Origin of the sequence: Nibrella viscosa (assembly GCF_039541875.1) — a bacterium.
Taxonomy (GTDB): domain Bacteria; phylum Bacteroidota; class Bacteroidia; order Cytophagales; family Spirosomataceae; genus Nibrella; species Nibrella viscosa.
Genome location: NZ_BAABHB010000002.1, coordinates 432945 through 490615, shown reverse-complemented (window position 1 = coordinate 490615; position 57671 = coordinate 432945). Strand labels below are relative to the sequence as shown.

The 57671-nt window shown below is 54.6% G+C and carries 44 protein-coding genes and 1 pseudogene (2 of these 45 cut by a window edge); 26 read left to right on the top strand and 19 right to left on the bottom strand.

Features of this window, described 5'->3' with window-relative positions; translation table 11 throughout:
- The 15 genes from ABD931_RS06635 to ABD931_RS06565 form a co-directional block, all read left to right on the top strand.
- Positions 1-256: the 3' end of a nucleotide sugar dehydrogenase gene (locus ABD931_RS06635; RefSeq protein ID WP_345265214.1), read on the top strand. The gene continues 1016 nt to the left of window position 1, outside the view; the window shows 256 of its 1272 coding nt (coding positions 1017-1272); its start codon lies beyond the left edge, outside the window; the stop codon is at positions 254-256.
- A 12-nt stretch (positions 257-268) separates the two neighbouring features.
- Complete coding sequence (locus tag ABD931_RS06630) at positions 269-1411, top strand: DegT/DnrJ/EryC1/StrS family aminotransferase (RefSeq protein WP_345265212.1); 1143 nt, start codon at positions 269-271, stop codon at positions 1409-1411.
- A gap of 6 nt (positions 1412-1417) precedes the next feature.
- Positions 1418-1999 (top strand): acyltransferase, encoded by a 582-nt coding sequence (locus ABD931_RS06625; RefSeq protein ID WP_345265210.1) that lies wholly within the window; start codon positions 1418-1420, stop codon positions 1997-1999.
- Positions 2000-2029: 30 nt separating this feature from the next.
- Entirely contained in the window at positions 2030-3133 is a 1104-nt protein-coding gene (locus ABD931_RS06620) for a Gfo/Idh/MocA family protein (protein ID WP_345265207.1), read from the top strand.
- Between the two features lie 44 nt (positions 3134-3177).
- Positions 3178-4530, top strand: a complete 1353-nt coding sequence (locus ABD931_RS06615; protein ID WP_345265205.1) for a lipopolysaccharide biosynthesis protein — start codon at positions 3178-3180, stop codon at positions 4528-4530.
- A gap of 124 nt (positions 4531-4654) precedes the next feature.
- A complete protein-coding gene (locus ABD931_RS06610) occupies positions 4655-5275 on the top strand; it encodes an FkbM family methyltransferase (RefSeq protein WP_345265203.1) in 621 nt (206 codons plus the stop codon).
- 5 nt (positions 5276-5280) lie between these two features.
- Complete coding sequence (locus ABD931_RS06605) at positions 5281-6561, top strand: hypothetical protein (RefSeq protein WP_345265201.1); 1281 nt, start codon at positions 5281-5283, stop codon at positions 6559-6561.
- Positions 6562-6564: 3 nt separating this feature from the next.
- On the top strand, positions 6565-7455 hold the full coding sequence (locus tag ABD931_RS06600; RefSeq protein ID WP_345265198.1) for a glycosyltransferase family 2 protein: 891 nt from the start codon (positions 6565-6567) through the stop codon (positions 7453-7455).
- A gap of 66 nt (positions 7456-7521) precedes the next feature.
- Positions 7522-10341, top strand: a complete 2820-nt coding sequence (asnB, locus tag ABD931_RS06595) for an asparagine synthase (glutamine-hydrolyzing) (RefSeq protein WP_345265196.1) — start codon at positions 7522-7524, stop codon at positions 10339-10341.
- A 3-nt stretch (positions 10342-10344) separates the two neighbouring features.
- Positions 10345-12210: an asparagine synthase (glutamine-hydrolyzing) gene (asnB, locus tag ABD931_RS06590; protein WP_345265194.1), complete on the top strand. Its 1866-nt coding sequence runs from the start codon at positions 10345-10347 to the stop codon at positions 12208-12210.
- A 3-nt stretch (positions 12211-12213) separates the two neighbouring features.
- Positions 12214-13368: an N-acetyl sugar amidotransferase gene (locus ABD931_RS06585; RefSeq protein WP_345265192.1), complete on the top strand. Its 1155-nt coding sequence runs from the start codon at positions 12214-12216 to the stop codon at positions 13366-13368.
- Between the two features lie 23 nt (positions 13369-13391).
- Positions 13392-14027, top strand: coding sequence for an imidazole glycerol phosphate synthase subunit HisH (hisH, locus tag ABD931_RS06580; RefSeq protein ID WP_345265190.1), 636 nt, complete (start codon positions 13392-13394; stop codon positions 14025-14027).
- Positions 14020-14787 (top strand): AglZ/HisF2 family acetamidino modification protein, encoded by a 768-nt coding sequence (locus tag ABD931_RS06575; RefSeq protein WP_345265188.1) that lies wholly within the window; start codon positions 14020-14022, stop codon positions 14785-14787. Before hisH ends, ABD931_RS06575 begins: the two co-directional genes overlap by 8 nt.
- Positions 14788-14791: 4 nt before the next feature.
- The gene (locus tag ABD931_RS06570; protein ID WP_345265186.1) at positions 14792-15895 is read left to right on the top strand and encodes a DUF354 domain-containing protein; all 1104 of its coding nucleotides are present in this window, start codon (positions 14792-14794) and stop codon (positions 15893-15895) included.
- A 17-nt stretch (positions 15896-15912) separates the two neighbouring features.
- Positions 15913-16998 carry a sugar transferase gene (locus tag ABD931_RS06565; RefSeq protein ID WP_345265184.1) on the top strand — a complete coding sequence of 362 codons (1086 nt, stop codon included), beginning with the start codon at positions 15913-15915 and terminating at the stop codon, positions 16996-16998.
- A 21-nt stretch (positions 16999-17019) separates the two neighbouring features.
- Here the strand turns inward: ABD931_RS06565 and ABD931_RS06560 are convergent, their stop codons facing one another.
- The 3 genes and pseudogenes from ABD931_RS06560 to ABD931_RS29240 form a co-directional block, all read right to left on the bottom strand.
- Complete coding sequence (locus tag ABD931_RS06560) at positions 17020-18588, bottom strand: capsule assembly Wzi family protein (protein ID WP_345265182.1); 1569 nt, start codon at positions 18586-18588, stop codon at positions 17020-17022.
- 65 nt (positions 18589-18653) lie between these two features.
- Complete coding sequence (locus ABD931_RS06555) at positions 18654-19421, bottom strand: hypothetical protein (protein WP_345265180.1); 768 nt, start codon at positions 19419-19421, stop codon at positions 18654-18656.
- Positions 19422-19426: 5 nt separating this feature from the next.
- A pseudogene (locus tag ABD931_RS29240) lies at positions 19427-19618 on the bottom strand (acyltransferase); the annotation flags it as partial.
- A 604-nt stretch (positions 19619-20222) separates the two neighbouring features.
- On the opposite strand from ABD931_RS29240, the gene ABD931_RS06545 reads away from it, so the two are divergent.
- Positions 20223-21233, top strand: coding sequence for a glycoside hydrolase family 43 protein (locus ABD931_RS06545; RefSeq protein WP_345265176.1), 1011 nt, complete (start codon positions 20223-20225; stop codon positions 21231-21233).
- Between the two features lie 138 nt (positions 21234-21371).
- Positions 21372-22289 (top strand): DUF808 domain-containing protein, encoded by a 918-nt coding sequence (locus ABD931_RS06540; RefSeq protein ID WP_345265174.1) that lies wholly within the window; start codon positions 21372-21374, stop codon positions 22287-22289.
- Between the two features lie 28 nt (positions 22290-22317).
- Here the strand turns inward: ABD931_RS06540 and ABD931_RS06535 are convergent, their stop codons facing one another.
- Together ABD931_RS06535 and ABD931_RS06530 are read right to left on the bottom strand one after the other, a co-directional pair.
- A complete protein-coding gene (locus tag ABD931_RS06535) occupies positions 22318-24009 on the bottom strand; it encodes a M28 family metallopeptidase (protein ID WP_345265172.1) in 1692 nt (563 codons plus the stop codon).
- A gap of 138 nt (positions 24010-24147) precedes the next feature.
- On the bottom strand, positions 24148-24996 hold the full coding sequence (locus tag ABD931_RS06530) for a helix-turn-helix domain-containing protein (RefSeq protein WP_345265170.1): 849 nt from the start codon (positions 24994-24996) through the stop codon (positions 24148-24150).
- 137 nt (positions 24997-25133) lie between these two features.
- Between ABD931_RS06530 and ABD931_RS06525 the strand changes: the two genes are divergently transcribed.
- Positions 25134-26327, top strand: coding sequence for an MFS transporter (locus tag ABD931_RS06525; RefSeq protein ID WP_345265167.1), 1194 nt, complete (start codon positions 25134-25136; stop codon positions 26325-26327).
- Here the strand turns inward: ABD931_RS06525 and ABD931_RS06520 are convergent.
- Positions 26324-26806 carry an MOSC domain-containing protein gene (locus ABD931_RS06520; protein ID WP_345265165.1) on the bottom strand — a complete coding sequence of 161 codons (483 nt, stop codon included), beginning with the start codon at positions 26804-26806 and terminating at the stop codon, positions 26324-26326. The two genes, ABD931_RS06525 and ABD931_RS06520, sit on opposite strands and share 4 nt — an antisense overlap.
- Positions 26807-27099: 293 nt before the next feature.
- Here ABD931_RS06520 and fbaA point away from each other — a divergent pair, with 293 nt between their 5' ends.
- The 3 genes from fbaA (at position 27100) to ABD931_RS06505 (ending at position 31909) form a co-directional block, all read left to right on the top strand.
- Positions 27100-28179: a class II fructose-bisphosphate aldolase gene (gene fbaA / locus ABD931_RS06515; protein WP_345265163.1), complete on the top strand. Its 1080-nt coding sequence runs from the start codon at positions 27100-27102 to the stop codon at positions 28177-28179.
- A gap of 101 nt (positions 28180-28280) precedes the next feature.
- Positions 28281-29132: a mechanosensitive ion channel family protein gene (locus tag ABD931_RS06510; protein WP_345265161.1), complete on the top strand. Its 852-nt coding sequence runs from the start codon at positions 28281-28283 to the stop codon at positions 29130-29132.
- A 146-nt stretch (positions 29133-29278) separates the two neighbouring features.
- Positions 29279-31909, top strand: coding sequence for a DUF5686 and carboxypeptidase regulatory-like domain-containing protein (locus ABD931_RS06505; RefSeq protein ID WP_345265159.1), 2631 nt, complete (start codon positions 29279-29281; stop codon positions 31907-31909).
- A 19-nt stretch (positions 31910-31928) separates the two neighbouring features.
- Here ABD931_RS06505 and ABD931_RS06500 read toward each other — a convergent pair whose 3' ends face one another.
- Complete coding sequence (locus ABD931_RS06500; RefSeq protein ID WP_345265157.1) at positions 31929-34358, bottom strand: penicillin acylase family protein; 2430 nt, start codon at positions 34356-34358, stop codon at positions 31929-31931.
- 88 nt (positions 34359-34446) lie between these two features.
- Between ABD931_RS06500 and ABD931_RS06495 the strand changes: the two genes are divergently transcribed.
- On the top strand, positions 34447-34959 hold the full coding sequence (locus tag ABD931_RS06495) for a dihydrofolate reductase family protein (RefSeq protein WP_345265155.1): 513 nt from the start codon (positions 34447-34449) through the stop codon (positions 34957-34959).
- A gap of 21 nt (positions 34960-34980) precedes the next feature.
- On the opposite strand, the gene ABD931_RS06490 is transcribed toward ABD931_RS06495, so the two are convergent.
- The 3 genes from ABD931_RS06490 to ABD931_RS06480 all read right to left on the bottom strand — a co-directional run bounded on the left by ABD931_RS06490 (position 34981) and on the right by ABD931_RS06480 (position 39440).
- A complete protein-coding gene (locus ABD931_RS06490) occupies positions 34981-35796 on the bottom strand; it encodes a peptidoglycan-binding protein (RefSeq protein ID WP_345265153.1) in 816 nt (271 codons plus the stop codon).
- An 84-nt stretch (positions 35797-35880) separates the two neighbouring features.
- Positions 35881-38307 carry a beta-propeller fold lactonase family protein gene (locus ABD931_RS06485; protein WP_345265151.1) on the bottom strand — a complete coding sequence of 809 codons (2427 nt, stop codon included), beginning with the start codon at positions 38305-38307 and terminating at the stop codon, positions 35881-35883.
- 86 nt (positions 38308-38393) lie between these two features.
- Entirely contained in the window at positions 38394-39440 is a 1047-nt protein-coding gene (locus tag ABD931_RS06480; protein ID WP_345265149.1) for an SDR family NAD(P)-dependent oxidoreductase, read from the bottom strand.
- Between the two features lie 133 nt (positions 39441-39573).
- Between ABD931_RS06480 and ABD931_RS06475 the strand changes: the two genes are divergently transcribed.
- Positions 39574-40377 (top strand): class I SAM-dependent methyltransferase, encoded by an 804-nt coding sequence (locus ABD931_RS06475; protein WP_345265147.1) that lies wholly within the window; start codon positions 39574-39576, stop codon positions 40375-40377.
- A gap of 66 nt (positions 40378-40443) precedes the next feature.
- Here ABD931_RS06475 and ABD931_RS06470 read toward each other — a convergent pair whose 3' ends face one another.
- From ABD931_RS06470 to ABD931_RS06435, 8 genes are all read right to left on the bottom strand, one after another.
- Positions 40444-40848: a vanadium-dependent haloperoxidase gene (locus tag ABD931_RS06470; protein ID WP_345265145.1), complete on the bottom strand. Its 405-nt coding sequence runs from the start codon at positions 40846-40848 to the stop codon at positions 40444-40446.
- A gap of 28 nt (positions 40849-40876) precedes the next feature.
- Positions 40877-42259, bottom strand: coding sequence for a vanadium-dependent haloperoxidase (locus ABD931_RS06465; protein ID WP_345265143.1), 1383 nt, complete (start codon positions 42257-42259; stop codon positions 40877-40879).
- 133 nt (positions 42260-42392) lie between these two features.
- A complete protein-coding gene (locus ABD931_RS06460) occupies positions 42393-45506 on the bottom strand; it encodes a sensor histidine kinase (protein WP_345265141.1) in 3114 nt (1037 codons plus the stop codon).
- A 16-nt stretch (positions 45507-45522) separates the two neighbouring features.
- Entirely contained in the window at positions 45523-46263 is a 741-nt protein-coding gene (locus ABD931_RS06455; protein ID WP_345265139.1) for a LytR/AlgR family response regulator transcription factor, read from the bottom strand.
- A 23-nt stretch (positions 46264-46286) separates the two neighbouring features.
- Positions 46287-49409, bottom strand: a complete 3123-nt coding sequence (locus ABD931_RS06450) for a sensor histidine kinase (protein WP_345265137.1) — start codon at positions 49407-49409, stop codon at positions 46287-46289.
- Positions 49410-49555: 146 nt separating this feature from the next.
- Positions 49556-49945, bottom strand: a complete 390-nt coding sequence (locus ABD931_RS06445; RefSeq protein ID WP_345265135.1) for an IPT/TIG domain-containing protein — start codon at positions 49943-49945, stop codon at positions 49556-49558.
- Between the two features lie 387 nt (positions 49946-50332).
- Positions 50333-53497: a two-component regulator propeller domain-containing protein gene (locus ABD931_RS06440; RefSeq protein ID WP_345265133.1), complete on the bottom strand. Its 3165-nt coding sequence runs from the start codon at positions 53495-53497 to the stop codon at positions 50333-50335.
- Positions 53498-53560: 63 nt separating this feature from the next.
- Entirely contained in the window at positions 53561-53944 is a 384-nt protein-coding gene (locus tag ABD931_RS06435; protein WP_345265131.1) for an IPT/TIG domain-containing protein, read from the bottom strand.
- A 240-nt stretch (positions 53945-54184) separates the two neighbouring features.
- On the opposite strand from ABD931_RS06435, the gene ABD931_RS06430 reads away from it, so the two are divergent.
- Positions 54185-54541, top strand: coding sequence for a SpoIIAA family protein (locus ABD931_RS06430; RefSeq protein ID WP_345265129.1), 357 nt, complete (start codon positions 54185-54187; stop codon positions 54539-54541).
- 20 nt (positions 54542-54561) lie between these two features.
- On the opposite strand, the gene ABD931_RS06425 is transcribed toward ABD931_RS06430, so the two are convergent.
- Positions 54562-56133 carry a serine hydrolase domain-containing protein gene (locus ABD931_RS06425; RefSeq protein ID WP_345265127.1) on the bottom strand — a complete coding sequence of 524 codons (1572 nt, stop codon included), beginning with the start codon at positions 56131-56133 and terminating at the stop codon, positions 54562-54564.
- Positions 56134-56246: 113 nt separating this feature from the next.
- On the opposite strand from ABD931_RS06425, the gene ABD931_RS06420 reads away from it, so the two are divergent.
- Together ABD931_RS06420 and ABD931_RS06415 are read left to right on the top strand one after the other, a co-directional pair.
- On the top strand, positions 56247-57167 hold the full coding sequence (locus ABD931_RS06420; RefSeq protein ID WP_345265125.1) for a bestrophin family protein: 921 nt from the start codon (positions 56247-56249) through the stop codon (positions 57165-57167).
- Between the two features lie 36 nt (positions 57168-57203).
- A protein-coding gene (locus ABD931_RS06415; protein WP_345265123.1) for a M14 family metallopeptidase crosses the window boundary here: on the top strand, positions 57204-57671 show its 5' end (the start). Its footprint extends 2334 nt past the window's final position; only the first 468 of its 2802 coding nucleotides appear in the window; it begins with the start codon at positions 57204-57206; the stop codon falls past the right edge of the window.

Below are 57671 nucleotides of genomic sequence, written 5' to 3'. Positions count from 1 at the left end.
TTACCGGGAGCTGGTGCAGTTTGGCATCAGCGTAGATGTGTATGACCCCTGGGCCGACCCCGCCGAAGTAGCCGAGGAGTACGATATTCAGCTTGTACCGGAACCCACGGGCTTGTACGAGGTCATTATTCTGGCGGTATCGCACCAGCAGTTCCGTACGCTGGAGGTATCGCATTACCGCAACGGCCGGGCTGTTATTTTCGACACCAAGTCGTTTCTAGACCGGGAGCGGCACCTGGTCGATGCACGTCTCTAAACCGATGGCACCATGAACATAGCCTCTATCCGGATGGTCGATTTACACGGGCAGTATCAGCGGCTCAAAGCAGATATTGACGCGGCTATTCAGCAGTGCCTCGACCAGACGGACTTTATCAACGGCGCATACGTCCGGCAGTTTCAGCGCGATCTGGCCACCTACCTGCAGGCAGAGCAGGTCATTACCTGCGGCAACGGCACCGACGCCCTGCAACTGGCGTTTATGGCGCTTGACCTGCAGCCCGGCGATGAGGTGATTGTGCCGGCGTTTAACTACGTGGCCACCGCCGAAGTGTTAACGCTGCTGGGCCTGACACCTGTCTGGGCCGACGTAGACCCTGACACCTTTACCCTGACGGCCGGGACGGCCGAAAAAGCCCTCTCCAACCGCACCAAAGCCATAGTGCCGGTACACCTGTTTGGGCAGTGCGCCGAGATGGAGCCGCTGCTCCATCTGGCCAACGCCCACAACCTGTACGTGATTGAAGATATTGCCCAGGCTATCGGCAGCCGGTATACCGGAGCCCGGTACAACCATCAGATGGCCGGCACTTTGGGTCATGTCGGCTGCCTGTCGTTTTTCCCATCGAAGAACCTGGGTTGCTACGGCGACGGCGGAGCGCTCTGCACCAACCACCCGGAGCTGGCCGACCGGTTACAGATGATAGCCAACCACGGGCAGCGGGTCAAATACCGGCATGAGCTGGTTGGCGTGAATTCCCGGCTGGACACCCTGCAGGCCGCCGTGCTGACGGTTAAGCTCCGGCATCTGGAGGAGTTCAATCAGCACCGGCAACTGGCAGCCTCGCGGTACGACGAGATCCTGGGTGCCATTCCCGGTATCCGGATTCCCGGCCGGGCCGGCTACTCCACCCATGTGTTTCACCAGTACACCATCCGGGTAGCCGATCACAAACGCGACGGCTTACAGGCCTACCTGCACGAACACAATATTCCGTCGATGGTGTATTACCCGATGGCCATGCACCAGCAACCGGCGTATGCCCGCCGGCAGTACCCGGACGGCAGTTTTCCGGTAGCCGAAATGTTGAGCCGGCAGGTGCTTTCGTTGCCCATGCATACAGAACTGACACAGCGGGAACAGGACTATATCGGCTCGGTTATTGCCGACTATATGGCCAGACAGCAGTAAGCATACATGAGCAGCGAAACCGTACATATTCACCCCACGGCCGTAATCGACGAAGGCTGCACTATCGGGCGGGGAACCCGCATCTGGCATTTTTCGCATATTATGCCGGGCTGTGTCGTCGGAGAAGACTGCAACATCGGGCAGAACGTGGTGGTATCGCCGGAGGTAATCCTGGGGCGAAACGTCAAGGTTCAGAATAACGTTTCTATCTATACCGGCGTCACCTGCGACGATGACGTGTTTCTGGGGCCATCGATGGTGTTTACCAACGTGATTAACCCCCGGAGCGCCGTCAACCGCCGGAATCAGTACCAGCGAACGCATGTTGGCAAAGGCGCTTCTATCGGGGCCAACGCCACCATTGTCTGCGGCAACGACATAGGCCCCTACGCTCTGATTGGGGCCGGAGCGGTTGTCACCCGACCTGTACCGGCATATGCCCTGGTGGTCGGTAATCCGGCGCGGCAAACCGGGTGGGTCAGCGAATACGGCCACCGGCTCCGGTTTGGTGATGACCAGCAGGCTATCTGCCCGGAGAGCGGCCAGGTGTATCGGTTAACCGAGCAGGGGCCTGAACGAATTCAGTAATTATCTACATCCATAAACGGGAAACAGGGCATGACATCATCAAAAAAAGTAATACGCTTTGGGGTGGTCGGGTGCGGTCATATCGGAAAACGTCATGCCGAGATGATTTCACAACAGTCGGGTGCCGAACTGGCAGCGCTGGCCGACCTTAAACCCGCCCGGGAATTGGGGCTGGACATATACAATGTCCCCGTCTTTTCGTCGCTCGACGACCTGCTCCGGGCCGATCTGGACCTTGATGTCATCTCGGTAGCCACGCCCAACGGTCTGCATGCGGCCCAGGCGCTGGCGTGTCTGGACGCCGGCAAGCACGTAGTCATTGAAAAACCGCTGGCCCTGACCCGTCAGGATGCCGAGCGGGTGCTGCATAAGGCCCTGGCCCGCCGGCGCGATGTATTCGCCGTGATGCAGAACCGCTACTCGCCCCCCTCACAGTGGCTGAAAGAGGTTGTGGATTCGGGTATTCTGGGGCAGCTTTATATCATTCAGATGAATTGCTACTGGAACCGCGACGAGCGCTATTATACCGAAGGCAGCTGGCATGGTCTGCGCGACCTGGATGGCGGTACCCTGTTTACCCAGTTCTCCCACTTCATCGATATCATGTACTGGCTGTTTGGGGACATAACCCACATTCAGGCCCGGCTGATGGATTTTAATCACCAGCACCTGACCGATTTTGAAGACAGCGGTTTTGTGTCTTTCGAGTTCCTGAACGGCGGCATGGGTACGCTGAATTTCTCAACGGCGGTCTGGCAAAAAAACCTGGAGAGCAGCATCACCATCATTGCCGAGAACGGCAGCATTAAAGTCGGTGGGCAGTACATGGACCGGGTCGAGTACTGCCACATCCGCGATTATACCCTGCCGGAGCTGGCCCCCACCAATCCCGGCAATAACTATGGCGGCTATACCGGCTCGGCGCAGAACCACAACTACGTCTTCGAGAATGTGGTGAATGTACTCCAGAATGAGGCAATCATCACCACCAACGCTATGGAGGGGCTCAAAGTGGTCGATATTATTGAGCGGATCTACCAGTCGGCCAGCCGGGAGTTTGTCAAAGCCCCCCTGCGCCTGATGTCGGAACCCCAGCCTATTGCGTACCCCCAGAAAGCGGCCGGCTGGCAATAAGCCGGCTGACACGACTAAAAAGCCGTAACGGTTTGATAAGTAGAATGAACGTGAGACTTTTTACGGGCGCTAACCGGTCGGAGCGGACAGTCAGTGTTTTACGGAACATCTACCGCTCGTTCCTGTACAAAGGCGTATCTATTGCCGCCACGCTGGTGCTGGTACCGCTGTCGCTCCACTACCTCGACAAAGAACGGTACGGCATCTGGATAACCCTTAGTTCCTTCACCGCCTGGCTTACGTTCTTTGACATTGGCATCGGCAACGGCCTACGCAACCGTCTGACCGAAGCCCTGGCCCGTAATCAGCTGACAGAAGCCCGCAAACTCGTCAGCACGGCCTATGCCGTAACGGGGCTGATGATGGGGCTGCTCTGGCTGATATTTATCCTGGCGTCGCCGTTTATCAACTGGTCGGCCCTGTTTAATGTGTCCCGTCAATGGGAAGACGAACTAAGCCTGGTCGGCACCCTGGTGGTCAGTTTCTTTTTTGCCCAGATGGTGCTGTCGCTCATCAATCCGGTGCTGAATGCCCGGCATCAGAACAGCCGGACGGGCCTGCTTGTATTAGCCATCAACCTCGGATCGCTCACTGGGGTGTATGCGCTCACGGTTGTCACGCATTCGTCGTTTGTGTTGTTTAGTGTTGTGCAGAGTCTGGTATCCTTCGGCAGTTATCTGGTATTCAACTGGTATTGTTTCCGCTATACTTTCCCGGAACTGACCCCTTCCCTGGCTTTCGTCGACCGGCGGAAGCTCAAGGCAGTTATGGACCTGGGCATTAAATTTTTTATCATGCAGGTGGCCGCCGTTCTGCTCTACCAGACCAACAACATTTTAATATCGAGGTGGTTCGGCCCCGACGAGGTGACGGATTATTCTGTCTCGTACCGGTATTTCAACGTGGTTACCATGGGATTCAGCATCATTACCGCCCCGTTCTGGTCGTCGTTCACCGAGGCTTACACCCGGCAGGATTACGCCTGGATTCGGGCCGCCATCCGGCGGTCGGTGCAACTCTGGGGCGTATTGCAACTGGGTTTGCTGGTGATGGTTCTGAACGCCGACTGGGTGTATACGGCCTGGACCGGCAACATGACCAGCATTCCCCTGAGCCTGTCGGTGGCTAATGCCGTGTACGTCAGTCTCTATGCCTGGAATAATATCTTTATTACCTTTCTGAACGGGACGGGCAAGATTCGGCTTCAGTTTATATTTACCCTCCTGATTCTGGGGCTGTTCTTTCCGGTAACGTACGGCCTGGCGGTCGTAGCCGGTATCGGGGTAGAAGGGGTGGTGTGGGGCAACTGCCTCTGTCTGGCTATTCTTGCGGTGCAGGCCCCGCTGCAGTATGTCAAGCTTATTCATACAAAGGCTGCCGGCGTTTGGAATCAGTAGCTTGCGAGTAATTGAATTGTGAACCATAAACGTTATGAAAAGGTCTTTTATTTCTCAAATGGCAAAGCTCAACCGGCTTTTCCGGAAAATTGGCATTGAAGTTAAATTGTACCGGCCAACGAATATGAATTGGTTACGGCAGTATAACATAAAAACCGTAATTGACATTGGCGCAAATGTGGGGCAGTTTGCGCGGGAAATAAGCGGAGTGTTACCCCAGGCACATATTCATTCCTTTGAGCCTCTCGACGTTTGCCACGAGGAGCTGAAAAATAACACCCGGGACCTGGACATTACCATTCATCCGTACGGGCTGGGTGATGCCAATTACCAAACGGCCATTCACCTGCATCAGCACTCGCCCAGTTCGTCACTGCTGAAGATGAATGACCTGCACGAGGAGGTTTTTCCGAACAGCAAGGCGTTTGAATGCCGGCCGGTCCAGGTAAAACGTCTGGACGATGTGCTGAGCCGCGATACGCTCGAAGACAATATCCTGATCAAAGCCGATGTGCAGGGATTTGAAGATAAAGTGATCAGTGGCGGCCGGCATGTATTTTCGCAGGCCAAGGTACTGATTATTGAAACCAGCTTTGAACCGTTTTATGAGCAGCAGGTTCTTTTCGATGACTTGTATGCCATGCTGCGCGATCTGAATTTTTCATTCCGGGGAAATCTCTGGCAGGAAAGCCACCCCCATGATGGACGAGTGCTGCACAGCGACTCGATCTTCATCAAACATTAACGCCTATGCCCTCGACCCGTACGCAATACCTGCTTACCTACTGCCTGATAGCCACCACGGGTGTCGAGTATTTTTACCGTTTTCAGGAATTTGCCATCCTGCTGTTTGTAGTGTCCGGCTATTTGGTGCTCACCCACAAGGTAGCAGCTATGGTAAGACCGTTGCGGATTATTGCGGCCTTTTTTGTGCTGGAACTGGTGCAGGCCCTCTACTTCAACAACTTCGTCTTTACCTCTATACTGAGCCTGATGGTCAAACTGTTTACCATCTATTTCATTGTACAGATCTGCGGCATCCGGCTGATTAAATACTATACGGATGTCATCTATGTACTGGCGCTGCTGGCTTTACCGGTGTACCTGCTGACCTTTATTCCGTCTGTTGAAAACTACCTGATCGAAAACATAGCCAATGTTTTCTTCAAGCCGATTGTGGCGCTGGGTAAAAGTTTATACGAAACCAGCCCCAATATTATCATCTATACCTTCAATCCTTACGCCAAAGAGACCATTATCCGGAACTCCGGCCCGTTCTGGGAACCGGGAGCCTTTGCCATCTTTCTCAACCTGGCTCTTATTTTCAACCTGGCCCAAAAGAAAACCTTGCTCAACCGGCAGAACGCTCTGTTTATTCTCTCGCTGCTTACCACCTTTTCCACGGCCGGGTATGCCACCTTCTTTATTATCCTGATCGGGTATGTGCTCACGACCCAAACCATTGGGCGGGGCATCAAGGTATTATACACCGCCCTGCTGCTGTTTGGGGCGGTCTCAGCATATGATCAGTTTGCCTTTCTGGGCAGCAAGATTCAGGAAAACATCAGCCTGGCTACGGAAGACAACACCTCACGGTTTGGCAGTGCATACCTCGACATCATCGATATTGCCAAAAGCCCGCTGATCGGCTTTGGCCGGCGTAGCGAAAACCGCTTTGGCCGCCTGGGCAGTACGCTTGACTCATCGATCCACCGCAACAACGGGATTACCTTTCTGGCCGCTACCTATGGCGTGCCGGCTGCCGTCCTGTATTTCATCATCCTGTTTTCCTTTTTACGGCGCTACTGCCGGCTGGTCAATTACCCCAGCCGGTTTGCCGTTTACGCGTTTCTGGCCGTTATGTCGTCCGGCTTTTCGCAGGGTATTTTCGACCGGGCGCTGCTGCTATCCTTTCTGTTCCTGGCCGACCGGCTGCAGCAGTTGGAGACGGCCACCGCCCACCAGCAACGGGAGGCCGAACGCTCACCACAACCGGAGCTTGCCGGCCTGGAAAACAACGGAAAGGTATAACGTATGAGAAGCATTGCCGTTATTATACCCACGTTTAACCGGAAAGATTGTCTGCATTCGCTGCTGCAACAACTTGCGGCTCAGCAGCCGGTAGCAATTCACCTCTCGGTTGTGGTTGTGGTTGATGGCTCTACCGACGGCACAACCGAGATGCTGGCGCAGGAATTTCCGGATGTACACTGTGTCATAGGCAATGGCCATTGGTGGTTTACCCGCTCGGCCAACGAAGGCATCCGGTACGCCGAAAACACACTGAAGCCGGATGCCTTTCTGGTCCTGAACGACGACAGTGAGATTGCCCCGGATTACCTCCGGCAATTGGTGACCGCAGCCGGCACCATCCGGCAGCCGGCCCTGATCGGCAGTTTGTCGCTGGCCAATACCCAGCCGCCTATGGTGACCTTTTCGGGCAACAGGAACCTGAGCCGGTGGCGGCTGAAATCGACCAGTTACCTGGCTCCTTTCTGCCCCTTCGACCCGCAAACCATGACCGGTTTGTATCCAACCTACGGACTCGTCGGCCGGGGCATGCTGATTCCGCAGGCAGTCATCCGCCGGATCGGGTATCTGGACGAAGCGGCTTTTCCGCAGTACGGCTCCGACGATGACTATGCCCTGACCGCCCGCGGGCAGGGCATTCCGGTGTACATTTGCTGGGATGCCCGGGTGTCGACCAGCGAGCAGCTCACCTCCGACGGAACCGCCCACCGGCAGCAAAAGCCGCTGGTTTTCCTGAAGAGCTTTTTCAATAAATATTCGATCAATTCAATCCAGAAACACGTTACCTTTTACCGCCGGCACGGCATAGCGCCCCTGTGGCCGCTGGCTACCCTGATTTTCATTGCCGGCACCTGCCGGGCGTATTTCTGGAAGTACCGGAACATTAAAGTTTGAGGTTGGTAGTTTGTAGTTGCTTCGCCAGTTCAAACTACCAACTACAGACTTCAAACCCATAAATCCATGTGCGGAATAGTAGGCATCATACAAACGAATCAGCAGGCACGGCCGCTGGCGGAGAATATCCGGCGCATGACCGATGTGATTGCGCACCGGGGGCCTGACGATGAAGGCTTTCTGTTCGCCGATCCGCAAACGGTCGCCGTGTACGGGGGTGAGTCGCCGGTAGTTGCCGATGCGTTGCCCGACTATTACCCCGCCGAACCGATTACGGCGGCCTATGCGCTCCGGTCTTCGCTGGCGTTTGGGTTCCGGCGGCTGGCGATCATCGACCTGTCGCCGTTCGGGCACCAGCCGATGAGCTACCGCAACCGCTATTGGATTGTTTTTAACGGTGAGATCTACAACTACCTGGAGATTCGGGAAGAGCTGGCGGCTGCCGGCTATGCGTTCCAGTCGCAGTCGGATACGGAGGTGATTCTGGCTGCTTATGCCCATTGGGGAGCCGATTGCCTCAACCGCTTCAACGGTATGTGGGCCTTTGCGATCTACGACCGGGATCGCCACGAGCTCTTTCTGAGCCGCGACCGTATGGGTATCAAGCCGCTGTACTACTACAATTACAACGGCCTGCTCATTTTCGGGTCCGAAATTAAATCTATACTGGCCCACCCCGATGTGGAGACCAGGCCAAATACTACTTATATCGACCGGTTTCTGCGGGAAGGCGTAAACGAATTTCAGGAAGAAACGGCCTTCACCCACATTTACCGGTTTAGCCGGGCCTCCTGGTGGCGGGGGAACATAGCGCAGATTCCGGCGGGCCGGCTGGCGGCTACTACGTTCTGGACGGTGCCGGTCAATCCGTCGACCGAACCTTTTGATCCGCAGAAAGCCGACCAATATGCGCAACAGTACCGGGCATTGTTGCGGGATGCCGTGCGGCTGCGGCTGCGGTCGGATGTGCCGGTCGGAACGGCGTTTTCGGGGGGGCTGGATAGCTCGTCTATTGTCCATTACATTGATGAGCTCCACCGGGAAAATCAGGTTACGCAGAAGCTGAAAGTCTTCTCTACGGTTTACCCGAGCGAAGGAGCCAAAGACTGCGACGAAAGCGAATTTATCAACCTGATGGCCGAGCGCTATCACCTGGAAGCGTATGGCGTAGAGCCGCAGGCCGCTCAGGTGCCGGAGCAGATGCAAAAAATGGTCCGGGCAATGGAAAATCCGCAGGAAAGCACGCTCATGTCGTACATGTTTACCTACGGACTGGTGCGGCAAAACGGCGTTACCGTCACACTCGACGGGCAGGGAGCCGACGAATTGCAGGCCGGCTATAAGTTTTACATCACCAACCACCTGGCCAATGTCCCGGCAAGCGCCCTCCGGCAGGAGTACGCGCTATTCGCCAGCATGCCGGGCAGTCGGTCCTTTGCCCGCCTGGGTGCTGCCTTCAATATCCTGCGGCAAATGGGGCTGGCAACCATTACCCGGCAGGCGTTAAACCGATTGGGAAAGCTGTCTGACCCGTTTGTGACGGTGAACGAACGGCTCCACCGCGACTATTTCAACCATATGGTCACGCTGCTGCACTACGGCGACCATAGTTCTATGGCCTGCTCGGTAGAAGCCCGCTACCCGTTCCTGGATTACCGCCTGGCCGAATTCTGGCACGGGATGCCGGGCGTGTACAAGGTTCACGAGGGCTGGACGAAGTACGTAGCCCGGCTGGCGATGAACGGTCTGCTGCCCGATCAGATTACGTGGCGGAAAGATAAGATGGGCTGGGAAATTCCGCAGGATTACTGGTTCCGGGGAGAGTTGAAAGCGTGGTTCTGCACCACCATTGAAAACTCCGCTTTTCTGCAGTCGATGGGCCTGGGCCGGGACATCCGCCGGCAACTGGATCAGCCCTACACCGATCATAAGCGTATGAAAATGATGCTCCGGCTGCTCAACCTGGCGCTGTGGCACCATACATTTTTCCCGAAACAGCCCATGCAAACCGGCGATCTTACCTACGTCATCGTCACGCCCGTCCGCAACGAGGGCGAACATATTGAGGCCACCCTGCAGTCGGTTATCGCGCAAACCAATAAACCACGCTTGTGGGTTATTGTCGATGACCAGTCGACGGACCGGACGCCGGCGCTTTTGCACCAGTACGCCGGCCGCTATCCCTGGATTAAGGTCGTGAGCGGCCCGGATCTGAAGCGGAACGACTACAGCTCCCGCGTGGTGCAGTTGTTCAACTACGGGCTCAGCCTGGTCGATGTCGCCTACGATGTGGTGGTGAAACTGGACGGCGATGTTTATTTTAAGCCGGATTTTTTTGCCGGCATTCTGGCGGAGTTCCGGCAAAATCCCCGGCTCGGCATTGCGTCTGGTCACCTGACCCTCAACGGCGTCCGGGAGAAAGCCGATACCAGTGCCGGCAACACACGGGGGGCTACCAAATGCTACCGGAAAGCCTGCCTTGCCGACATCGGGGGTGTTTATCCGTACACCAGCTGGGATACCGTCGACAATGCCGGAGCCCGTGCCAAAGGCTGGGAAACGCGTATGTTGCCCTACGAGTTTGAGCACCTGAAACCGGAAGGCTCACGGGCAGGCTCCCCGCTCTACAACCACTATCGTACCGGCCTTTCCAACGGGCGTATTCCGTACGTTGGTGCGTACTTTATGGCCAAGGCACTGTCGAAAGCCCTGGAGCCGCCTTTCTTGCTGGCTCCGCTTGTGCAGCTTTATGGCTATATCCAAACCCGATTTATCCGGAAGGAAAGACCATTCCCCGATTTTGTTACGCAGCAGGTCCGCAAAGAACAAAAAGCGTATCTGCTCCGGCGAATAAAGGGCAAACGGTTACCTCCTCAAACCAACTAGTGTATGTGCGGTATTTCAGGCATCGTCAACTTATCAGAAGAGCCGGTATCCCGGCCGGCGGTCGAAGCCATGATGCTGCGGCAGCGGCACCGCGGCCCCAACGATACCGGCACGTTTGTGGAGGATAACGTTGGCTTAGGCTTTGTACGACTCAGCATCCTGGACTTATCCAGTGCCGGGCACCAGCCCATGCGGTCAGACGATGACCGCTACGTATTGATCTTCAACGGCGAGATCTACAACTACCTGGAAATAAGGCAGGAGCTACAGGCCCGCTTCACGTTTCGCACCCAGACCGATACCGAGGTATTGCTCAACGCCTACCGCCACTGGGGTCCCGACTGCCTGCACCGCTTCAACGGCATGTGGGCCTTTGTGATCTACGACCGGCGGGAGAAAACCCTGTTTGCCGCCCGCGACCGTTTCGGCGTCAAGCCGTTCTACTACTACCTCTCGAACGATACCTTTGTCTTTGCCAGCGAGATCCCGCCCATCTTCGAACACGTTCAGCGGTTACAGCAGCCGCTTCACCCCGACGATACGGTACTCTACAACTACCTGCTGCACAGCCGCACCGACCTGGACGAAAACACCTTTGTCCGGCAAATCAAAAAGCTAAAGCATGGGCACAGCCTGACCATCCGCCGGCATACTGTGGGCATAAACCGCTGGTACCGGCTCGACGAACAGCTGGAAAGCGGCTGGGAAAGTCCGGAAGCGTATTATGATGTATTCGAATCATCCGTCAAACTACGGCTGCGCAGCGATGTGCCGGTAGGTATCTGCCTCAGCGGAGGACTGGACTCATCGTCGGTAGCCTCCACACTGATTACCGGTCTGCACCAGACCGATTACTACGCCTTTTCGGCGGTGTACGGCGAGGGCCGCCGGGGCGACGAGCGCAGCTTTATCCGGGCGTACGAGCCGCAGCTTCCTAATCTGGTGTATGTTCACCCGACGGAAGAAAGCCTGCTGGCCGATTTTGACGAGCTGATGCGCTGCCATTTTGAGCCGTTTGGCGGGCTGAGCATTTACTCGCAGTTTAAAGTTATGAAGGATGCCTCCCGGTATCTGAAAGTGCTGATGGACGGGCAGGGCGCCGATGAGCAGTTGGGCGGGTATCCTTATTTTTTCGGCAGCCTCTTCCGCGAACTGCTGCTGACCGGGCAATTCTCGCGGCTGCTGCACGAGAGCCGGACCTACTACAAAAACCATCGGTCGTGGCAGGCGCTGGCCTACCTGGGCTATTATATGGCCCCGAAAAGCCTGAAAGCAGCCGCATCGTACCGAAAGGCCAACGGCATCAACGCCGACTTTCACCGGCAACAGGCACAGCTATCGGGCATTGCCGACGATTTATACAATCCGAAATCGCTGCGGGAATCGCTGCTCCAGCATTTTGAGAGCAAGCTGGAACACAATCTGAAGTGGAACGACCTCAACAGCATGTATTTCTCCATCGAGCTGCGCGAGCCGTTCCTGGATTACCGGCTGGTAGAGAAAACCCTGGCCTCACCTTCAAACCTGCTGATTCGCAACGGCACCACCAAATGGATTCTGCGGGAGGCTATGCGCAACCGGCTGCCGGAGCCGATTCGGACGCGACAGGACAAGGTCGGCTTTGAAAACCCCGCCGACGACTGGATGCGCTCCCCTGTGTTTCAGCAGAAAGCCGAGGACGCACTGAACAGCCCGGCCTTTGTTCAGTCGGGTTATTTTGACGGAGAAGCGTGTCGGAACCGGCTGAAACTCCATCAGCAGGGCACCATCCATATTGCCCGCGACATCTGGAAGTGGATTGAGGTGGCCCATTTCCTGGGTAAATTTTCAACGGTAAACAGCAATTCCGTGTATTCGGGAGTTCACTAATGTATGCGTACATATCAGATTTGTCAGGAAGGAATTTGGGATACCACAGTACCAGGCATCACGTTCAATGAGCAGGGCGTATCGAATTATGCGACCATTCAGAAAAGGCTGGCGGCCGGCTTCCCACGGGGCGAGCAGGGCCTGGCCACCTGGCAGCAGCTTGTTACCCAGATAAAAAAACACAAGCCGGCCGGCTCCCGCTACGACTGCCTGATTGGCGTAAGTGGCGGCACGGATAGCTCCTACCTGCTGCACATTGCTAAGGAATACGGCCTGAACCCGCTGGCCGTCAACCTCGACAACGGCTGGAATTCCGACATTGCCGTCAAGAACATCAAAAAGGTTATCACGGCGCTGAACATCGACCTGGAAACCTACGTCATCGACTACGAAGAGATCAAAGACATTCTGCGGTCATACATGGTTGCCGGCCTGCCCTGGATCGACGCTCCTACCGACCTGGCCATCAAATCCATCCTCTACAAGCTGGCCGACCAGGAAAAGCTGAAATACGTGCTGATCGGCAGTGACTTCCGCTCAGAGGGCAAGCAGCCTTCGGAATGGACCTACACCGACCTGCGGCAGCTTAAGCACGTACACGGGCAGTTTGGCCGGGTGAAGCTGAAAACCTACCCGACCATGACCCTCTGGGACTTTTTGTATCTGGGGTACGCTAAGAAAATCAAGCTCATTGCGCCGTTTAATCATTTGGCGTACCAAAAGAAAGAAGCACAGGCTATATTGCAGGAACAGTACGGGTGGGAATACTACGGCGGGCATCACCACGAGAACCTGTTCACCAAATTTGCGGTCGCCTACTGGCTGCCCCGCAAGTTCAACATCGACAAACGGCGCATTACGTTGTCGGCGCAGGTGCTCAGCGGAGAAATCACCCGCGAGCAGGCCCTGGCCATGATTGACCGGCCACCCTATGCTCACGACCGGATGGAAGCGGATAAGGAGTACGTCATCAAAAAGCTGGACTTGACCCCGGCCGAATTTGACGCCATCTGGAACGGCCCGAACAGGACCTTTCTGGATTATCCATCGTATTATCCGCTTATGAAGCGAATGCTTTATCTGGCGGCCCCCGTGCTGAAACAGATATTTGCCGTAAAGCCCAAAATCCTCTACGAACTAGAGGAACGGGCAGCTTAGGTACCGGCCTAAGCCACACCATTATGCTAAAAGTTGTTGTTGTTGATTACGGAATGGGGAATCTCCGGTCGGTCTATAATAAGTTCCGGCGGATGGGCGTCGACTGCTGCCTCAGCGCCGACCCGGCCGTAATTCAGCAGGCGCAGGCCTTAATTCTGCCCGGTGTCGGTCATTATGGCAAAGCCATGGACCGGCTGCAGCAACTCGACCTGCTTCCACTCCTTCACGACCGGGTACTGGGCGAACAGATACCGGTGATGGGCATTTGCCTGGGTATGCAGTTGCTAATGGAGCATAGCGAAGAAGGCGATGCCGCCGGTTTAGGCTGGATCAAAGGGAATACGGTGAAATTCCGGCTCGACCAAACGCAATTGAAGGTCCCGCATATCGGCTGGAACAGCGTAGAGCCCACCCGCGCTCATCCGGTTCTGGAGGGCTTACAAGCCGGCGAACTCGTGTATTTTGTTCACTCTTACCATGTTAAGCTAACCGAACCAGCCGACGCCTTGCACGCTACCGACTATGGGTACACCTTTATTTCAGCCGTGCAGAAGGCTAATATTTTCGGCTTTCAGTATCATCCGGAAAAGAGTCAGGATGCGGGGATGACCCTGTTACGGAATTTTGTGAATCTGGTTAAATCACCGGCCTATGTATAGACCCCGCGTGATTCCCTGTCTGCTCCTGCAGCATAACGGCCTGGTCAAGAGCGTCCAGTTTGCCAACCACCGCTATATCGGCGACCCGATCAATGCCGTGCGGCTTTTCAATGACCTGCGGGCCGATGAACTGATCTTTCTGGACATCCGGGCGAGCGCCGAGAATCGCACCATTGATCCGGCTCTGGTGCAGAAAATAGGCGACGAAACCAATATGCCGTTTACGGTAGGTGGCGGGGTCCGTTCGCTAAAATCTATAGAACTACTAATCAAAGCCGGTGCCGAACGGGTTTGTATCAATACGTATGCGCTGACCCATCCGGCATTTATCCGGGAAGCGGCTGAGGAGTTCGGCTCCTCTACCATTGTCGCCTGTATCGACGTCAAGCGCAACTGGTGGAAAAAAGAGCAGGTATACGACCACGTTCGCGGCCAGACTACCGGCCTCACCCCGCTGGAGTACGCCCGGCAACTAGCCGACAACGGCGTGGGTGAGCTTATTGTGCAGTCGGTGGAGCAGGATGGAACAATGGCCGGCTATGCCGTTGACCTGGTACAGAAAATTGCCACAGCCGTTGAGGTACCCGTGGTGGCGCTGGGCGGTTGCGGCTCATTTCAGGACATCCGCCGGATTGTCACCGAAGGCCGGGCCTCGGCCGCGTCGGCGGGCAGTATGTTTGTGTACCACGGGCCGCGCCGGGCGGTGTTAATCAGTTTTCCGGCGCAATCCGAATTACAGCAGTTGTTAAGTAAAGCGTAGCTGAATGAAGAAGATTTTACTGGATATAGGTCACCCTGGTCATGTACACTACTTCCGGAATGCCATCCGGATGCTGGAGCAGCGCGGGCATCAGGTAACCGTGGTGGCGCGTGACAAAGAAGTGACATTCAGCCTGTTAAAATCCTACGGTATACCCTATACATCCCGCGGTACCGGCAGCAAAGGACTTCTGAGCAAGCTATTGTATACCCTGAAAGGCGATTACCACCTCCTGCAGGTGGCCCGCACCTTCAGGCCTGATCTTTTTCTGAGCTTTGGATCACCGTATGCGGCTCAGGTATCCTGGCTGATGGGGAAACCCCATATCGCCTTCGACGATACCGAACACGCCCGGCTGGGTCAGCTGATGTATCGGCCGTTTACCCGTACGGTCGTGACCCCACAGGCTTACCGGCAGGAGGTTGGCCCCAGGCAGGTTCGCTTCGACAGCTTCATCGAACTCTGTCATTTGGCTCCGGCGTATTTTCAGCCGGACCCTGGCGTACTGACAGACCTGGGACTTACACCGGCCGACCCGTTTATCCTGCTCCGCTTTGTTTCGTGGGATGCCAACCATGATGTTGGCCATCAGGGGCTTACGTTTACCCAAAAGCTGCAGCTTGTCGATCAATTAAAAGCCTACGGCCGTATTTTTATCTCCTCAGAGGGTAAGCTACCGGCTGAGCTGGAGTTGTACCGGCTCCGGTTAGCGCCCGAAAAACTGCATCACCTGCTGGCGTATGCCAGTCTGTACATTGGTGAAGGCAGCACAACGGCCAGTGAATGCGCCTTGCTGGGTGTGCCCAATATTCTGGTCAACAGCCTGCTGGCTCCGGCAACCCGGCCGGGCGTTCATACCGAACTGGAGCGGTATGGCGTTCAGGCCTTGTTTGTCTCGTTTGAGGGCGTGCTGGAAAAAGCAGTAGCCCTGTTACGGGAAGATGCCCGAACCGAATGGCAGGAGCGCCGGCGCCGACTACTGGACGAAAAGATCGATGTTACGGCATTTATGGTCTGGCTGGTCGAAAATTATCCGGCCAGCCTTCACGTGATAAACGAGAATCCCTCATACCAGTATCGGTTTAAAATGGTACTGGAACAGGTATAAGTCTCATAATTAAGGTTATGGCGTATTCGCACCTACTTACCGTTGCAGAGACTCAGCAAACCAGCAACCCGTATCTGAGCTTATCAGATAAGTTGCAGTCGTATGGCTACCAAAAAGAAGATCTGCAGAAAATCAGTGACGTTACCGCCTGGCTAAACGGTCATTCGGCGCTGCTTGACGAATTGGCCGGCAGCCCGACCACGACCTATGCCACTGTGTTTACCGGCCGGTCATTGAATCAGGTTACCGATATAAGCGGCTTATTGCGGCATGCCTTTTCGTACATTCAGCCCGACGGCTTTCTGGTTTGCCATCTGGAATTGTCCGATCAGCGAAAAAGCCGCCTGTTCGGTTCGTCCCCAATAGGTCTTGCCTACCTCTGGTACGTTTTCGATTATCTGTTACACCGGGTAGCGCCCCGGCTTAGTCTGACGCGCAGCCTGTACAAATCGTTCTTTCCGGCTAAACGCGTACTGTCGCGGGCCGAAACGCTCGGGCGGTTTGTGCATGCGGGTTACACGATCAGCACAAGCTTCGAATCAGGTGGCCAGTTTTTTGTGGTTGCCGGGAAAACCGGTGCAGAAACCGTTCAGCGACCTCCCTCACCCGAAGGGGTTCTGCTGCATATGTGGCGCATAGGCAAACACGGCCGCCCTTTCCGCGTGTACAAGATCAGAACCATGCACCCTTACTCTGAATACCTGCAGGAGTATATGCACCAGCTTAACGGGCTGGAAGCCGGCGGCAAATTCAAAGACGACTTCCGGGTGATTTCGCCGGGCCGCTTCATGCGGAAATATTGGCTGGATGAAATTCCAATGCTGATCAACCTCCTGAAAGGAGATATTAAACTGGTGGGCGTACGGCCGCTGAGTGCCCAGTATTTCAATCTGTATCCGGAAGAAGCCAAACAGGAACGGATCAAACATAAACCCGGCCTGTTTCCTCCCTATTATGCCGACCTGCCCCGGAATTTCGAGGAGATTGTCGAGTCTGAACTGCGTTACCTCCGGGCCTATAGCCAGGCACCCCTCAAAACCGACGCAACATACCTGCTGAGAATCCTGTACAACATTGTCTGGAAGCGGGCTCGCAGCAAATAAGCCGGCCAGTGTCCGCTGCCGTTAGTAGTGGCGGGGGTTTGTAACCGACCGCGCTGACCGCGCAAACCGGCCGACTGGTCCGCTGAGCCATTCTTTGCGGATACTAAAATAGAAACCGGTGCTGTTTTTATACAGCAATCCATTGTCGTTGGCTACTGTCAGGTTAGCCCAAAGTCCCTGAGCAGCATTCAGGGGCATTCCGAATCGGGCATACGACGATACCTGCCAGGTGTGGTACGGGAAAGGGATTATATACCGGCCCCGGTTGTCGCTTACCGAGCACTTGAGCTGAAAGGTATAGTTTCGGAAAATATTTCCCGCCACACCAGCATGGACAACCAGCACCCGGTTATTATTGGTAAAACTGCGCAGATCGTCTGGCGTGATATTCATCTTTGGCAGCCCTTCCCGGCTATCGGTCTGCGGAGTGATAAACGGTGTTCCAATAGTCCGGCCCAGGTATGACCAGCCCATAGCGTACTGGTAATTATTGAAATACTCGTCGTTACCTCTCGTCTTATCCTCAAACGTAAATTCCGGTCCTCCCTGGTTACGGGTATCCATCACTTCGAAAACGATATGGCGCAGTTGAAAAGCATCCGACAGGGGTTTCCGGCTCTGGAACCGGATACCCGTCAGCCCGTCGGTAATGTTGTTGCCGTGAAAGAGAGAGCCATCCTCAAAAATAAACTGCCGGTACAGCAACAGCGAAAAACCGGGCAGGAGCAGTTCTCCGCCCAGATCTACCGAACCCAGGTGATTACCGATGCGATTGTTGCTGTCGATAGTTGGCAGCCTGGTTGTATCTACCACCGACCGCGCCGGCAGCGATGCGCCGGTCACCACGTCGATATAATCGCGGAAGGTTGACGGCAACCGCCCGTCTTTTACAAAAAGCGGATTATTGATGGAAGAGCGCCCGCCCCATTGAACCTGATGATTTGCTCCTCCGTATAGCCGAACCGGCCAGGTTTCTTTCCCAAGCCGGAAATACAGCGCCTTCTGGTGCAGATAAAAGTTTTTGATGATGCCGCCATTATCGAACCAGCCATGAGCGTAAGCCCCCTGCACCGAGAGTATTCCTTTGGTAAACTCAATTGGGGTAAAAACCGGAATGGATACCTCCACCCGTGGCATCGGCAGCGCGTTGGCCGACCAGCTATAAGGGCCAACCCCCAGGGTTGAATCGGCCAGGCCAATTACCTGACGCCAGCGCCCCGCCCTGACTTCGAAAATACTAATGCGGGCTTTGACATACAGTTCGGGCAGCAAAACAGCCGATTGGGGAGCCGCATTGGCCACTACATTCAAGCCGTAGCCCCAGTCGAACCGAATTCCTCTGGAGGATTTTCCGGCCGCACTATCGGCATAGGGTCGGTAATCCCGGTAAATACCAGCCCGAACCGTCCCGAAGGGCCCCTCTTTGGGAACAATACCAAACTGGTTGGCGTGCATCCAGAAGGGTGTCTGGTTGGTACTGGCTGCCGATACGCCCGCTTCTGCGTACATGTAGCGGGGTATCCGCTGAGCAAGCGCCGGTGACACCGTGAGTATAAAGGCCCCAAAGCCAATCGATAAAAGCTTCATCATTAGGGTCGCTTTTGTTGTAAACTGGCTGTAAATATGACCAATTTACCAGGTTAATTTATACCGTATCATCGTACATAATAATACTTCTTGACCAGGTTTTTCACCGTCTGCAACAGAAGCTCCCGGCACCAGTAATATAAGTTATCATTCCAGCGCTGCGGGTGAAAGGTAAACATGATCCGGTCGGGAAGTTCTTTATTCCCGACAGCCCGGATAATTTCATCGGTAGAGTGGAAGCGCAGGGCAAAGCCGGATTTCACTTTGTCCCGAACACTCACCTGATCGCCGTCCCACCGGCGGCCCGTGTCGGTCAGGTAAAAAACCTGGTTAAAGTTAACATCAAAGTAAGGTTCGCCAAGAATACCGTAGCTTTTGTAATCATACACCTTCCAGAGATCTTTGGAATCATACGGCGACAGGGGGCTGCCGTGCATGCAAATGGTCTGTACCGACGCCAGTGCACGCAGGGCCGTGAGATTTCTTTCGAAATCGATAATGCCTGCCGCCATATTGCCCCGGCAGGTGGTGAGGCATTCATAATGATACCCGATTTCGTGCCCCAGGGCCGCAATGGTTCTTATGATGCTTTCATCCCAGCTCTCCGGCACAGCTCTGAAATAGTACACTCCTTGTATGCCCAGCTGATGCTGCAGGTGGGCAAACCTTAATGAGTTGGCCGGCATGAGATCGACATCATGACGCAGTATAATGCAGCGGGGAAGCGGGTGCTGCAAAAACTCCGCAAACGTCTGGAACCGGTATTCGGCTTTGATCAGGGCGTGTAGTAGTTGTTGATAAGCAATCAGCGAAAAGTCCATCCCCGGAACAGCCACGTCTCTTAGTTTTCTTCTGACAGTACAGGATTAATGCTCTTGATTACTTTGGCCGGATTTCCGCCTACTACCGTATACGGCGGTACATCTTTGCGAACCACGCTACCGGCAGCGACAATAGAATTTTCGCCGATGGTTACCCCAGGCAGGATAACGACATTGATGGCGATCCAGGCCCCTTTTTTGATATGTACCGGCTTGATTACATGGGCCGACTCGCCCAAAATAGCCCGGAGGGGGGTAGTTGGGTTGGAATGGGTCAGGATGTAAACCCCGCCCGCCAGCGACACTTCATCGTCAATGGTAATCAGGTCGGGCCTTACCCGGTCCAGTATGTTGCCTCCGCCCAGAAAAACGTTTCTGCCTATTTTTACGCCCCGCAGGCGCTCCAGCCGGCAGCGATTCTTGGCCCCAATTGGAAAACGCGTCATGGCCATCCACTGAAGTACTTTTCCTATAAAGGACCGGAACAGACCACGGGTGCTCTTTGCCTCTAACTTGGCGCTGCCCAGCTGCTCCTGCGCCAGGGCCATCAAAAACCTTTCCATACGTTCTACAAAAGGGAGTCTATACCACTGCGTGTGCCTAAGCAGTCGCTCTCTGCCATCGAGAGAGTAAAAGTAAAAAATAATCTGATGCCGCCGGTTCAGCGCCGAAGATACGCTACCTGTATAGTCTGAACTTATCCTATGGCCCTTTTTGACGACTGTCTGGCGAAACAGGAATCGGCGCAACACCTTTCCGGCGTTGGTTTTATGCGTATACTTGCACCCGCACCCGCTTAAACCCTTTCGGAATGCTATGCAGAAGTTCGTTATTGGTTGCCTCCTGGTCGCGGTAATCGTGCCGGCCCTGGCCCAGTCACCATCTAAAGGGCAAACCAGCCATTCGTCCAAACCCAAAACCAGAGCCGGTAATCCGGTCTTTCCCGGTTGGTATGCCGATCCGGAAGGCACTATATTCGGCAAAACGTACTGGATATACCCGACCTATTCGGCTCCGTATAACCAGCAGGTTTTTATGGACGCCTTCTCGTCGCCCGACCTGGTGAACTGGACCAAACATCCCCGAATTATCGACACTACCGCCGTGAAATGGGCTAAACAGGCCATGTGGGCACCGGCGGTGGTCGAAAAAGCCGGCCGTTACTATCTGTTCTTCGGAGCCAACGATATTCAGAACGACCGGGAAACCGGCGGCATTGGGGTAGCGGTGGCCGATAACCCGGCCGGACCGTTTAAAGATTATCTGGGCAAGCCCCTCATCGGCCAGTTCCACAACGGAGCGCAGCCCATCGACCAGTTTGTGTTCAGGGATAAAGACGGGCAGTATTACATCCTGTACGGCGGCTGGCGGCACTGTAACATAGCCCGGCTTAACCCTGATTTTACGGGCTTTCTGCCCTTTCCGGATGGCACCACGTTTAAAGAAATTACCCCGAAAGGCTATGTAGAAGGCCCCGTTATGTTCATCCGGCAGGGTAAGTACTACTTCATGTGGTCGGAAGGCGGCTGGGGAGGCCCTAACTACTCGGTAGCCTACGCAATAGCCGACTCACCGTTTGGGCCTTTCGAACGTGTGGGTAAGATCCTGCAACAGGACCCCGCTGTAGCCACGGGGGCCGGTCACCATTCGGTGATTCAGATTCCCGGCACCGATGAATGGTACATTGTCTACCACCGCCGGCCGCTCACCGAAACCGACCGCAACCACCGGGAAACCTGCATTGACGAACTCCGGTTTGATGAAAGCGGAGCTATTCTGCCGGTTAAAATCACCGTTGAAGGGGTCAACCCCCGCCCCATACGGTAGGTAAGGAACAGGCGTGTACAACCGGCCATACGCCACAAAATTTTTAAGCAAAAGCTACCACTACCTTGCTGACCGGCAGATACACGAAAGCCCATACAGCCGCCGTAAAACGGGAAGCAGGTACCGAATTAATCGAAAATGCCATCAGGATTTTTTGCTTTATTAGATGACATCTCGGCCCTGGTAAAGGCAAGTGCCGCCAGTCTGGATGATGTACCTACCCAGGTAGCCAAAACCACCGGTAAGGTTTCGGGTATTGTGATTGATGATACGGCCGTTACGCCCAAATATGTGGTAGGACTTGACCCATCCCGTGAACTTTCGATCATTTACCGGATTGCCAAAAAATCGCTGGTCAACAAACTGCTTATTCTGAGTCCGGCGGCCTTGTTTCTTGGCTATTTTGCACCCTGGGCAATCACGCCAATTCTGATGGTTGGGGGTGCCTATTTATGTTTCGAGGGGTACGAAAAGGTGCATTCCCTGTTTAGCCGGCCTCATGAGGAGGTAAAAAGTGAAGTGGTAAAAGTCATCACGCCGGAGGAACTCGAACAGCAGCGGGTTACGGGTGCGGTTCGCACCGATATTATCTTGTCGGCAGAAATCGTAGCCATTGCCTACAGCCAGGTAGCCGACCAGGACATTATCAACCAGATACTGGTACTGCTGGCCGTGGGTGTTTTCATTACAGTGGCCGTGTATGGCTTTGTTGGTCTGGTTGTTAAAGCAGACGACCTTGGCGTACACCTGACGCAGGCTAAATACTCCCCGGCTACGCAGACGTTTGGCCGCGGCCTGGTAAAGTTTATGCCACGTTTCCTGACTCTGCTGGGCTACGTAGGTACGGCAGCCATGCTTTGGGTAGGTGCCGAAATCATTGCCCATGGTATTCCGTATACCAATCATCTACTGCACGAGTTGGAACATGCCCTGGCCAACATGCCGGCAGTAGCCTGGCTGACAAAGGCCCTGATCTGCGCGGTCGCTGGACTTATTATCGGCTTTGTGGTAGAGAAAGTGGTAATACTGGCGAAGAAAGTCGTTGGAAAACGATAAGACCGGGCCTGTACCGGATATAGCTTCTCTACTTTACGTCCTTTTTCTTCCCGAATTTATTGCCGAAAAAGTCACCTTTGTTCCAGACCGGCCGGGTGTCGGCCTGGGCTACGAGGTAGCTGGTCAGGAATTGCAACTGAACGTGTTTGGCGGCCGCCTGGAAGTCGAACGGCTGGTTCATATCGTCCTGCGGGGAGTGGTAGATGGTCCCGCGCCAGTCGAGGTTGACTTTACGGCCGTCGAGCTGCGGATTGCCGGTTTTGAAGCCGCTCTTGATGAACAGGGCTGGAATCCCCTGCCGGACAAAGCTGAAGTGGTCGCTGCGCATAAATACGGTCTGCTCCGGAATAGGATCTTCGGCAATATCTACACCCAGGGCAGCGGCCGCTATACCCACCGGCTGCGACAGGCTGGAATGCTCAACTCCGTAGGGCACAATATCCAGCAGCGGGTGGAAAAAGAACGGCATATCCAGGCTGAAGTTAGCCACCATGCTACCGGGCATCGTTGGGTTGCCGGCAAAGTAATCGGAGCCCAGCAGGCCCAGTTCCTCACCGGTTACCCCCACAAACAGAATAGACCGGCGGGGGCGGTTCGGCAGCGAGGTATACAACCGGGCTGTTTCCAGCAAAATACCTACGCCGGAGGCATTATCGTGCGCACCATTGTAGATTGAATCGCCGTTGACCGGCTTTCCAATTCCCAGGTGATCGAGGTGCGCCACGTGCACCACATACTCATTTTTTAACACGGGGTCGGTGCCGGGTAAAACGGCTACTACGTTTTCGCCCCGAATGTCGGGCATAGTCGTGGTTTGGGTCCGCATCCGCACCGAAACCGACAGCGGAAACGCCTGGGGGGTATTGCGTGTGGCCCAGCCCACGGCATCATCAAACGAGCGGCCGGCACCGGCAAACAAAGCGCGGGCGGTGGAGTCGCTGACGGTAGCTACGCCCAGCAGTTCGGGGTTGGTGCGTTGCGCCTGTCCCTGCTTATCCACCCAGCGGGTTACGCCCTGCGACTGGCGAAGCCGCGTGGCCGTGGCCTCCATGCGGGTGCGAAGATCGGTCGGAATGCTACAGGAAATGACGCCGACTGCGCCATGAGCCACTGCATTCTCCAGCTTGGAGGTAGAGCTATAATAAGCCCGCTGGTTAGACGGGAAGTTGGTTGGGGCACCGTTGAAATACGCAACAATTTTTCCTTTTACGTCGATCTTGTCATAATCATCGTGGCTCAGTTCCGGGGCGGTAATACCGAATCCGACAAACACCACCGGGGCGGTCACTTCGCTGGTGGCTTTGCCAAAGTTGGGACTCAGCACAAACCCCCTGCCGTATTCCAGCGGTTGCTCGCTCCCTTTGCGCACGATAGCGAACGAACTGCCGGCTTCGTTGACCTGTGCCCGGCGCAGCGGCACGGCCTGCCGGTACGTTTTGTTATCGCCGGCCGGTAGCAGACCCAGCGCTTCAAACTGCGCCTGCAGGTAATTGGCCGCCAGGGCAAAGCCACGGGTGCCGGGCCGGCGGCCTTCCAGCGCATCATCGGCCAGGAAACCCATGTGCGCCCTGATGGCTTCGGGCCGTACCGTTTGCACAACGGTGCGGGCTTCGGCGGGAATCTGATTCAGCGCGTCCTGCGCCCAGGCAGGCAGGGTGCCGGTCAGCAGGGTGGCTGCCAAAGCGGCCGTATACAGGAAGGTTTGTTTGCTATACGTCATTAACTAAGCTGGTTCAGCAGGTTGTCAGGATGTTATGAAATTACAAAGATACAGCAGTTAAGGCAATATGGCTATGTGGCAGGCAGGTAAAAGCTGGCACGTCTCGTCAGGAACATTTTATGACCTACACATACAACCTTAACCCACAAGTTCGTGCCGGTAGGCCGATGGCGTCTGGCCGGTCACGGCGCGGAAGGTTTTGTTGAAGTGCGACAGGTTGTTGAAACCAACTTCGTAGCTGATGTCGGCCACGGTACGCGAACTATTCAGCAGATGCCGGGCCTGGTTGACGCGGTACTCGTTCACAAAATCGGTGAAGGTCATTTGCGTCATTCGCTTGAAATACCGACAGAAGGCAGGTACCGTCAGGTTGGCCAGATCGGCTACCTGCTGCATGTCGATGGGTTGCCGATAGCGGTCTTCGACATAGCGGACAATGCGATTGATGCGCTCCTGCTCGCGGGGGTTCAGATCGAACCGGACACCATCGGCGTGGAGGGGTGTTACATCCGTGGTTGTGGCGAGGTATTGGAAAATGCGCAGCAGCAGCAGCATCCGGTCGAACGGAGCCAGCGCGGGAAGTTGCATCAGCAGTGGCCCTACCTGATTTCGGGTTTCTTCGCCATAGGAAAGCCCCTGGTGTGCCCACTCAAACAACCGCCGGATAGCGGCCAGTTCGGGCCGGTTCAGGAAGGGTTCGCCCATGAAATCCTGCCGTAGCTGCACCACCAACTCCTCCGAATACAGGTCGGCCCCGTGCCCAAAGTTCAGGTGCGGTACGTTGGGGCCAATAAATACCAGGTAGCCCCCTTCGTAGCGGGATATATGCCGGCCAATGTGGCACTTACCACTACCCCGTGGGATATACACAATCTCGTGTTCGGGATGATAATGCCAGTACACCCCACACAAGTCCGGCTCGGTATGGTGCATCAACCGGAAAGAACTACCGGTTTCGGGCTCTATTTTTTCGAATTGAAGCTTCATAGATCGTAGATTGAGCACAACCCTTGTCCTAAATTAACTAAAACAATCAGCAATTTTCAATCAGTACGTCAATAAAGCATTGTAATCGGCAAATTAAGCAGAAGAAAGAAGCGGCCTAAACCTGCTATTTTTGTGCTATGAATACAAGTACATCAACGTTTAGCTGGCGCGACAATCTTTTGGTCCGCAACGTAAGCACCTTCGCTACCCACGCTCAGGCGCGGGCGGTGGGTATGGTATTTGCCTCCGACAGTTTGCTGTTCGGCAGTTGGGTAGCCCATATTCCGCATATTAAACAGAAGCTGCAGCTTTCCGATGCCGGGCTGGGCCTGACGCTGTTTGCCATGCCGGTGGGTCTGCTCATCATGAATCCGCTGACGGGCTGGATCATTGCCCGGATCGGCGAAGCCAAAGCCTGCTTCTACGGTGCCCTGATCTTTTGCCTGGGCATGTGTCTGGCCATCAACGCCAATCATATATCATTGCTGGTAGCCGGTTTATTAATCAACGGCCTCAGCAGCGCCCTGCTCAACGTGGCCATGAACACCTCCGCCACCAACATCGAACGCGCCGACGGCATTCAGATCATGGCCTCCAGCCACGGGATGTGGAGCTTAGGTGGTATGCTGGGCTCGGCCATTGCCGGACTCGCCATTGCGCTGCATATTCCGCCCAATGTACACGTGATGATCATGGCCGCCCTGATTGCCCTGCTGACGTATTCGCTGCGGCCGCTGCTGCAAAGCATTCCGACCCAGAAAGCCGAGTCGAGCGTATCCTTTGTCAAACCGAATGTCGACCTGCTCCTGATGATTATCATTGGATTAGCCGTTGCCATGGGTGAAGGACTGGCGTTTGACTGGAGTGCCGTGTACCTGCGCGAGACGCTGGGCGCCACCAGTCAGGTAGCCGCCCTGGGCTTTGGCTGTTTCTCGCTGACGATGACGCTGGGCCGTTTTACCGGCGACGCGCTGGTGCCGCTGGTTGGGGCAAAACGCTGGCTGCAGATCAGCGGACTGGTTGGAGCCGTAGGTATTGCGGTAGCCACATTACTGCCTTACCCGGCTACGGCGCTGCTGGGCTTTGCCTTGCTGGGAGCCGGTTGCTCGCTGGGAGCGCCCATTCTGTACGGGGCCTCCATGCGGGTACCGGGTATTGCCCCGGCCGCCGGTCTGGCCACCTTTGCTACCTTTAGCTTTATCGGCTTTCTGGCCGGTCCGCCCATTATCGGGTTTGTAGCCGAAGGGTACGGGTTAGCGTATGGTCTGGCGCTGGTCGGCGTAATGATGCTGCTTTCCGCCGTGCTTTCCAGAAAGGTAAAACTGTATTAGGGTACGCTGATTTCATCCCCCACCCGAATGGTTCCGCCCTGGATAACCCGCGCCGTAATGCCACCGTGGCCGCGCATGGCGTTGTAGCCGCCGGGGCCGAGGTTGGTTTCCATGCGCGAGCAGGGATGACATTCGCCGGTAGTTTCCAGAACCACCTCGGGGCCGATCCGGAATCGCTGGTTCTTGAGCGCCAGCAGGTTAATGCCCGATACCACCAGGTTCCGGCGCAACAGGCCGGGGTCTACCTCCGGGTGGCCGGTCAGGGCAGCCACAGCGGGCAGGTGCTCGGCCTGGATGAGCGTAACGTGGCGGGTACCGCTGCGGCCGCTGTAGTGATCGCCAACGAGTCCTTTATCCGGAGATACCTCTACGTCATCAACCACCTGCACCGGCCCCCGCTGAACAGGGCGAATGCTGATCCACTCCAGACGGCCCGGCCGGGGAAAGTTGTTCTGCAATGCGGAGAGGGTTGTATTCATAGGAAGAGCGAATTGAAAACTATATAACGGGACATCAGATACCAGATGTCTTTTACCCTAATTGATTAGGTCTAACATCTATTGTCTAACGTCTAAAGTCTACTACCGAGCATCAGATATAACACCTGAACGCAAAAGGCTGTTTAGTAACTTTTTAGGATTTCCGATTCGTTGTGGCGAAATAAATTGTACTTTGCAAAGTAATCTGATAAAGTGCCTGTCCGGCTCAATTCCGGCGAACTTTTTCTTCTTTTTGTCTAAAAACTGTTTGTTAATCCAATCCTGTCCTGACAATGAGTGAGGTAGCAACCCGATTCAAACCAGGCGTCGTAACGGGCGATGGTGTCTCTGAAATCTTCCGTCATGCCAACGAAAATGACTACGCCCTGCCGGCCGTAAACGTCGTCGGTACCAATTCCGTGAACGCGGTTCTGGAAACGGCAAAGGCCGTAAACTCGCCCGTTATTATTCAGTTTTCCAACGGCGGAGGTATCTTCTACGCGGGCAAGAGCCTGCCCAACGATAAGCAGCAGGCGGCCATTGCCGGTTCTATTTCGGGAGCGCTTCACATCCATAACGTTGCCGAGTTGTACGGCATTCCGGTTATTCTGCATACCGACCACTGTGCCAAGAAACTGCTGCCGTGGATAGATGGCCTGCTGGATGCCAGCGAACGCCATTTCGACCAGTACGGTAAGCCCCTTTACAGTTCGCATATGCTCGACCTGTCGGAGGAGCCGATCGAAGAAAATATTGAGATCAGTTGCCGGTACTTTGAGCGGATGGCCAAAATGGGCATGACGCTGGAGATTGAACTCGGCGTAACCGGTGGCGAAGAAGACGGTGTGGATAATACCGGCGTAGATGATTCCAAACTGTATACCCAACCCTCGGAAGTGGCCTACGCCTACGAAGAGCTGAACAAAATTTCGCCAAACTTCACCATTGCGGCTGCCTTCGGTAACGTACACGGTGTATACAAGCCCGGCAACGTGAAGCTGTCGCCGATTATCCTGAAAAATTCGCAGGATTACATCCAGGAGAAATTCGGAACGGGTCCGCTGCCGGTGAACTTCGTCTTCCACGGCGGTTCCGGCTCCACCCGCGACGAAATCCGCGAAGCCATCCGCTACGGGGCCATCAAAATGAACATCGATACCGACATTCAGTGGGCCACCTGGGAAGGCGTTAAGAATTACTACGAGTCGAAGAAGGACTACCTGCAGGGGCAATTAGGAAACCCCGAAGGTCCCGATTCGCCGAACAAGAAATACTACGACCCCCGCGTTTGGCTGCGCAAGGCCGAAGAAAGCGTGGTGAAACGACTGACCGTTGCGTTTGAAGACCTCAACTGCATCAACCGCCTGGCGTAAGCACCGTAAGTATAGCGATCGAAAGCCCTCTCCCACCCGGATGAGGGCTTTTTCTTTGCCGGATAATTTCGTTTCTTCGTTCCAGGACCCAATTCATCCGCATGAATGATACGCAACTACAGGAGACGCTCAATCAATTCCTGAACTATGAGTTACTCCGGTTGGGCAGCTTCAAACTGACACCCAAAGAACTGATTGCCGTTGTCCTGATCGTTCTGATTACCAGGGCTATTCTTTGGACATTCAGGCGGTTTCTGACCCGGCAGGAAAAGCGCCGGAAACTGGACTCCTCCAGTGCGTACACGTTCTATCAGTTATTCAAATACCTGGCGTTTGTCATTGCCTTTGGTATGTCGCTGGAGGCCCTGGGTATTCAGCTCAACATCCTGCTGGCCAGTACGGCCGCTCTGTTTGTCGGCATTGGGCTCGGCTTACAGCACCTGTTCGACGATTTTATTTCGGGCATTATCATTTTAATTGACCGGACGATCAAAGTAGGCGACATTATTCAGGTCGAAAATACCGTTGGACGGGTGATTTCTATCCGGATGCGCCTGACAGAGGTGGAAAGCCGCGATCACATTCACTTACTGATCCCCAACTCCCTGATTACCAGCAACAAGGTCGTCAACTACACCCACCAGACGGCTCAAACCCGGTTTGATATCGTGGTAGGCGTTGCCTATGATTCCGATACCGATCTGGTCAAACAAATCTTGTTGGATTGCGCTCATGCCCACAGTCAGGTTGTGAAAGACCCGCCACCGCAGGTATGGCTGATCGATTTTGCCGACTCCGCCCTTCAGTTCCGCCTTTTGTTTTACAGCGACGAAGTATTCCGGATTGAGCGAGTCCGCAGCGATCTGCGATATATGATTGTCGAGCGGTTCCGTCAGCGGGGTATTACCATTCCGTTTCCGCAGCGCGATGTGTATATTAAAACCCAATCGTAGCCAGCACAAGCAACCTTTCAGCCGAAAACAGCATCTGGCTACCTGGAAAGGCAAACGACTTATCTTAGTTTTTTAGTCAATAGTTGATAGGGCTAACGACTATTGACTATCGACTATTGACTAACGACTTGAATCTATCCCCATTTATGAAACTACACTTTATCCTGCTTACGCTCTTGCTTCTTCCGGCTCTGGCTCTTAGCCAGGGCATTCGGGGAACGATACAGACAACCAAAGGGGAACCGCTGCCGTACGCGGCCGTTATTGCCCGCGGCACATCAACGGGTACGATGGCCAATGCCGAAGGTCGTTTTGAACTGGCGCTGAAGCCGGGCACCTACCAGATTGTTTTCCAATACCTGGGCTTTAAAACGGTTCAGAAAGATGTGGAAGTCGGCAACAGCTTTACTGAACTCCCTGTATCGCTGGAAGAGCAGGCGTTCAACTTAAACGAGGTGAAGGTCGGCTCCAATCAGGAAGATGCCGCCTACAGCATCATGCGCCGGGCTATTGCCAAAGCCAAGTTCCACCAGCTTCAGGTGCTGAGCTACACCGCCCGCGCTTACTCCAAAGTATCGGTTACTATCACCGACCTGCCAATGGAGTTTCTCTACAAAAAGCAGTTGAAAGAAGCCGAAAAAGAAGCCAATTTCAAGAAAGGCGTGCCGATGCTGAACGAAACGGTGTCGGAAGTGACGTTCCAGCAGCCGAATACCTACCGGCAGCGGGTAATTGCCTCCCGAAACTCCGTAGGCGAGAATATGTCGGTGAACCAGTATTTCCTCACCAGTTTTTACCAGCCCGAAGTAGCCAAAACGGTTTCTCCCCTGTCGCCCAAAGCTTTTGCCTATTACAAGTTTGAATACGAAGGCACCTACCGCGAGCAGGGTGTCGATATCAACAAGATCAAAGTCATTCCGCGTTCCTACGGCGAAGGGGTGTTCCGGGGTGTCATCTACATCATTGAGGGCACCTGGGCTTTGCATAGTTTACAACTGGAGACTATCGGCTTTGAGGGGCTGACGGTCAATATCCGCCACCTGTACAGTCCGATCAAGGGCGTATGGATGCCGGTCAACCAGCGGTACGACGTTCGGGGCAAAATCTTTGGCGTAGCGGGTAATGGTCAGTTCGTCATCAGCCAGACGTTCAATGACCTGAAGGTAAACCCCGCTTTTGTGGAAGACATTCAGGTGATCGACGAAAAGAAAGAAAAGCCGGCCACCCAGCTCAGCAACCGCGACATTAAGGGACAGAAGCTGGGAGATATGGTAGCGAAGCAGAAAGAATATTCGACCAAAAACCTGAAGCAGCTCATTAAGGAATACGAAAAGCAGGAGCGGAAAGAACGCAAGGAAAACAAGGAGGAAGTGGCCGTTACCCGCAACGACTCCACCATTGTCGATTCCCTGGCAGTCCGGCGAAACGTGACTTTCTGGGACTCCCTCCGCACCGTGCCACTCACAAGTGCCGAATCGAAAAGCTACGTGCGCAGCGACAGTCTCAAGATTACGCGGGAGATAAAGGTGCAGAAGGACAGTACAAAGAAGGCAACGAACGCCCGCACGTTTCAGGTCGGTCAGTTGATTACCGGCAACACCTGGAATCTGAGCAAGCGAACCACGCTGACCTGGGATGACCTGGTCAGCAGCCTTGCCTATAATACCGTAGAGGGCTATGTGGTAGAAGGCGGCCTGAAGCTAACGCATTACCTGAACCAGAAGCGAACAGACGAGATCAGCCTGCATCCGGTTGGCCGGTATCAGTTTGGCCGCCGGCAGTTTGTAGGCTATGCCACCGCGCAGTACCGCCACAACCGAACGAACCTGCGGCTGTCGGGTGGGCGCTACCTGTACCAGTTCAATCCGGAGCCACCGATCAGTCCGGCGCTGAATACGCTCACTACGCTGCTGTTTGAGCGTAATTTTATGAAGCTTTACCAGAAGGACTATTTCGCTAATCTGTCGCTGGATGCCCAGCCGTTCAAAGGGCGCATCAATTTTTCAGGAAGCCTCGATTATGCCCAGCGGTCGGAACTGGCCAACTACCGCGAAAACCTGAAACCCTGGATCGACTGGAACCAGTTCACCTTCACGCCCAACCGCCCCGATAACGCCGAGATTGGCCCGGCCGCTTTTCCCACCCATCAGGCGCTGGTGCTGAACCTGACGGCTACCGGCCGACTGAAAGCCGGCAGCTACCGAATCTCAAACGGTCGGCGGGTAAACCGGCGCAACACCAGTCCACTGCTGATGCTCAACTACCGCAAAGGGATTGCCGGCCTTGGCGGCAGCAATGTCGACTATGACTTTGTGCAGGCCGGCATCAGCCACTCGTTCGAGACGGGTATCCGCAGCCGGCTCAGCTACGATGTGCGGGTGGGGGGCTTCCTGAACAACCGGTCGGTGTACTTCCCGGACTTCCGCCACTTCCAGGGCAACCAGTTCTTCTTCCAGCAGGGCGATCCTACGTCCATCTACCGGATGCTGCCCTACTACGACTACAGCACCGGCAAGCGGTTTGTAGAGGCCCACGTGCTGTCGGAGTTCCGCAAATTCCTGCTGACCCAGATCACCTACGTTCGCCTGACCGGCCTGAAAGAGAACCTGTTTGTGCACTATCTGGGCACCCCGGCCTCCCGCCACTACACCGAAGTAGGCTACGGCCTGGATGGCATTCTCCGCCTGTTCCGCGTTGAAGTGGTTACGCAATGGCAGGATTTTACCTATCAGCGGGTAGGCTTCCGGGTAGGCACGACGCTGACGTTTGGGCGGTAATGTACCCCGTACCCCGGAATTACATTCCGGGGTACAGCAGGAGCCGTTTCTCCGTCACCGTCTTTATCTTCTCTTTGGAGAAATAGACGGGGAAGTAGTCATTCCTGGCCCAAATCGGGAACAGATCGCGGTAGTGCGGACTGGCGGGGTCGCCGGACTGGCCGGGGCTGTTGATGCCGAGCGTTTTGTCCCAGTCCTGCGTGTCGACCAGAATGCGGAAAGAGGCCCCATGCTCCTGGTTTAAGCTGCTGCCGGTATTATTGACCGTTTCGCCGTAGCCTCCGCGGGGTGCCGGGCCAACATTTACGCGAGCCTGCTCATTCTCATCGAGCCAGTCGCTTAACGCATGCTCCAGATAAATATGCTTATTGTCGGGTTGACCGTATTGCCAGCGGCTGCGGTCGGGTCCCAGGCGTTGGGTTAGGTCCTGCATGGCATAATCGAGGCAGGTTAGTAACAGACTATCGCGGTTTGCCGTTGTTGCACCGGTTATGGTTGGCAGTTTAGCCAGGGTCGTTTCGGGTTCGGTCAGCCAGTCGACCATGCGTTTGGTGGGGATATTTTTCAGGTACCGACGAGCCTTGTCGGGTAGAGCCGCCTGGTACAGAACACTCCGCAGGTATCCTTCCCATAACACGTAAATGGAAGCAGGCACCGAATTAGCGGCCAGTTGACCATCCCATTTTAGCAACTGCTGCCGCGCCCACTCCACCGGTTCACGGCTGCCTTTCAGCGATTTTAACAACGGCACCAGGGCCCGGGCGGTCATGGAGAGGTAATCGGCCTGAATGGCTTTAAAATCAGCGAGAGTTTGTTTGGGTTTACTGGTCAGCAACTCCCGGATTCGGTTTGAGCGTACCGGATTGGACCATACCCAGCCCACGGCATTGCGGTGCGGAAAATCGGCGGGTGTCTGATTATCGTTGGCAGTTACGACATAGCCTTCGGGCGGGTTCAGTTTATGCGGTAACTGGTCGATAGGCAGGTAACCGTCCCATTCAAATCGTCCGTCGCCGGGCACCGGCACCAGCCCCGTCCACTTCCGGCGGATAGGCGAGATACCCACCGCCTGCCAGCCTATGTCGCCCTGCCGCCCCGCGGATGGCCGCCCCGCCCAGATCATGTTTTCGCCGGGGATACGGCTGTAGGTGCAGGCCTGCCGGAATTCCTCCCAGTTTTTTGCCTGGTTCATACGCAGACTGGCCAGATAAGGCGCACAACCCACCTCGCGCCAACCCGCCCTTACCGCATAAATTTTACCGTTTTTGGCGTCCTCAAAGACCACCGGACCGTGGCGGGTGTATTTCAGCGTTACGGTCGCCGGCTCCTGGTCTTTTACAGGAATGGTTTCCGTCAGCGTCGTTATCGACTCCCACCGGCCATCGTAGCGGTACTGATTGGGATTGGCGGGATTCGTTTCGTAGACATACAGATCCTCGTTATCAGTTTCAAAAATGGTTAGTCCCCAGGCCCCGTGGTCATTGTGCCCGATGGATACACCCGGTAAGGTCGGCTCTCCGGCTCCGATCACGTTCCAGCCGGGGGCATTCAGATGGACCCAATAGCGGAGCGACGGCACCTGTTGCGCCCGGTGCGGATCATTGGCCAGCAGGGGAAAACCACTGGCCGAACGCGCTCCGCTAAGTACCCAGTTGTTGGACCCCACATACTGCTTTTCGGCATCAAACCAGTTGGCCGCTTCTTCCTCACTCCACTGCTGCCCTACCTTCTCGCCCGGTGCCGGAAACTTCAGCGGCAGCTTAAAGGCTTCATATAATTCCAGAATCGGCTGAAACAGTTCATCGCCGGTTACGTGCAGTGTCAGGTCGGGTTCATTTACGTTGCGGGCCGGATGAAACCATTGCACCTGCCGCAGGTGGTTGGCACCAAGCAGGTGTACCAGCCGTCCGTTGTTCAGTTCGTCGCGGACGTTGCTGAGCAGCCCCTGATGGCGGCTGATAACCACCTCGGGCGTCCAGTACTCAGGCTGAGTTTTCAGGCGCTTAAACTCAAACGGCAACTTGTCGGGCGTTTGCCGGATTTCGCGGATGTAAGCATTTATACCATCAACAAAGGCCTGAACAATCTGTGGGCCGTGGGGGTGGTAATGCGTCAGTTCCTCGTTCAGATTACCCCGAAACCGGAACAATCGGGTGCCGATGTCGCGTTTCACCTCCTGCGGCCCCAGCAGTTCGGCCACGGTGCCGGTGGCCTGCCGTCGCCAGATTTCAAGCTGAAACAACCGGTCGGAGGCTGCCGTATAGCCCTGGACAAAAAACAGATCGTGTTCGTTTTGGGCGTAAATATGCGCTACGCCCCAGCTGTCGCGCAGCACCTCAACCGGTTGCCGCAAGCCACTGATTCGTAATAACTTATCCTGTTGCGCACAGGATATCTGGTTACTGAATAAAAAAACGAGAAGAAACAGCCGGAAAGCAGCAAATCGCATAGGGTAGGGTTTGACAGTAGGGTAATAAAAGTAGACATTTACTTTTTTCTTCCAAAGTACCAGTCCCGCAACCCCAACCAACTAACCTATGCGAAAGCTTATACTCTTTATTGCCACCAGCCTGGACGGCTACATTGCCCGGTCAAATGGTGAGGTAGACTGGCTGCTGGCCGATGAAGATTTTGGGTATACGGCCTTTTACCGGTCAATAGACACGGTGCTGCTGGGCCACAAGACGTACGAACAGGTCCTGACTTTCGGCGATTATCCGTACCAGGACAAAACCAGCTATGTTTTCACCCGCGATACTAGTCGCACGCACGACGAATGGGTCGAATTTGTGTCGGAGGATATTGCGGAATTTACCCGTTCGCTGAAAGAAGAGCCGGGCGGCAATATCTGGCTGGTGGGCGGAGCCAACGTGATTGAGCACCTGCAGAAGACCGGGCTGATCGACGAGTACATTCTGTTTATTCACCCCACCATTCTGGGCAACGGCATTCCCCTGTTTAAGCCCCACACGCGCCAGACGGAGCTGAAACTCACCAGCACAAAGATTTACCCGCCCGGCCTGGTCGAAGCCCGATACGAGCGCGTGTAACGTTATTTTGATCCCGGTAGGCTACAGGCCTTCTACGGTAAATACATCAATGGTTGTGGTGCGGAAGTTGCGGGTGCGGGTAAACACGGCCGTTCCATTGCTGGACCCTTTGCTGTCGGTATTGCCTTCGATAGTCTCAAAGCAGTCGCCAACTACGCGGGTAATAATGCCGGTATGATACCAGTCGTTCAGGTTGGGATATCTCAGCAAAAACACATCACCCGGCAACACCTGCTTTGGGTTACTCCGCACCGATTTGCTGTCGGTGAGCCGTCCGTTTTGCCTGCCCGCCATGGCCACTACATCGCAACTGAGCGAAGCAGGCATGATGGCCGTATAGTCGCGCCCGGCACCCGACGCGGCCAGGTCCAGCACCGACTGCACAAAGCCCATGCACCATTTGAACGGTGAGCCCTCGTAGCCATCGCAATAACTGCGCACCCACGGACCCAGATTCTGTTCCTGCGCCGACTGGAGTTCGGTAGCCCGCTGCCGCAGGTGGATACGGGCGTAGTGGAGAATACCCTGATGGATAGATGCCGGCCCGGCAACCGGAGGTGCCTGGAAAGCCATAGCCAGTGGTTCGGCCAGGCGATGAAACAACTCCGGTGTCACCACACCGGTTTGTTTCTGGCCGATAGCCTCCTCAAAGTTACGCACGGCCCGCTCGGTGGCACTACCGAACTTGCCGTCTACCGCCGTAGCCGTTACGGCCTCCGGAAACCGCAACGGAGTCAGGCACAGCCACTCCTGAATGCGTTTGACAACCGGACCTTCGGCTCCTTTTTTGCAGGTGTCGGCCAGGGCCAGTTCGTTTTTGAAATGGGTTTTCTTCATAGGTGTAGCAGGCAGGATTTATACCTGCAATACTACACGGTTTAGGCATGGAAGCGGAAAATGGCTTAGCAAAAGGTCAGCGCGCTAGTCGTCATCATCCGTTTTGGCAATCCGCACAAACGCTCCGCGCCGGGGCGCGGGCATCACCGACTGCTCTCCTTTGACGGCCTTCCAGATTACTTCGCTGAACTCGTAATCATCGAGCGTATCGGCATAGCGCAGGTCAAATTTTTGTGAACGCCGGGCCGGTTCGTTCCAGGCGGTGTTTTTGGCTTCCAAATCTACCTGAGCCGGGCGGTGGGTGTAGGGTCTCAGATCAGGCGTATTGGTGAAACAGGCAAACATGGGCGTAGCGGCCGCGTCGTACTGGCTCATCGGCGGCAGACCCAGAATCAGCTCCATTGTCCGAAGCATACTGGAAGTCGAGTACATGGTATGCTCTACGTGCCGCCGTTTGGTATAGGGGCTGATGACCAGCGCCGGCGACCGGTGGGCATCCACGTGGTCGGGACCGTTCTGGGCATCATCTTCCAGCACAAACACAGCGGATTCTTTCCAGATGGGGCTTTTAGACAGGTACTCGACAAAAAGCCCCAGGGCCAGGTCATTGTCGGCTACATGAGCAAAGGGGGTTGGTGCCCCAATGCGGGCTCCGCTGGTATGGTCGTTGCTGAAGCGTAACGAGTTAAACCGGGGCACGGCATTAATAGCCAGCAGGCTATCGAAATCTTTTTTCCAGGCCTCAAAGCGGGTTATATCCTTTATACTCAGGTCGTAGGGCGGAAAAGCCAGCGCCATATGGCCTGTCAATGCCGACCCTTTCTGTTTGGAGTACGCCATAAACTCGCCGTAGCTCCGGTATGAAATGCCTGCCCGCTGGCAGTAGTCCCAAATGAATCCCTTTTTGGGGAAAGCGGTCCGGCGGCTCCCCTCAAAATCGTAGGTACCGCCCCGGCCGCCATAGCTCATCGGCCAGATTTTCTCGACGTAGTCGGTGGCGTAGGCGGCCGTCGACCAGTTATGGCCGTCGGCGCTGACTTCGGCATCGACGTAGAAGTTATCGAGCAACACAAACTCCCTGGCCAGTGCGTGGTGGTTGGGGCTTACCTTTTCCGGAAACAAACACAGGTTCGGGTCGCCGTTGCCTTCGGGCATATCCCCGAAAATCTGGTCGTAGGTGCGGTTCTCCTTAACGATGTAAAATACGTATTTGATGGGTGAGCGGTCCGCTGTTGCGGGGTCTCCTACCCGGCGCGGTATGGGATTATTGGCCTCGCCGGCCGCCTGTTTTTCTTTGTCTTTGGTATACGGCGTATTCCGATACACGATTTGTGATGTAGCTGCCAGATTCCCCTGGTCCGGCATCTCGAACACAGACAACGTTCCGGTAAACAATCCGCCAATATGCTGCGTATCGGGTTCTCTCCGCTTCGCCGGGTTAGGTCCGTTTGGGTTGGGCCTGGAGGTAAAGCCCTTGCCGTTAGCCACCAGCACTTTTTTCCCGACCACCCTGACGGCTGTCGGGTACCAGCCCGTTGGGATAAAGCCCTGTGAGCGACTACGACCAACTCGGGTGATGTCGAACAAAACCAGGCAATTATTATCGGCATTGGCGACTAACAAGGTCTTTTCGTCGGCGCTGAGTGCCAAAGCGTTTGGTGTGCTACCGGCCGGTGCATCCGGGTACAGGGCCGTCACCATAGTTTCGACGACCCGGCGGGTTTTCAGGTCAATGACCGAAACGGTATTGTCATTGGCATTAGCGGTAAACAGATACCGGCCGTTGCGGGTAATGAGCATATCGTTAGGATGGCTGCCAACTGGAATCTCGCCCGTGATGCGCTGCTGCGCCGGGTTGTAGATCAGTACTTTTTCGCCACCCCACAGCGAGATGTACAGCTCCTCCGACACCGGCGACCGCAGGCAGGTGTACCCTTCAGCGGGCAGCTTAATCCGATTACGCACCTGTTTGGCAGCTACATCACAGACGTAGAGCGAGCTGTCATCTTTGGTGGTTACGTACACCGTGGTGCCTTTGGCATTCAGTTCGAGACCAGTTGGCCAGATGCGGTTGGGCCACGGCTTGCCCAGCGAAATAGAATCGGCTTTGGCCAGTTGGTTGCCAGCTACGTTGAAGATGACCACCTGATTGTCATTCCCACCCGACGCATACAGCCTGGTACCATCGGGGCTGAACCGCAGCCCCAACCAGGCTTTTTGAATCTCAATCTCATCCAGCACTTTTTCGGTCGCAATATCAATAAGCTGAATGGAGTGTTTAGCGTAGCCGTTGTTCGTTACCGCCAGCAGTTTCCGGGATGGCGAAACGGCCATATTCAGCGGTAAATCACCCAGCGGCAGCGAGCGGCCGTAGGGTGTCAGGCTCCAGCCGTTGGGCAGGGTAACCCGTTTGGCTTCCAGCGACTGAAATGCTTTCTGTTCGCGGGACGCGTTTTTTTGAGCCGGTGCCGTAAAGGGGAGCAGGCAAAGAAGCAGGTAGCGAAGGCGCATAACGTGAAGGTAAGGTTAGTGGCCTTAAAGGTACTGCTTAACCAACACGGCTGTATTATGAATTTGTAAATCTTAGTCAAGCCCGCTTAGCTGACCAGTTCATTATTGGCTTCAGCCGCGTCGTCGGTCAGTTTTGTCAGAAAAGACTGCGTCAGTTCCGTTTCGCTGGCGCTGCCGGTTGTGCGCTGGGATCCGATGCCGCCCGGTGCGGGTAAGAGGGCGTTGACCAGGAACGATATATCGGTGGTCAGGCCCGGGAATATACCGTGAAATACAGAAGCCAGTTTGGCCGGGAGGGTGAGGATCAGTTCGGCCTGGCCGTAGCGGCAGGCGTCGATGATTTTCCGGGCGCTTTGCTCGGCACTGAGGGCCAGCAGCGGCAAAGAGTCGCCAATTTTGAACCAGGCATACTCCTTCTCGTTTTGCCCTTTGATGATGGCGTGGCGTGGACTGCCGGTGCGCATCAGACCGGGGCAAACAGTGGTTACGTAAATACTATCTTTCATCACCTCGGCCCGCAGCCCTTCGGAGTAGCCGACCAACGCAAATTTACTGGTCACGTAGGGTGCCAGATGCGGTACCGGGACTTTGCCGCCAAAGGAAGCAATGTTCACAATACGACCAGCTTTTCGCTCCCGCATCTGGGGCAACACCTCGCTGATGGTATGGTAGCAGGCCCAGAAATGTGTTTCCATCGACTGCCGGAAATCCTCTTCCGTAGCGTGCTCCAGCGGAGTTACCGTGATAACCCCGGCATTGTTGACCAGCACGTCGATTAGGCCTAACTCCTGCTGTACCCGCAGTATAAATGCCTTTACTTCCGATTTATTGGTCAGGTCGCACACAAAGGCAAACACCCGGCCACCGTACTGCTCCAGCTCAGTCTGGGCCAGGTCGAGCTCCTCCTGATCGCGGGCGCAGATGGCCAGGTTGGCACCCTCCTGGGCAAACTGCCGCGCCATTACCAGCCCCAGGCCGCGTGAGCCGCCGGTGATCACCACCGTTTTCCCGGAGAAATCTGTTTTACGCTGTTGCCGGATAAAGGTGCGGGCGGCAATTACAGCCCCAATGCCGGCCAGTCCCCACCATAGTGCCGATACACCGGAGGTGCCGTTGTTCTCAGATGAGCTCATGTCGGTTTCGCGTTTGGTTTTCATTCGGGCAGTCATACCCTTTTCTGGAACCGCTACGCAACCGGAATGTTACCGAAATTTACGCCATACTGAGTGAATGGTTTTATTAATTTGCGTTATCTACACGCAAAGCATGTCCAATCAACCCGATACCGACCCGGCGAAAATGCCCGACGCCCCCAACCCGGTGCTGGAACGCCGTACCGTTGAGAACAGTAACCGAAATCTGCTGAAGTACCTGAAGCCCGGCCTGTCGGTGCTGGATGTCGGGTGCGGCTCAGGAGCCATTACCCGCAGCATCGCCGAAAAAGCAGGCCCATCGGGCCGGGTGCTGGGTATCGACCCCAGCGAAAGCCTGCTGGCACAGGCCCACCGGAATGCCGCCGGTATACCCCAGCTTACGTTTCAGCAGGCCGACATTTATACGTTTGAGACAGCGGAGCGTTTCGACCTGGTCACCTGCGCCCGCACGCTGCAATGGCTGGCCCGGCCGCAGGATGCTCTCGTCAGGATGAAGCAACGGCTAAAACCCGGCGGCCACCTCGCCATTCTGGATTATAACCACGAGAAAATCCGGTGGACGCCCGACCCACCGGAGGCCATGCAGCAATTCTACAGGGCATTTCTGCAATGGCGGGCCGATGCCGGTTTCGACAACGCCATTGCTGACCACCTGGCAGACCTGATGCGCACCATCGGCCTGACCCATATCCATGTTGAACCGCAGTTTGAGACCACGCACCGCAGCGATCCAACCTTTGCCGTCAGCAGCCGGCTCTGGTCGGAGGTGGCCGAGATCCGGGGGTCGCAAGTAGTCGAAGCGGGGTATATTACGGAAGCAGACCGGCTGGAAGCCATTAGTACTTACGACAACTGGATTGCCACCGTGGGCGAGTCGATGCAGGTATACCTGCTGGCGGTTGAAGCGCAGGGGTAATTACTATTCCTGTAAGCAAAACCCCGCAGTTGTCGGCTGCGGGGCTCAAAGCAGGACATTGGCAAACTACTTTTTCGGGCTGGTCGCGTTGAGCAGCGGTACGCCTTTCTGGAAAGCATGATTGAAAACATGGTTACCAATGGCCGTTATGGGTCGCCAAAGATTAAAGTGATATTTACCATCAAACACGGCGATGTAGGTATCCGAAAGGGTTACATGCAGCAGGGCAAACAGCCGGGCGTACGCCCAGGCATCCAGCGGTTGCCCGGCGGCCACCATACGCGCAATCCGGTTCCAGCCTATTTCGGCGTTTTCCAGCCAGAACAGACCAATCTGCGTTTGATCAGGCGTGCGAGTCAGGCTGTTGGCTGCGCCTAAGGCCTTCACCTCGTTATAGTCAGCCGTATATACCGGACTGGTGAGCACATGGGGCACTTCAACCGGCCGAAACTGAGCACCCGACGTGAGCACCCAGCCATTAGCCCTCGACAGGAGAACCCTAATACTCAGGCCCTACAATTTGAACCTTGTTTATCTTGTCGCCCAGCGCTTTGCCCATCGCAACCGAAATATCCTGCGTAAACTGGTAGTGCAGGCCTCCGTAAACCCTCGACACAGCAGTCTGTGTCAGCAAATCGGACAGCGAGTTATACTGCCGGGCCGGCAAACCCCGCCAGGCATAGGCATTATCCGTGACCGGTATATCACCGAACTGGCGTATTAATACCTCAATCACGGGGCCATAGAGGCTGATGATCCCGGAGGTATACTCCGGATAAGGTGGATTGATCAGAAAAGACGACCAGCCCGCATCAATGTGTCGCCGGATGTAGGTAACCGGTCTGATCAGGTTATACTGATATTTTGCCCGGAAGAAAATAATAGGCCCGTCTTTCATGGCTATCCCGGTTTTGGCATACACCTCTACCGCCCGCCAAAGACCGGCCTGCTGACTTTCCAGTACGCTGGTGACAATCGACAGCAGATGATAAGGAGCCGGCAGGCCTGTTCCCGGACCGCCCGCATCAGCCCACCAGTTGGCAATGGCTTTCTGCTCGACTGTCAGGGCGTTTCCAACGTCGTACACTTCTTTTACCGCTTTGTAGAACGCAGACGAAGGGTCTTCCGAATACGGGAAGGGTAGCGGAGGTGCCGTCGCCGTCAGGCTGTACGCCAGGAAAGGTCTTGAGTACTGTAGATTAGCACCGATCGGAGCCGCAAAGGCAGGCGGAGTAGGCACCCAAGCCCAGGGTTCGTTCAGCGGGACATAGCCCGGACTGGCCAGCGTGAAGTTATCGGTCGTAGACCACTGGAAGATAGCCTGGGCAACGGCCCGTCCAAAGGCCTGCGAGCGCTGCATCACCTCGTTGGAGGTCGTTAACCGCAACTGGTTATACGTAGCCGTTTCCATGGAGTCGATGCTGGCTTTCGCTGCCGTACTCAGGCTGCCCAGAAACAGCTTGAACATACTGGCCATGGCTGCGTTGGCAGACTCGGCCCACAGGTAATCCTCCGACATTTTCGCCTTGGGCATATCGGGCATCTGGTACAGTCGTTTCGCTAAACTGGATGCGCCGTTAATACCCGGCTGTACGGATTCATAAAGACCTACCCCAATGTATCCAAAGGCTCTGAACTGAGCCAGCACCACCGGCTGCGGAGCTTCGCGTAGTTGCAGCCGTTGAATGAGTTTATACCAGTTGTAAACAACATCGGCTCCTTCATCACCCGGCTTTGCCGGTTTTCGGGCTGCTTTTGGAGACAAAGACTCCGGCAACTGAGCGACCTCCTGACAACTGGACAACGTACACAGTAACAGGAATACAACCCACAGTTTACCGTTAAAACTGTGCCTGATCGGACGTATAAATCCGTGTTTCATTGTCGTAACAGATTTTGGTTAAAGGATGTGTTAACGCTATCAAACGTATAGGACACCGTTCTAAAAATCTATTACCAGTGCGTAGCCTGCTGTAATCCTGAGTTAGTTTCCGGTTTGGGTGAGTAATTGACGTTCAGACGGCAATGTGTAATACCACGCGGGTGCCACAAGGTTCGCCCAACGCATCGACCAAATCCACGACCTGCATAGTAGTTTCTTTACCGTGTAATTCGTTGATGAGCTTGATGCGGTGCGCAGTGATCTGCATGCCCAGCGACTTGCGCTTAGTTGCCGATTTGCTCTTCAGTTCGGCCGCCCGCCTGCGTCCTATGCCGTCGTCTTCAATGTTGCACACCAGCATGTCCCCGGCCATGTCCAGGCTGATTCGTATATGACCCGGTTCTTCTTTGTGCATAATCCCGTGCCAGATGGCATTCTCCACGTACGGCTGAATCAGCAGCGGGGGAATCTCTACTATATCCGGCTCCACCTCCGGACCGATGGTAATGCGATAGGTAAATTTATTGCGGAAGCGCAGCGACTCCATGTCCAGGTAGAGCCGCAGGGCTTCCAGTTCATTGTCCAGAGTGACCACCGTCGAGTTGGAGTTGTGCAGGATCAGCCGGATAAGCCTCGAGAACTTGGCCAGGTATTCCGAAGCCGACTCAGGTTCGTTTTTAAGAATAAAGGTGTTGATGGAGTTGAGGCTGTTGAAGATGAAGTGGGGGTTCATCTGCGCCCGCAGCGCCTGCATCTCCATCTCCGAGAGTTTCTTACTGAACGCTGCTTTCTGCTGCTCTTCCCGCCGGATTTGCTCCACCCGATAGCGAAACGCGTGATAACCCAGACTAAGCACGGTGGCAATCATCAGCGACACAAACCACCAGGTGCGCCACCAGGGCGGATGGATGATGAGGATGATACTGGCTGCAGCCGGGTGCCAGGTTTTATCATCCCGCGTTGCCTGTACCCGGAACTCATACTGGCCGGGTGCCAGATCGGTGTAGTTGACCTGCCGGCGACTGCCGCTGTAAACCCAATCAGGCTCCAGACCTACCAACCGATAAGCGTACCGATTTCGGGCCGGCGCATCAAAATTGACGGCGACAAACTCAAACGAAAGAAAATTTTCGTCATAGTTCAGTTCAATGGGTCCCTCCGGCAAGGGGCGGCTTTGCTCCCGCACGGCGTAGCCGGTGATATGCACCGGAAGCTCAACCGGTGCGGGCTCTTTGAGGCTATCCGGATAAAAACTGAAAAAACCGCTGCGGGTACCGAACAGCAATTTACCCTGATGATTATAGGCGCTATTTTCCATAAAAAAGCGTACTGTGGGTAAGCCGTCATTGTCGTTGATGCTGCGAAAGGTACCGGTTGCCGGGGTAAAGCGTGAGAGGCCATAGTCAGTACCCAGCCATAAATTCCCCCACTGGTCTCCTAAAATGCCATTGACCCGGTTGCCAAGCAGCCCGTGCCGGGTAGTATATTGGGTGAATAGACCGGTTCGGGGATCGAACCGGTTCAATCCGCCACTCCGGGATCCAATCCAGAGTAGACCCTGGTGATCCTCGTACAGGCAGGTCAGATCATGGTTGTATTCGGCCCGGCGATACTGCGGCTGAACGTGCGTGAACCGACCTGTTTGCGGATTGAACCGGCTGAGCCCTCCACTGGTGGTAAGCCACAAATGGCCTGTCTCACTGATTAACAGATTTCGAATATCTCCCGGAACAGAACGGCTAGGGTCTTTTGCGTCCATTCGATAGTGCGTAATGGCTCCGGTTGCCGGATTAAAATACGCAAGCCGGGGCTTCGGCGCCGGTAAGCCTGTTGAGGGCGAAATGGTACCTTCGTAACCGGCCAGCCAGAATTTACCGTTCTTATCCAAACAGATACGCTGTATGAAGAAGTCGCAGAAAAACCGGGAAAACTGACCAGTGGTTCGGTTTAACCGGTAAAGATTGGGGCCAACGCCTACCCACAATTGCCCTTGACGGTCTTCGCAGAGCGACCAATTCCGTCCAGCCAGCCTGGCCATATCCACCTTCGGGTCAATAACTACCTGCGTTAACCGATGAGTCTTTGGGTTGAGCCGAAACAGTCCGTTCACTTGATTAACCACCCAGATGGTGCCGGTATGGTCTTCCAGAATGGATAGAATAACGTTTTCCTGACGGTAAAAGGGGTACGGAGCCGGCGTAATCTGGTGTCGTTCGAACGATGCAGGAAGCAGGGAAGTCCGGTTTATGCCCACAATGGTACCCACCCACAGATTCTCCATACGATCCTTATAAACGGTAAGGATATCGTTTGTAATGAGGCTTGTTGGCATGGCGAGATTAGAACGAAAGGTAATCACCTGATGGGTTCTCGGATTAATACGCTGGAGCCCTCGTTTGGTGGCCAGCCACAGGTAGCCGTCGGCCTCATACACGCTATTCCGTTCCATGGGATTGCTCACTAATCCCATGGGGTTATACGGGGTGGCAGTCCGGCTGTTGCCGCTCGTATCTGCCCGGAACAGGCCGTCGGAAAGCGTTCCGATCCAGGCGGTTCCCTGGGCATCAATGTGGACAGAATTAGCGCTAAGCTTTTTACCGGACGCTGACACCAGCGGCAACCAGACCAACCGGTGGGTCTTCAGGTCGAACCGCCAAAGTCCTTCTGAATTTATACCCCAAAGTTGATGCGGGCTGATTTTCTGCATAAAATCAATCAGCTGCCCTTTTGGCGATGTATACAACACGTACCGCTGAGTGACCGGGTCAAAACAGGCAAGTCCAGGCGTACAGTTTAGCCAGAACCTGCCCTGCTGGTCCTTAAAGATAGATGTAGCGTAATTCCAGTCTCTGGAGCGACCAGAGTCTACGGGATAAACATTAATTTCGCCGGTACGTTTGTGGAGCTGATGCAGACCACTCCCATTGGTTGGGAACCAAAGATGGCCTTTCTGATCTTCCTCGAAACTAAAAATACGTCCGGAGCTTATGGTCAGGCCGGAATCCAGGGCATCGGTCTTGTTTTTGTAGAGGGTAAAGGTTGTTCCGTCATACCGGGCAAGGCCCTGGTAAGACCCAATCCACATAAATCCCTCCTGGTCCTGGTACAGACCAAATATGACCCGCAGGGGCCGTTCGGGATTAACGGCATGATACTGAAACTGAAGGCTATCCGGCTGGGCGCAGAGTATCCGGCCACTGATAACCAGCAGCAGGCAAAAATGCGGTAAGCATCCTTTTTCTCTCATGGTAACACCAGCCGGCTCAGCCGAAGATTTTCAGCAGGGCGTCTTTGCGGCTGCGGGATACATTCACCGACGAACTATCGCTCATAATCAGGTAGCCGCCCTCCCCCCGCACGTAACGCTCAATTTCGTTCAGGTTGACGAGGTGCGAATGGTGCACCCGCAGAAACGAGTGACCTTCCAGCAATTCTTCAATGTCTTTCAGGGTACGGGCCACCAGGACTTTACGACCATTTTTGAGATAAACATGGGTGTAGTTGCTGTCTGACTCACAGCGGAGAATATTGTCGACCATCACCAGTTCAAAGCCTTCCAGCGAGGGTAGGGCAATCTTTTGCAGGCCGATGGGTTTACCCGCCAGCCGCTCCAGCAAAATGTCCAGTTGCTGATTCACGGGATGCACCGGGCGGGACTGCACCTTGGCTACAGCTTTGACCAGTTCGTCTTTTTCGATGGGCTTCAGCAGGTAATCCAGCGCACTGAACCGGATAGCCTTGATGGCGTAGGCATCGTAACCGGTGGTGAAAATAACCTCAAAGGGTATCTCCGGAAACTGCTGCAACAGTTCAAATCCGTTCATCCGGGGCATCTCCACATCCAGAAACACCACGTCGGGATGGTGCTGCTCAATGGCGTTGAGCCCCTCGGCCGCCGATGAGCAGGCGGCCATTAGTTTCACCTCCGGGCAGTACTTCTCCAGTTGAATCGACAGCGATTCCCGGCAGTGTTCTTCATCGTCGATCAGAATTGCTTTTATCATGGCCTGAGGTATTTTCTGATGTATTATACCGCAATGTGTAAGACCACGCGGGTGCCGCAGGCTTCCCCTGTCGCATCTACCAGATCGACTATCCGCATGGTGGTTTCCCTGCCGTGCAACTCGTTGATGAGCTTGATGCGGTGAGCCGTTATCTGCATCCCCAGCGACTTACTCCGGGTGGCCGATTTGCTCTTAAGTTCAGCCGCCCGCCTGCGCCCCACGCCATCATCTTCAATGATGCAGACCAGCATATCATCAGCCATATGGAGGTTGATGCCGACATGACCAATTCCCTCCTTGTGCATCAGGCCATGCCAGATGGCGTTCTCTATGTACGGTTGTATCAGCAGCGGAGGGATTTCAATTACATCGGTCTCGACCTCCGGATCAACCTCAATAGCGTACGTAAACTTGTTCCGGAAGCGCAGAGACTCCATGTTCAGGTACAGCCGTAGGGCTTCCAGTTCATTCTCCAGGGTAACCACCGGCTGACTGGAGTTTTGCAGAATAAGCCGGATTAACCGGGAGAACTTGGCCAGATACTCCGAGGCCGATTCGGGATCATTTTTCAGGATGAAGGTGTTGATGGAGTTGAGGCTGTTGAAGATGAAATGGGGGTTCATCTGCGCCCGCAGCGCCTGCATCTCCATCTCCGAGAGCTTTTTGCTGAACTCCGCTTTTTGCTGTTCCCCCCGGCGAATCTGCTCTACCCGGTAACGGTACCCTGTATACATCAGACTGAAACCCGTAGCAATTGCCAGGGTAGTAAACCACCAGGTGCGCCACCAGGGTGGATGGATGATAACTACCTGCGACACCCCTTTTTCGTTCCAAATGTCATCGTTATTAGCTGCTTTCACCCGGAACGTATAAGTACCCGGCTTTAGGTCTGAGTAACTCACAAATCGCCGGGTGCCGCTGTAGACCCAGTCTTTATCAATCCCCTCCAGCCTGTATGCGTACTGGTTCTTCTGCGGAGCATGGTAGTTGATGGCTACGAATTCGAAGGCCAAAAAGTTACGGTCGTGAGGAAATTCAACCGGACCGGCGGGTAACGGCTGGGCTTTCCCCATGACCTCAAATCTGGTCAGGTAAACCGGTGGGGGGGTTGGATTGTCCGGCAGGCTGTCGGGGTGGAAGATAACCGCGCCATTGGCTGTACCAAACAACAGCCGGTCACCCCGACGGTATACCGCCCGTTCGCGGAACTCATTGGCGGGCAAGCCATCATGAATGGTGTAGGTGCGGGCCGTTCGGGTTCGGGGGTCAAACCGGCAAAGCCCCTGGTCGGTACCAAGCCACAGATTCCCTTTGGCATCTCCGATGATGCTAACAATCTGGTCACTGGGTAAGCCATTGTGAGTAGAGTAAAATGTAAATTCGCCGGTGGCAGGGTCCAGCCGGTTCAGGCCCCCCACCACTGTTCCGGCCCAGATAATGCCATCGGCATCTTCATAAAGTGAAATGGCATCTCTGTCATTGATGTGTCTCCTATCAAACGGATAAGTGGGTGTATAATACGTAAACTCGCCGGTCTGGGGGTTCAGCCGGTCAATTCCAGCGCCCAGGGTACCTATATAAATATCGCCGGTACGACTTACGAGCAGGTCTCTTGGTGTGGAGTTGTTTACACCGATATACCTTTTCCGGTCTGTCGAGGAACCTACTTCTTTCCTGTAAGCGGTAGATTGACCGGTTTGCGGATCAAAACAGGCAATGTATCCACCCCATTCACCCACGACCAGCCAAAGTTTACCCCGGTTGTCGGCAACAATTTTGGTGACAGGCATATCGAATGGATAATGGGTGCTTGTACGGCGGGTTTGATCAATGAGGGTTAAACCGGTTGAGGAACCAACCCAAAGCTGTTTTTTAGCATCTTCATACAAAGCCGATATTTCTTCTTCCGGTGAGAGATGCTTGTTCTGATACGCAACCACTACAGGAGTAGCCAAGCCTGAGGCAGGCGCTAATCGATAAAAGCCAGTACTGTAGGTCTGGCTAAACGCCTTTCCATCTCTACCCAGCCAAAGTGTACCCTGTGCGTCTTCCAGCAGCGTACCGACATTATTTTGAGGCAGTGAACTCGTAGTGGGCGTTACTTGCCGCATTTGAAACTTGCGGGCGTACGATAAACTCTTGCTGATGCCCTGGTCGGTGCCGATCCATAAGGTGCCTGACCGATCCAGATAGACGCACGATATGCCGTTGGAAAACAGACCACGGGCCTGAAGTTCATGCGTAGTCAGCGTGATTACCTGGTCGGTTCGGGAATCAATGCGTTGCAGACCTTCTTTAGTGACAACCCACAGAAAGCCCTGCTGGTCTTCGAAAAATCCCTGGTCGTAAGCGCGGATACGTTGGTGAATAATACCATTTGGATTGTACCGGACAAACCGGGGTGTGGCAAGCCGGGTGTCCATCCTGAAAATACCTTCTCCTTCGGTACCCACCCATAGAAAGCCCCGTTTATCCAAATGAAGGGAGGCTACATAAGGCTGTTTGGCTAAGGTGGAGTCCAGAACGATAGGCGTAAAAGCACCGGTTTGCGGATGGAATTGGTAGAGACCCGTAACCCCGCCCGTCCACATCCTACCCTTCTGGTCTTCCAATATTCCGTATAACCAACTATTAAAGGAATGCGGGTATTTTTTGAACTCTTTTGTATCCGGATTAAAGCGTAGGATGGCACCGTCGGCGGTGAGCCAGAAAAGTCCCTTCCGGTCTTCGTAAATTTTACAAAGGATATTGGAAAAATTAAGCCGGATGGGCGGAATGCCAAACGGGGTAATCTCACCCGTTTGCTTATTTATCAGGATAAGCCCCGCACCGGTAGCTACCCAGAAGCGCCCGGACCGGTCCTCATGGATATCAACGGCCATACTTCCCTGCATGCTGTGCTCGGGGTCCTTAGGGTTGGGTTTGAAGACGGTAAATGTATAGCCATCGTAGCGATTAAGCCCATTCCAGGTGCCAAACCACATGAAGCCCTCCCGATCCTGATACATACACCGAATGGTATTGTTCGACAGGCCCTGTCTGTCTGTCAGCTGCTCGAATTGGATTGGCTGAGCAAAGCTTCTCTCATAAATCCCCGCCAACAACAGCGTAAAGGTCAGGAGCCGCGAAAGTATTGACAACTTCATGAACAGAATGGGGCAGGCTTTTACGGATAAACTAAAATACACATTTTCAAAATAATATGGCAACAACCGCACAGGATGCGGTTGTTGCCGTAGCTATGGTTAGTTGGTCCTGAAATTGGCTGTTGATGCCATAATGTGTATACCCATCAATCAGGTGATGTGACCGTAAACACAGACCCGGTGTAATTTTGGCCGTTAACGAAGATGCGAATGGCGCCACTCCGCGCTCCGGCTGGGACCTCCACAATCAGTTCCCGAGTAGATGCCGCCTTGACGGCCGTTGCCGGCGTGTCGCCAAACCAAACCTGATTGTCGGAGGCTGTCAGGCTGAAGTGCTGGCCGTACAAACGCACCGGCGTACCGACGGCACCGCTCAGCGGCAGCATGTACCTGATGCTGGGTGTCGTTTCCTGATTCAAGTTGAATGCAGGTTGCTGACCGGCTTGCGGAGTAATTGACATGTTAGGCTCACAGGCGCTCATTAACAGAACAGTAGCGAACAGGAACAGGGCAAAGAAGTTGCGTGAGGTTTTCATGGCTTTGACTGGTTTGTGTTGCTTGATTGTTGAGTCAAAGCTAGCCTCCGCCCGACCCGGAACCTATGCCGACTGAGTAGCTGACGGGAGTCGCTTAGCCGCTTACTGAAAATGGGAGTAATTGGCGTTGCTCAAACCCCTGCCAGGGGTTTGGCGAACAGACTCCAAGCCGGACCTTACCTGGCCTGGCCCCAGCAGGGCCTTCCTTCAATAGTGAAGGGGATTGGTCTGGCTGATTGCTCCGTCAGGGGCTAACCGTTAGCCCCTGACGGAGCAACATGATCCGGTGGCTGGCGCTGGGCTATTAACAGGCGGCCGCGCCGGGGCCAGTTACAGCCCCCCGCAGCCTGGGCCTTACCAGATTCGTCTACAGGCTTGGCTTGATAGCTACACGGCAATATGCAGGATCACCCGCGTACCGCAGGCTTCACCCGAGGCATTTTCCAGATCTTCAATCTGCATAGTGGTGGCTTTGCCGTGCAACTCATTGATGAGTCTGATGCGCTGAGATGTAATCTGCATGCCCAGCGACTTGCTTTTGGTGGCCGACTTGCTCTTCAGCTCAGCCGCCCGCTTGCGTCCCACCCCATCATCTTCAATGCGGCACACCAGCATATTTTCTTCCAGCCGAATGCCAATCTGAATATGGCCGGCTCCCTCCTTGTGCAGCAACCCATGCCAGATGGCATTCTCTACATACGGCTGAATCAACAAGGGAGGAATCTCCACCACATCGGGCTCCACCTCCTCATCAAGGTCAATCCGATAACTGAAGCGGTGGTTGAAGCGCAAAGCTTCCATGTCCATGTAGAGTTTTAAAGCCTCCAGTTCATTATCCAGGGTGACTAACGCCGAATTGGAGTTTTGCAGAATGAGCCGGATGAGCCGGGAGAACTTGGCCAGGTATTCCGAGGCTGAGTCGGGCTCATTTTTAAGGATGAAGGTGTTGATGGAGTTGAGGCTATTGAAGATAAAGTGGGGGTTCATCTGCGCCCGCAGGGCCTGCATCTCCATCTCCGAGAGCTTCTTGCTGAACTCCGCTTTCTGCTGAGCCTCGTGAGTTTTGCGGGCTTCTGCCTGACGAATCTGATCCACCCGGTAGCAAAATCCCGTAGATATCATACTCACCAGGGTGGCTAATGCAAGCGAGATAAACCACCAGGTGCGCCACCAGGGCGGAGCAATATGAATGCGGATTGCTTTTTCGGCCCAGACACCATCGCTATTGGCCGCTTTCACCCGGAAGGTATATTGGCCCGGCGGTACGTTGTAGTAGTAAGCCACTTTTTCTTCACCCGCTTTACGCCAGGCATTTTCCAGGTCCTCCAGTCTGAACAGGTGCCGGTTTTGGGCCGGATCACTGTAGTGAATACCGGCAAACTCAAACGAAAACAGGTTCTGGTTGTAGGCCAGCCGGATTTCTTTCGCCTGGGAAAGAGGCTCCTGCACAGGCCCTACGCTACCCGGAATAACCGGCTGATCGGCAATCCGGAAGGCATTGATAACCACCTTAGGCGGGGTGGTATTGGTTGTCAGTTGCTCCGGATTAACCACAAAATAGCCACTGCCCCCACCGAAGTAAAGCGCATCCGTTTTGCTTTTATAGACACCAGTGGGCATAAAATGGGCCGGATCGTCGTGCCTGTCGTAGCTAACCAGTTCGTTTCGCGATGGATTCAGCCGACATATACCCACCGAAGCGCTGATCCACAACGCTTTCTGACTATCCTCCAGAATACCGTTTACGATGATGCTCCCCGCCAACTCGTTGGCAGGACCGTTAAAGCGCGTAAACGTGTCTACGGTGTAATTGCTCCGGTACAGGCCCGAGGTGGTGCCTACCCACAAGATACCACTGGCATCCTGACAGATACTGTGAATGCTGGCGCTATCAAGGAAGTGACGGGACCTTCCGGTTCGCGGATCAAACTGGTTCAATCCATTGTACCAGTCTCCCGACCACAATTTCCCAGCCTGGTCTTCATAAATGCGGTGGCTAGGCGTGCCCGGATTTTTTTTGTTTGAGCGGTACAGGATTTCACGCCCTCGGTTCATCCGCTTCAAACTACCCCCTGTGAACATTACCCAGAATGTTCCCTGCTGGTCTTCAGTTAAGGCCTGAATGTTTACGTTTACCAAACTACTATCTTCACCCGAACGGGTTCCATAGCGGATAAACCGCTCCGTTGCCCGGTCATACCGATTAATTCCGTTGCGGGTTCCAACCCATAAATCACCCTGGCGGTCTTCGTAAATGGCTAAAATATCATTATGGCTGATGCTATACGGGTTAACTGGATCATGCAAAAACGCCTGCCTGGCTCCCGTACGGCGGTTTTTGCGGACCAGGCCGGTGGCTGTGCCGTACCATACATTACCCGATGAATCTTCACAGATCGCCGTTACCGGCCCACGCGTAGCCACGTAGGCAATGCTCTTCCGTAACGGTTCAATCCGGTACAGCCCTTGCCAGTAACCAATCCAGAGTGTACCGTCGTGCGAGGTACAGGCCCAGGCAGGAACGATCATCTGCACCCCAGTTTCTTTGTCGGTAAAACTGGGGAAGTGCTTAACCGTTTGCGTCTGGGGATCGTACCGATTCATCCCACTTCCCAACGTACCAAGCCAGATAGCACCGGCAGCGTCTTCGGTGATGAAAGTAATGTGGTTCGTTACCGCTCGAACATCCTTTAGAGCAGGTCTGCTTAACTTTTCCGGATGAGCCGGGTCATACCGGTGCCGCGTAAACGTGCCTTTACTCCGGTCCATCGTATGCAGGCCATCACCGGCAGTGCCCACCCAGAACGTACCGCGGCTGTCTTCCAGGATGGCACTTATTTTGTTATTAATCAATGACCGAGGGTTAGCCGAATCATGCAGATACCGGGTAAACCGACCTGTTTTTTTGTCGAAGCGATTGAGTCCTCCTTCATCGGTTTTACCACCCTCATCCCCCCAGACACTGCCCGTACCCACCCAAAGGGTACCCTGCCGGTCTTCGTAAAGACTCGTTACACGGTTGCAACTTAAACTGCTGGGATCATTTGGTTTGTGATAATAGTGGTAAAACGTGCCGGTTTTCGGATCGAAGCGGTTCAGGCCATTCATGGTACCAATCCACAGCATCCCGTCGCGGTCTTCCAGAATGGATCGGGTCTTGTCGTGGCTCAGGCTGTTGCTGTTTTTGGGGTTATGCCGGTAGTGGGTGAACCGGCCCGTAGCCGGGTCCAGCCGGTCGAGTCCGTGCTTCCAGGTGCCCACCCAGATAATCCCGTTACGACCGGTACAGAGCGTTTGGAGCCGGTTTGCCGCCAGCGAGGTTGAATCGAGCGGGTCGTTGGTGTACGCCACATAGTGGTAGCCATCGTACCGGTAGAGGCCATTGATGGTGGCCAGCCACATGTATCCCTGCGGGTCCTGCACTCCAATAAAACTGGAGGCCGTTGCCCCCGGCGGGGGCGGAACGCGGTGAAAGGTCAACTCCTGGGCAAACAGGGCGTTGACCTTCACCAGCAGACCGATAAGGATACCTAGTTTAAGCGGCTTAGGCATGGCTTACTTAGACAACGAGTCAGTAATGCATTCACACGGGCTGACCTATACGTCTCCTGCTCATTATTCTGCGGAGGTTATAGTAAAGATAGGACCTTTGTAGGTTTTATCCCCGATTGTCAGATAGAGCTCACCTGTTTTAGCCCCGGTCGGCACCGTGACCCGAATCTCGGTACCATTGACTGCCTCTACCGAAGTAGCCGCCACATTGCCGAACCAGATCAGGTTATCGGCCTTTTCCGCTCCAAAATTCTTACCGAATATCCGAATCAACATACCTGGCTTTCCGGCGGACGGTAGTACATAACTAATTTCGGGAGCGGTTTCATCATACATCGGCCGGGCATCCTGCGGAGCTAACGGCGGATAAACAGGCTGTTCACAGGCGCTCAGCAGCAGGGTAGCAGCGATCAGAAACAGGGCGGAGAGGTTGCGTGACGTTTTCATGGCGTTTGTTTGTTTTTGGTTTGCCGCGTCGGCGGTCCGATAGACCAAAACTACCACGCCTGTTGCCCCGGGACTATCCCCACTGAGCAGTTGACAGGAGCCCGTTAGCGGCTTGCCGAAACGCTGAGTAATTAACAACCGCACATCTCCTGAAACATCGCCACTGCCTACGCACCTCGCCGAAACCTTCTTTACTTCATAGCGTTCCTATCAGTATAACCATTGACAGACTCAACCGCTATGATAGAAGGTATTGAATTCGACATCCCCAACATTATCGGCTACCGCATCAGCGGCCATATCACCACTGCCGACATAAAACCCTGGGCCGAGCTACTCGACGCTACGATCAAAGAGCAGGGCAAACTACGGCTCTACGTAGAGTATGACGGCATTGAAGGCCTTACCTGGAATGCCGTTAAAGAAGACCTGAAGTTTGATATCAACCACCTCAGCGATTTTGAGAAAGCGGCTGTAGTGACGGATAAAACCTGGGTGAACCTGCCCGCCCTGGCCGCCAACATCCTGCCCAATCTGGAGGTAAAAACGTTTACGTTTGCGGAGAGACCGCAGGCCATACAATGGATCAAAAGCTGATTAGCGAGCAATGCTCTACTTCACCTGGACACTTCCCGAAAATCCAGTTGCTGAATCAGGGCGGGTGTTTCCGGGGTCAGCGTGAAGAATACGTCGATATTAGCTTTTTCACCTTCGATCAAAAAGTGGCCCCGGAGCTGGTTTTCGGGAATCAACTCCCCAACGCGAATAATCCTGCCGGCTTTGGTGTAGAGCGCCTGCACTTCTTTCCGCCGAAGGTCGACCGATTCGTCGGGGAAGAAGTTTTCCGCGAAGATGTTGCTGCGTTCGGCATTCGGCCAGTCCGGCAATAGCTGCACCAGTTCGGCCTTGCGCTGCGCCAGTATGGGCGATACAGGAAGTTGCCGGGGTTTCAGACCGGCCAGCGCAATCAGGGTATCCACCACGGCCCAGTTGACCGAACTGCCGCTGGTGTAGGTCAGGTTGTTGTACGTAACCACCCCAATGCCGTATTCGGGCAGTACCCACCACTGGCTACCGAAACCGGGTAGGCCGCCGGTATGCCCTACGTATACCCGCCCCTGACAGTCGCGGCTCCAGCGCAGGCCATAGCCGTAGCCACTCACCATGGCGCAGGTGCGCCCACCGGGGTATTTGAACTGCGAATTGAGGCTACTGAAGACCCAGGGCTGCTGCATCTCCCGCACCGAACTGCGTTTGACGGGGCCATTGTCGGCATCGCTGCGCGGGGGCCAGGCCATCAGGTGCAGGGCCATGTAGTTGCTGAAATCCGCAATGGATGTGATCAGCCCGCCCATAGCCCCATATGAGCCGTCGTGCAGCAGCGGCTCTTCTTTCCATTGATTGTCTCCCCAGCGGTAGCCATGCGCCAGCTGACCGGCCGGTACTTTTGTATATTCCCATTGGGTATCGTTCATGCCGAGCGGCTTCAGAATGGTCTCGGTGATGTATTGCTGGTAGGGCTTGCCGGATACGTTGCTGATGATGGCCCCCAGCATGGCAAAACCCAGATTGCTGTACTCATACGCCACACCCGGTACATTTGAGTTTGAAATACCGCCCTTGATCAGGTTAATCAGGTCGTCATCGGAATCGGCTAGTTGGCGGTCGCCCCAGGGGTTGTCTTCCGGAAAACCAGCCGAATGCGTCATCAAATGCCGAATGGTAATCAGCGGTGCATCGTTGCTGAGGTATTGTAGCTGCTTCATCGCCGGAATATATTGCTGCACGGGATCATCGAGCCTGAGCTTACCGGCATCGCGGAGTTTCAGAATGGCCATAGTGGTGAGGCTCTTGGTCATTGACGCAATGCGAAAGAGCGATCTGGGCGTCACCGGCGTCTGTTTAGCCACATCGGTGTAGCCGAAGCCGTTGGCGTGAATCAACTTCCCGTCTACCACAATGCCGAACGCCATACCCGGCACGTGATTGGTCGTGGCAAACTCCCGGTAGAGCTTTTCGATAGTGGGGATGGCGGCTACGATTTTCCGCAGCCGATCGGGGTCCGTAAAGGCCGGCGGCTGATACGCCGGATTGTATACGGACGAGGGGGACTTGCCCGAAGCCGACGGTTTCTGGCCGTAGGCTGTGATAACCAGTAACAGGCATAAAGGCAGGAGAAACTTCTTCATAAGCAGGAAAATACTTTTTTAACCGGTGAAAAGTGAACGGGTTACGGTCTCCTTCGCTATTTTAGTGCGTATTTTAAGCATTCTCGGCCTTACTCACTCATTTATTTCCTGTCATGATTGTCAGAAAAAACCTGAAACTAAAAATCATCATAAAATTACAGTGGAAAATTCTACTAATTTCGTTTCTGCTGGGCCTAATTCCTACCCTTTTATACTACCTCGGCATCCAGATGGAGTATACCCTGGGCGTACCTGTCTCCATTCTGGGTACAACCCTGGCGTTTTTTATCGGCTTCCGGAACAATAACGCCTATGGCCGCTGGTGGGAAGCCCGGATGATCTGGGGTGAACTGGTCAACAATAGCCGGAGCTATGCCGCCGAAGTGCTGAATCTGCTCAGCACCAATGACTCCAGCTTCAAAGACGAAGATGAATTGAAGCTGATCCAACGGGATTTGATCTACAACGAAATTGGGTTTGTTTACGCCCTGAAGACGCATCTGCGCAAGCAACCCATCGAAAAAGAAGCCAAACGGTTCTTTTCAGAAAAGGACTGGGAGGAGATTGCCTGGCAACAGAATATTCCCAACGCGATTCTGCTTCAGATTTCCCGGAAACTCCGCCACTGTTTCGATATGGGCTACACGGATGTACACCAGTATATTCAGTTTGACCGCAAAATCAACGTGTTCTTCGATATTCTGGGGAAGTGCGAACGCATCAAGAATACCATATTTCCCCGGCAGTACGACTACTTTGCCAAAATGACTTTCTACGTTTTTCTGACCATGCTTCCTTTTTCACTGGTGGAGCATACCAAATGGCTGACTATTCCGGTCACCATGCTGATTGGCTTCGTCTTCGCCGTGTTGACAACGATAGGGCAACGCATTGAAACACCGTTTGAGAACGACATCAACGACACGCCGATGAGTTCAATATCGAAGACTATAGAAATTAATCTTCGGCAAATGCTGGGCGAACGGGAAGGCTTACCTACACCCGAACCGCAGGTCGACGGCTTTTTATTTTAACTTAATCAACCTGATGCTTAACTTAAACCGTAACGTATGAAACGGACGTTTTTACATTCCCTTGTGCTGCTGCTGGTCATAACGGCCGGGTACGCCCAAACGCTGCCGTCGCCGAAAGAGCATTTCGGCTTCAACATCGGTGATGATTATCACCTGACTACGTATACGCAAACCGAAGCGTACTTCAAAAAACTGGCCGCTTCGGACCGGACCAAACTGGTTGACATTGGTATGACCGAAGAAGGCCGGCACCAGTATATGCTGATTGTATCCTCCCCGGAGAATCTCAAAAAACTGGACCGCTACCAGGAAATTTCCCGCACGATGGCCCGCGCCGAAGACCTCACCGACGAGCAGGCCCGCGCCCTGGCCAACGAGGGAAAAGCCGTGGTCTGGATCGACGGTGGCCTGCATTCGACAGAAACCGTGGGTACCATGCAGCTCATCGAAACGGCCTGGCAACTGGTTAGCCGCAAGGACCCTGAAACGATGCGTATTCTGGAC

Excerpts from the sequence above, each read along its gene's own strand:
- ABD931_RS06560 (WP_345265182.1), bottom strand. The coding sequence starts at position 18,588 with ATGATGAAGCTTTTATCGATTGGCTTTGGGGCCTTTATACTCACGGTG.
- ABD931_RS06435 (WP_345265131.1), bottom strand. The coding sequence starts at position 53,944 with ATGAAAACGTCACGCAACCTCTCCGCCCTGTTTCTGATCGCTGCTACC.
- ABD931_RS06545 (WP_345265176.1), top strand. The coding sequence starts at position 20,223 with ATGCAGAAGTTCGTTATTGGTTGCCTCCTGGTCGCGGTAATCGTGCCG.
- ABD931_RS06485 (WP_345265151.1), bottom strand. The coding sequence starts at position 38,307 with ATGCGCCTTCGCTACCTGCTTCTTTGCCTGCTCCCCTTTACGGCACCG.
- ABD931_RS06585 (WP_345265192.1), top strand. The coding sequence starts at position 12,214 with ATGCGTACATATCAGATTTGTCAGGAAGGAATTTGGGATACCACAGTA.
- ABD931_RS06450 (WP_345265137.1), bottom strand. The coding sequence starts at position 49,409 with ATGAAGTTGTCAATACTTTCGCGGCTCCTGACCTTTACGCTGTTGTTG.
- ABD931_RS06500 (WP_345265157.1), bottom strand. The coding sequence starts at position 34,358 with ATGCGATTTGCTGCTTTCCGGCTGTTTCTTCTCGTTTTTTTATTCAGT.
- ABD931_RS06480 (WP_345265149.1), bottom strand. The coding sequence starts at position 39,440 with ATGAGCTCATCTGAGAACAACGGCACCTCCGGTGTATCGGCACTATGG.
- ABD931_RS06540 (WP_345265174.1), top strand. The coding sequence starts at position 21,372 with ATGCCATCAGGATTTTTTGCTTTATTAGATGACATCTCGGCCCTGGTA.
- ABD931_RS06575 (WP_345265188.1), top strand. The coding sequence starts at position 14,020 with ATGTATAGACCCCGCGTGATTCCCTGTCTGCTCCTGCAGCATAACGGC.
- asnB (WP_345265196.1), top strand. The coding sequence starts at position 7,522 with ATGTGCGGAATAGTAGGCATCATACAAACGAATCAGCAGGCACGGCCG.
- ABD931_RS06605 (WP_345265201.1), top strand. The coding sequence starts at position 5,281 with ATGCCCTCGACCCGTACGCAATACCTGCTTACCTACTGCCTGATAGCC.
- ABD931_RS06420 (WP_345265125.1), top strand. The coding sequence starts at position 56,247 with ATGATTGTCAGAAAAAACCTGAAACTAAAAATCATCATAAAATTACAG.
- ABD931_RS06495 (WP_345265155.1), top strand. The coding sequence starts at position 34,447 with ATGCGAAAGCTTATACTCTTTATTGCCACCAGCCTGGACGGCTACATT.
- ABD931_RS06525 (WP_345265167.1), top strand. The coding sequence starts at position 25,134 with ATGAATACAAGTACATCAACGTTTAGCTGGCGCGACAATCTTTTGGTC.
- ABD931_RS06505 (WP_345265159.1), top strand. The coding sequence starts at position 29,279 with ATGAAACTACACTTTATCCTGCTTACGCTCTTGCTTCTTCCGGCTCTG.
- ABD931_RS06490 (WP_345265153.1), bottom strand. The coding sequence starts at position 35,796 with ATGAAGAAAACCCATTTCAAAAACGAACTGGCCCTGGCCGACACCTGC.
- ABD931_RS06440 (WP_345265133.1), bottom strand. The coding sequence starts at position 53,497 with ATGCCTAAGCCGCTTAAACTAGGTATCCTTATCGGTCTGCTGGTGAAG.
- ABD931_RS06600 (WP_345265198.1), top strand. The coding sequence starts at position 6,565 with ATGAGAAGCATTGCCGTTATTATACCCACGTTTAACCGGAAAGATTGT.
- ABD931_RS06625 (WP_345265210.1), top strand. The coding sequence starts at position 1,418 with ATGAGCAGCGAAACCGTACATATTCACCCCACGGCCGTAATCGACGAA.
- ABD931_RS06455 (WP_345265139.1), bottom strand. The coding sequence starts at position 46,263 with ATGATAAAAGCAATTCTGATCGACGATGAAGAACACTGCCGGGAATCG.
- ABD931_RS06630 (WP_345265212.1), top strand. The coding sequence starts at position 269 with ATGAACATAGCCTCTATCCGGATGGTCGATTTACACGGGCAGTATCAG.
- ABD931_RS06475 (WP_345265147.1), top strand. The coding sequence starts at position 39,574 with ATGTCCAATCAACCCGATACCGACCCGGCGAAAATGCCCGACGCCCCC.
- ABD931_RS06460 (WP_345265141.1), bottom strand. The coding sequence starts at position 45,506 with ATGAGAGAAAAAGGATGCTTACCGCATTTTTGCCTGCTGCTGGTTATC.
- hisH (WP_345265190.1), top strand. The coding sequence starts at position 13,392 with ATGCTAAAAGTTGTTGTTGTTGATTACGGAATGGGGAATCTCCGGTCG.
- ABD931_RS06465 (WP_345265143.1), bottom strand. The coding sequence starts at position 42,259 with ATGAAACACGGATTTATACGTCCGATCAGGCACAGTTTTAACGGTAAA.
- ABD931_RS06620 (WP_345265207.1), top strand. The coding sequence starts at position 2,030 with ATGACATCATCAAAAAAAGTAATACGCTTTGGGGTGGTCGGGTGCGGT.
- ABD931_RS06615 (WP_345265205.1), top strand. The coding sequence starts at position 3,178 with ATGAACGTGAGACTTTTTACGGGCGCTAACCGGTCGGAGCGGACAGTC.
- ABD931_RS06445 (WP_345265135.1), bottom strand. The coding sequence starts at position 49,945 with ATGAAAACCTCACGCAACTTCTTTGCCCTGTTCCTGTTCGCTACTGTT.
- ABD931_RS06565 (WP_345265184.1), top strand. The coding sequence starts at position 15,913 with ATGGCGTATTCGCACCTACTTACCGTTGCAGAGACTCAGCAAACCAGC.
- asnB (WP_345265194.1), top strand. The coding sequence starts at position 10,345 with ATGTGCGGTATTTCAGGCATCGTCAACTTATCAGAAGAGCCGGTATCC.
- ABD931_RS06425 (WP_345265127.1), bottom strand. The coding sequence starts at position 56,133 with ATGAAGAAGTTTCTCCTGCCTTTATGCCTGTTACTGGTTATCACAGCC.
- ABD931_RS06610 (WP_345265203.1), top strand. The coding sequence starts at position 4,655 with ATGAATTGGTTACGGCAGTATAACATAAAAACCGTAATTGACATTGGC.
- ABD931_RS06535 (WP_345265172.1), bottom strand. The coding sequence starts at position 24,009 with ATGACGTATAGCAAACAAACCTTCCTGTATACGGCCGCTTTGGCAGCC.
- ABD931_RS06510 (WP_345265161.1), top strand. The coding sequence starts at position 28,281 with ATGAATGATACGCAACTACAGGAGACGCTCAATCAATTCCTGAACTAT.
- fbaA (WP_345265163.1), top strand. The coding sequence starts at position 27,100 with ATGAGTGAGGTAGCAACCCGATTCAAACCAGGCGTCGTAACGGGCGAT.
- ABD931_RS06530 (WP_345265170.1), bottom strand. The coding sequence starts at position 24,996 with ATGAAGCTTCAATTCGAAAAAATAGAGCCCGAAACCGGTAGTTCTTTC.
- ABD931_RS06570 (WP_345265186.1), top strand. The coding sequence starts at position 14,792 with ATGAAGAAGATTTTACTGGATATAGGTCACCCTGGTCATGTACACTAC.
- ABD931_RS06430 (WP_345265129.1), top strand. The coding sequence starts at position 54,185 with ATGATAGAAGGTATTGAATTCGACATCCCCAACATTATCGGCTACCGC.
- ABD931_RS06520 (WP_345265165.1), bottom strand. The coding sequence starts at position 26,806 with ATGAATACAACCCTCTCCGCATTGCAGAACAACTTTCCCCGGCCGGGC.